Below are 44,571 nucleotides of genomic sequence, written 5' to 3'. Positions count from 1 at the left end.
GCGAAATAAAGGAGGAGGCCTGCGGCCCTAGGCCGCGCCGGGGGACATTCGCGGAGCAGAGCACACCGTCGGCGGGATCGCGCCCCGGAAAAAAACACGTCCGAACGCACCACCGCCATTCGCAAAAACAAAACGGGCCCGACTGAGCGGGTCCCTTGTTCCGGATCACTTCGGCCTACTTGCCGCCGATCGAGATGGCCTCGGCCGGCGGCGCGCCGTCAGGCGTCTTCGGCAACTCGAGCACGGCCTTCCGGCTGCTGCGTCCGCGCCATGCCGAGTAGCCCACGCCAATCAACAGCAGCACGCACAGGCCGATGAAGGTGCCGCTGATCGGACGCGTGACGAACACCGACATGTCGCCGCGCGAGAGCAGCAGCGCGCGGCGGAAGTTCTCTTCCACCATCGGCCCGAGCACGAAGCCCAGCAAGATCGGCGCGACCGAGAACTCCAGCGTCATCAGCACCGCGCCGACGATGCCGAACACCAGCACCTCCCAGATCTGGAACAGGCTGTTCTGCGTGCTGTACACGCCCGTCGCAATGAAGAACATCGCGGCCGGGAACAGGTACTTGTAGGGCACCTTCAGCAGCTTCACCCACACGCCGATCAGCGGCACGTTGAGCACCACGAGGATCACGTTGCCGATCCAGAAGCTCGCGATCAGGCCCCAGAAGATGTCCGGATGCTCGGTGATGAGCTGCGGGCCGGGCTGGATGCCCTGGATCAGCAGCGCACCGAGGATCAGCGCCATCACCGCGTCGCCCGGAATGCCCAGGCTCATCGTCGGAATGAAGTCGACCTGCGTCTTCGAGTGGGCCGAGGCCTCGGGGCCGGCCACGCCCTCGATCATGCCGGTGCCGAACTTGTTCGGCGTCTTCGACACCTTGCGCTCCAGTGCGTAGGCGATGAAGGTGGTGATGGTCGGGCCCGTGCCGGGCATGGCGCCGAACACCGTGCCGACGAGGGTGCCGCGGATCATCGCGGGGAAGGCGCGCTTCAGTTCTTCCTTGCTCGGGCGCATGTCGCTCAACTTGAGCGTGCCCGTGTCGCCGATGGTCTTCATGCGGTTCACGTTGAGCAGGAAGTCGGCCACGCCGAACAGGCCCATCGAGATGGCCACCAGTTCGAGGCCGTCGCTCAGCTCGGGCAGGCCGAACGCGAAGCGGAAGCTGCCGCTGTTCACGTCGGTGCCGACCACGCCGCAGAGCAGGCCGAAGATCGTCATCGCCACGCCCTTGAGCGGTGAGCCGCGCGACATGGTCGAGCCCGCGAGCAGGCCCAGCAGCATGATCGAGAAGATCTCGGTCGGGCCGAACTTGAACGCGATCTGCACCAGGAGCGGCGAGGCGAAGATCATCACGATGATGCCGACCGACGCCGCGAAGAAGGACGAGATCATCGTCACCCCGAGCGCGACGCCGCCCTTGCCCTGCTTCGTCATCGGGTACCCGTCCAGACAGGTCACCGCATGCGGCGGATGCGAGGGCATGTTCATCAGGATGGCACCGATGGCGCCGCCGTACTGCGAGCCGTAGAAGATGCCGGCCAGCATCAGGATGGCCGGCACCGGGTGCATCACGTAGGTGAGCGGCAGCAGGATCGAGATGGCCTGCAGCGCGCCCATGCCCGGCAGCACGCCGATCAGGTTGCCCACCAGCACGCCGAAGAAGGACCACAGGAGGTTGGAGCCCTGGAACGCGACACCGAAGCCGAACCAGAGGTCGTGGAGCGATTGACCGATCATGGCTTCAGCCTCCCCACTGGAACAACGGCAGCTGCAGCTTCAGCGCCCACCAGAACACGACCACCGCGATGAACGACATCGCGAGCGAGAGAAGCACCGCCTCGGTCAGCGTGTTGTCGCGGTCGCCGAGCGCCGAGATGAACACGATGGCGAAGGTCGCCGGCAGCAGGCCGCCGTATTCGCCGAACAGCAGGAAGGCGAGGATGCCGAGGATGATGCAGATGCCGCCGCGCAGGTCGGGCATGCCGCCCGGATGGCCGTGCGACGCGGCCTCTTCGCTCGCTGGCTTTTCGCCGCGCGCGGCGACGGCGATCAGCAGGCCGGTCAGCGCAAGCAGGCCGCCGAGCGCCACCGGGAAGAAGCCCGGCCCCATGTGCGCGAGCTCGCCGACGCGGTAGCCGATACCGGCATAGACGGCCGCGAGGCCGATGACCACGAGCAAGGCGCCGCCGTAGTAGTCCTTCTTGAATCTGGATGCGGGCCGAAGCGCGTGCGAGGCCGGATCTTCACCGTGCGGGTGCATTGAGTCTCCTTCGATTTGGAAGGAGCGCAGTCTAGGAATCGAGGCTTTCAATCGCCTTTCGGCGGAGGCGTGGAAGCCTTCCGGGCCCTCAAAATACGTGTTACTGCGTACAGCTCTACCCCGCAGAAACCCTTGGAAAAACGGCCAGCGGCAGCCTCAGGGTCGCGCGCAGTCCACCGCCGGTTGCGCTCTCGGGCATGTCGGCGCCGTCGAGTGCTATCTCTCCGCCGTTGCGCCGCGCATAGCTGCGTGCGATGGTGAGGCCGAGGCCCGCGCCCTGGGTGGCGGCGGCGCCGGCGGCCGGGTCGCGGTGGAAGCGTTCGAACACGCTGTCGCGCCGTTCGGGTGCGATGCCCGGGCCGCTGTCGCACACCTCGGCCAGCGCATGCGAGGCTTCGCGCCGCACGGTCACCGTGATGTTGCCGCCGCGCGGCGTGTACTTGATGGCGTTGTGCACGAGGTTCGCGAGCACTTCGTGCAACTCGGCGGCGTTGRCCAGGACGGGCAGCACCGGCACTTCGTCGTCGGCCTTGTCTTCCGGTTCCGATCCGCTGCATGCGTCGACCCAGCCCAGGTCCTGGTCGTTCTCGCGCGCGAGCGGCAGGTATTGCAGCACCACGGCGCGCGCAATGCCGCTGAGATCGACCACCTCCGGTTCGGCCGTCGCGCTTTCCTCTTCGGTCGTGGCATGCGCCAGGGCGAGCAATTGCTCGCTGAGGCGGCGGGTGCGCGCGAGTTGCGCCACGATGGCATGCAGCGATTCGCGCATGCGGTCGGGGTCGGTCTCGCGCACCGCGTAGCCAGCCTGGATCGACAGGATGCTGAGCGGCGTGCGCAGCTGGTGCGAGGCATCGGCCAGGAACTGCGACTGCTCCGCCACCATGCGCCGGTGGTCCGCGATGTGGTGGTTGACCGCATCCACCAGCGGCACCACTTCCTGCGGCACGCCGCCGGCGTCGAGCGGCTTCAGGTCGTCGCGCGGGCGCTCGCGCAGCGAGCGGCGCAGGCGCTCCAGCGGGCGCAGCGTCCAGGCCACGCCGAGCCACACCAGCACGGCCATCACCAGCACCATGCGCGCGTCGCGCAACAGCTCCTGCTTCAGCGATTCGTTCTGTGCCTGGAGGCGTGGGCCCGTGCCCTCGGCCGCCTGGATCAGCACGCTCCAGGCGGTGCCGGGGCGGGTGTTGTCGTAGACCGTCTGGCGCAGCGCCGCCACGCGGACCGGGTGCTGCTCGTACACCGCGTCGTAGAACACCGGCGTGCCATCGGCCGGCCGCTCCGTCGGCCGGGGCAGGCCGGGCACGCCCATGAGCGTGGTCTCGGCGGCGCCGGTGTCCAGCGGCTCGCCCTTGACGATGCGCTGCACGCCGACATGCAGGTATTTGTAGCGCAGGTGCGTCGACTCGAACATCGCCTGCACCGAGAAGGGCTCCTGCACGCTCACGCTGCCGTCGCTGGCGATCACGACCCCGTTGGCCAGCGCCTGCACGGGTTCGAGCAGGCTCTGGTCGTAGGCGACGACCAGCGACTCGGTGAGCGCCTGGTAGTCGCTCCAGCTGTCGAGCGCCATCAGCGCGACGATGCCCGGCACCAGCAGCGCGAGCAGGCGCGCGCGGATGCCGAAGCGCCGCGGCTCAGGGGATGGCGGGTGGGGCGCCCGAGGGTCCATCGGCAATGCCCTCGAGCATGTAGCCCAGCCCGCGCACGGTGACGATGCGCACGTCGCTGTCCGCGAGCTTGCGCCGCAGCCGGTGCAGCACGACCTCGATCGCGTCGGGCCCCGCGGTGCTGTCGTTGGTGAACACCTTGGCGAAAAGCTGCGACTTGCCGACCGGCGCGCCGCTGCGCATCAGCAGCGCGGTGAGGGCGGCCTGCTCGCGCGGCGTGAGCGACAGCAGCGTGCCGCGCAACGTGAAGGCGTGGCTTTCGCTGTCGTACGAGAGCGAGGCGCACTGCAGGCGCGGATGCTGCTTGCCGCGGCTGCGCCGCACCAGCGCCGCGAGCCGCGCCTCGAGTTCGACCAGCTCGAAGGGCTTGGTGAGGAAATCGTCGGCACCGAGGTTGAGGCCGCGCACGCGGTCCTGCAGCGCACCCTGCGCGGTGAGGATCAGCACGGGGGTGCGGTCGTCGGCATTGCGCATGTCGGCCAGCACGCTCAGGCCGTGCTTGTCGGGCAGGCGCAGGTCGAGCACGATCGCGTCGTACTCGGTGCCGGCCATGAAGGCCTCGGCGGTGCGCGCGTCGGGCGCGTGGTCGGCGACGAAGCCGCTCTGGGTCAGCGCCCGGATCAGCCACGAGGCCATGTCCAGTTCGTCTTCCACCAGGAGGATGCGCATCGGGTGCCCGTGTTATTGCTTGATGCCGAGGTCCGGGTCTTCGGAGGCGCGGGCGCTGGCACGGGCCGAGCGCGCGCTGAGGTCGGGCGCCAGCGCCTCGCGGCCGTCGAACACGAAGCAGTCGCCCTTGTAGTGCGCGCCGCCCACCTGCTCGAAATACTTGAGGATGCCGCCTTCGAGTTGGAGCACGTGGTCCACGCCTTCTTCGCGCATCAGGATGGCCGCCTTCTCGCAGCGGATGCCGCCGGTGCAGAAGCTCACCACCGTCTTGCCCGCGAGTTGGTCGCGGTGGGCGCGCAGCGCGGGCGGGAATTCGGTGAACTTACCGATGCGCCAGTCGATGGCGCCCTCGAAGCTGCCGTGGTCGACCTCGAAGGCGTTGCGGGTGTCGAGCAGCGCGATCTCGCGGCCTTCGTCGTCATGGCCCTGGTCGAGCCAGCGCTTGAGGGTGGGGGCATCGACGCCGGGCGCGCGTCCGGCCGCCGGCTGGATGGCCGGATGGTCCATGCGGATGATCTCGCGCTTGAGCTTCACCAGCATGCGCCGGAAGGGCTGCGTGGCGGACCAGCTTTCCTTGGTTTCGAGGTCGGCAAAGCGCACATCGGCGCGCAAACCGGCCACGAAGGCATGGATGGCGTCGGCCGTGCCCGCCAGAAACAGGTTGATACCCTCGGGCGCCAGCAGGATGGTGCCCATGAGGTCCAGGGCCTGGGCGCGGGCGCGCAGGTCTTCACGCAGCACGGGGCTGTCGTCTATGGCCACGAACTTGTAGGCCGCGATATTCAGAATCTCTTGCACGGGGCGCGATTGTAGGGATTGCCAACCCACATCGTGGGGGTGCGGCTTTCTACAATGGAAGGATGTTTGTTCACCTGCGCCTGCACACCGAGTTTTCCGTCGTCGACGGCACCAACCGAATCGACGAAGTCATCAAGGCCGCCGCTGCCGACAAGCAGCCCGCACTGGCCATCACCGACCTGAACAATCTGTTCGGGGCGGTCAAGTTCTACAAGCAGGGGCGGGGCAAGGGCGTCAAGCCCGTCATCGGCGCTGAAATCTTCATCGAAGGGCTGGGCAAGGAGCCCGGCGTGCTCACCCGCCTCGTGCTGCTGGTGCAGAACATGGAAGGCTACCTGCACCTGTCCGAGCTGCTGGCGCGGGCCTGGACGCAGAACGTGGGCCGGGRCCAGTCGCAGGCCGCCTGCAAGCTCGAATGGCTCGAAGAACTCCAGGGTGGGCTGATCGCGCTCTCGGGCGCGCAGGCGGGGCCGCTGGGCGTGCCGCTGCTGCAGGGGCAGGAAGAGCGCGCCGCCGAACTGGCGCTGAAGCTGGCGGGCATGTTCCCGCACCGCTTCTACATCGAGCTGCAGCGCGCAGGCCGACCGGAAGACGAGCCGCATGTGATCGCCGCCGTGAAGCTCGCGGCCCGGCTGCGCCTGCCGGTGGTCGCCACGCACCCGGTGCAGTTCGCCGAACGCCAGGACTACGAAGCGCACGAGGCGCGCGTCTGCATTTCCGAAGGCGAAATCCTGGGCAACCCGCGCCGCGTGCGCAAGTTCACCGACGAGCAGTACTTCAAGTCGACCGCCGAGATGCAGGCGCTGTTCGCCGACGTGCCGAGCGCGCTGGCCAACACGGTCGAGATCGCCAAGCGCTGCAACCTGACGCTGGTGCTCGGCAAGCCGCAGCTGCCCGACTTTCCGACGCCCTTCGTCAGCGAAGGCGTGCGCATGCCGATCGACGAGTTCTTCCGCCTCGAATCGTTCGAGGGGCTGGAAGCGCGCCTGAAGCACCTCTACCCCGACGAGGCCAAGCGCGATGCCGAGCGGCCGCGCTACGTGGAGCGGCTGGAGTTCGAGATCAACACGATCCTGAACATGGGCTTCCCCGGCTACTTCCTGATCGTGGGCGACTTCATCAAGTGGGCCAAGGAAAACGGTTGCCCGGTGGGCCCGGGCCGGGGCTCGGGTGCCGGTTCGCTGGTGGCCTACGCGCTGAAGATCACCGACCTCGACCCGCTCGAATACAAGCTGCTGTTCGAACGTTTCCTGAACCCCGAACGCGTCTCGATGCCCGACTTCGACATCGACTTCTGCCAGGGCAACCGGGACCGCGTGATCGACTACGTGAAGGACAAGTACGGCCGCAACGCCGTGAGCCAGATCGCCACCTTCGGCACGATGGCCGCACGGGCCGCCATCCGCGACGTGGGCCGCGTGCTGGACATGAGCTACATGTTCTGCGACGGCATCAGCAAGCTGATTCCGAACAAGCCGGGCATGTCGGTCACGCTGCAGTACCCGCCCGAGAAAAAGATCGAGGGCGACAAGAACAACTACGCCATCGAGATGGAGCCGCAGCTCGCGCAGCGCATCGAGAAGGAAGAAGAAGTCAAGATGCTGGTCGAGCTCGCGCAGAAGCTCGAAGGCATGACGCGGAACATCGGCATGCACGCCGGGGGCGTGCTCATTGCGCCCGGCAAGCTCACCGACTTCTGCCCGCTCTACCAGCAGCCCGGCAGCGACTCGGCCGTGAGCCAGTACGACAAGGACGACGTCGAAGCCATCGGCCTCGTGAAGTTCGACTTCCTGGGCCTTGCAACGCTCACCATCCTCGAGATCGCCAAAKAGTTCATCGTCAAGCGCCACAAGGGCCAGGAGAACTTCGCGTTCGAGAACATCCCGCTGAAAGATGCGGCCACCTACCGGTTGTTCTCCGAAGGCAAGACGGAGGCGGTGTTCCAGTTTGAAAGCCGCGGCATGCAGGGCATGCTGAAGGACGCGCGGCCCACGCGGCTCGAAGACCTGATCGCGCTGAACGCGCTGTACCGCCCGGGCCCGATGGACCTGATTCCCAGCTTCGTGGCGCGCAAGCACGGCCGCGAAGAGGTGGAGTACCCGCACCCGGCCGTGGCCGAGATGCTGTCCGAGACCTACGGGATCATGGTCTACCAGGAGCAGGTGATGCAGACCGCGCAGATCCTGGGCGGCTACTCGCTCGGCGGCGCCGACCTGCTGCGCCGCGCGATGGGCAAGAAGAAGCTCGAGGAGATGGCCGAGCACCGCGAGAAATTCCGCGCGGGCGCGCTCTCGACGCATGGCATCGCCCAGGACAAGGCCGACGAAATCTTCGACTTGATGGAGAAGTTCGCGGGCTACGGCTTCAACAAGTCGCACGCCGCCGCCTACTCGCTGCTGGCGTACCACACGGGCTGGCTCAAGGTCCACTACACGGCCGAGTTCTTCTGCGCCAACATGACCGTGGAAATGGACGACACGGACAAGCTGAAGCTGCTGTTCGAAGACGCCCAGAAGAATTTCGGCATCACCTTCGAGCCGCCGGACGTGAACCGCGGCAACTACCGCTTCGAGCCGGTCACCGACCGGGTGATCCGCTACGGCCTGGGCGCCGTCAAGGGCACGGGCCAGCTCGCGGTCGAGGCCGTGGTGCGGGCACGGGAAGAGGGCGGGCCGTTCAAGAGCCTGTTCGACTTCTGCGTGCGCATCGACCGCCAGCGCATCAACAAGCGCACGGTCGAAGCGCTGATCAAGGCGGGCGCGTTCGATGCGATCCAGCAGAACCGCGCGGCGCTGATCGCGTCGGTGGACCGGGCCTTCGAATTCGCCAATGCCACCGCGGCCAATGCGGCGCAGGTCGACATCTTCGGGGATGCCGAGCACGGCTCTGCCACCGCCGAGCCCGACCTGGTCGATGCCACGCCATGGGGCGTGAAGGAACGCCTGACGCTCGAGAAAACGGCCGTCGGCTTCTACCTTTCGGGCCACCTGTTCGACGAGGTCTCGCACGAGGTGCGGCGCTTCTGCAAGCGCGAGATCGGCGACCTGCTCGACAGCCGCGACCAGCAGGTCATCGCGGGCATCGTGAGCGACTTCCGCGTGATCAACGGGCAGCGCGGGCGGCTCGCGATCTTCAAGCTCGACGACAAGTCCGAGGCCATCGATGCGACGGCCGACGAAGCGCTGATCAATGCCAACCGCAACACCTTGAAGGACGACGAACTCGTGATCGTGAGCGGCCGGCTGCAGCCCGCGCGCGGCGGCTTTGAGGCGCGCTTCCAGGTGCAGCAGGTGTGGGACCTCGCGACGGCGCGCTGCCGCTTCGGCAAGTTCCTGCGCGTGGCCGTGAACGGCAAGGCGCCCGACATTGCGCGGCTGGTGAAAGACTTTCCACCACGCACCGAGCAGACCGAAGTCGGCGACCTGGTGCAGGGCCTGCCGGTGCGCCTGTCGATGGCGCGCGGTGGCGCACAGGTCGAGCTGCAGCTGGGCGAACGCGCCAAGTTCTTCCCGACCGATGCCGCGCTCGCGAGCTGGACGGCGCAGGCGGAGGCGGGCAAGGCGCTGATCGTCTACGAGTGAATGGGCTGCCTGATCAGGGGTAGAGGAACATCTGGCCGCACAACGCGTCCATCTGTTTCTTCGCCACCAGGCTGTTCAAAAAGCGAGGCTTGACGTCAAGCGGCTGAGCCTGGCGCGCTGACCTCGGCGGCGGCGGGTTCGCCCGTCTTGTCTCCCTTCTTGCGCAGCGCCAACTCGATCTGCTCGAGCACGGCCTCCGGCGCATGCAGCCAGTCCTTGGCGAGCACCTGCATCACCTGCCAACCGAACGCGTCGAGCACGCGTGGACGCGAGACATAGCGCTCCAGCACGTTGCGGTTCTCGTAGTGCGTCGCGGTGTCCACGAGGATGCCCAGCGCATAGTGCCCGGCCTCCGGCGCACGCAGCGCCAGGTCGCAGCGAAAGCGCGACTGCCCCACCTGTTCGTCGACCGCATGGCCGCGCGCACGCAGCGCCGCCGCGAGCTGCGTCGTCACCTCGTCCGCGCGCGCATGCTGCGCGCCGCTGCCACGCGTGAGTGGATTCATGCTTTCAAGCACGCGTCGTGCCGTGGCCGAATCGCCGCGCGACAGGCACTCCGCATAGCGCAGGAACTGCTTGAGCGCCGCGGCGCCTTCGTTGTGGTCGTTGGTGATCGCCTCGTGGCGGATCGTCGAGACGACCGCCATGTGGTGCCGCGCGCGGCTGAAGATCACGTTGAGCCGCTTCTCGCCGCCGCGCTGGTTGATCGGGCCGAAGTTCATCAGCATCCGGCCCTCGGGGTTCGGGCCGTAGCAGATGCTCAGGATGATGATGTCGCGCTCGTCGCCCTGCACGTTCTCCAGGTTCTTGATGAAGAGGCCGCAGAACTGGTCGTCTTCCTCGCGCACGTACTCGGCTTCGAGCCGCGCGGCGAAGTCGCTGTCGACGGCGCCCAGTGCATCGAGCTCGGCCTCGATCTCGGTTTGCTGCGCTTCGGAGAATGCGACGATGCCCAGGCTGCGGCCGGTCTCGCGCTTGAGCAACTCGCGCACGAGTTGCGCGATGTGGCGCGCTTCGCCGTCGTTGATGCGGTTCTCGTACACCGCATCGGTCACGCGGTGGAAGCTGATGGCGCGAGAGAGCAGGGCGTCGACATTCGCAGCCACCGACTCTTCCGACGGGTTGCGCGACTGCACGAGGATCTCGTCGCGCGCCGCCGCAGGCAGGCTGCGGTCCGGAATGGTGAAGAGGTTGCCCGCGTAGAAGGCCGCGTTCGAGAAACCGATGAGCGACTCGTAGCGGCTGCGGTAGTGCCAGGCCAGCAGCGTGGCCGGCAGGTTGCGCGCGCCCTGGTTCAGCAGGCTGTCGGCATCGAGCACCACGGCGATGCGGTCGCCCTCGTCCTCGACCGACACCGTGTCGTCCTCCGGATCGCGGCCCGAAGAGAAGAAGCTGGTCGGCGGCAGTTGCATCTCGTCGCCCACCACGATGATCTGCGGCGCGCGGTAGAGCGCAGGCACGGCTTCTTCCACCGGGATCTGGCTCGCTTCGTCGAAGATCACCACGTCGAACAGGTCGGCGGCGAGCGGCAGCGTGTCGGACACCGAGAGCGGGCTCATGAGCCAGATCGGCTTCATGTCGCGCACCACCTGGCCCGTCTCGCCCGAGGCGAGTTCGCGGATCGCCTTGTAGCGCATGGTCTTGCCGAACTCGTGTTCGAGTTCGCGCCGGCCCGCGTTGTAGCTCTTCTTGAAGAGCTTGCCGCCGGCGTCGAGCTGGCTCGCGGGCAGGGCGCTTTTCTGCACGTGGTCGCGAAAGCGTTGGCGCACCGCGGCGGCGAGCGTGCGGGCGTTGCGGTCGAGCAGCTTGCGCTCCCCCTCCGCGAGGCGCTGCGCATGGCGCGCGAGCGCGGCGCTGTCGAAGCGCGGCAGCCAGCGCTCGGTGCGGTAGACGCGTTCCAGGCCTTCGCGGGCCACGGCGTATTCGATGGCGTCGGGCATGAGCGGCAGCGTGCGCAGGGCCTTGGCCAGGGCCGGGTCGGCGTCGGCCAGTTCCTGCAGGTGGGGCAGCACGGTCGGCAGCGTGTCGGCCTGCTCGCGCAGCGTGCGGGCCAGTCCTTCGAGCGATGACAGCGGCTGTGCGGCGGGGTCGTCCAGCAGGTCGCGCCACAGCGTATCGAGCACGTCGGTGCGCCCGCCGAGGGCGGCCAGCCGTTCGACGTTGCGGCTCGCGCCGAGGTCGGTGCGCAGGTGCGCGTGGAAGGCCATGCGCACGCCGTTGCCGGTGGCATCGCCACGGCGCAGGGCGTCGAGCTGTTGCACGAAGTCCTCAGGGTCGGTGCAGCCGTAGCTGGCCTCGATCTGCGCGGCCTGCTTGCCGATGGCCGTGCGGGCGGTGTGCTCGGCCAGCAATTCTTCCAGCACCTGGCTGGGCTGCGGGCGCACCGCATGCTTGGAGAAGTCGTAGCGGCGCTTGAGTTCGCCCGACAGCCGCCACCACGAGGGCTGGAGCCAGCGCAGCAGCGAGCCTTGCTGCGCCTTGGCCTGGGCGAGGCCGGCCTCGGTATCGCTCGGCGAGAACTTGTCCTTCCAGTGGCCGGTGCGTGCCAGGGCTTCGTTCAGCACCTGCTGCAACGCACGGCGCTGTGCCATCGTCTCGCCGAACGCGAGGCTCGCGGGGTGTGCAGTGTCCAGCAGCGAAAGCTGCCCGCGCGCGGCGAGCGCTGAAACACGGCGCGCGTCGGCAACCACGGCCAGTCCATCGCCCCAGAGGGTGTGGAGTTGGGCGAGTGGCGGCCAGGCTTCGATCAATGCATCGCAATGCGGACCGGTCTGTTCGGCCGTGCGGTCGCTGAGCTCGACCAGCCGGGCAAGCGGCCGTTCCTGCCGCAGCAGCATCGGCGCGAGTCGTGCAAATGCATGCTGCGCGAGATACGGCACGCCGAGGCTTTCGGTGACGGCGAGATGCAGCCGCGCGACCAGGTCGGCATGGCGGCGCCAGGCCGCAAAGGCGGGCAGGGCCTCGGCCTGCACGGGCGTCAGCGCGGGGTCGTGGGGCTTGAGCGCGATCAGCCGCGCCATCAGCGTGCGCACCGTCACGGCCAGGTGCCCGGGCGCTTCGCGCATTGCGGCGTCGAAGCGTTCGAGCGCCTTCAGGTCGGCGTCCATCGTGTCGACCAGCTGGGTGCGCTCGCGGGTCTCGGCGTCCAGTTCCTCGGGCGATGCGAGCCAGTGCTCGTAGGTCTTCTTGAGGTTCTGCACGAAGGCCTTCTTGTCGCCCTGCGAGTCGTGGATCATGCAGCAGAGCTCGTCCAGCCCCTGCTGCCGCAGGCGGTGGAACACCACGTCGATGGCGGCGCGCTTTTCGCAGACGAAGAGCACGCGCTGGCCACGGCCCACGTAGTCGGCGATGAGGTTGGTGATGGTCTGCGACTTTCCCGTGCCGGGTGGCCCCTGGATGATGTAGCTGGTGCCGGTGCGCGCCAGCGCCACGGCGGCGGTCTGGGTGGCGTCGGCCTGCACCACGGGCCACTGGTCGGCCAGCGGTAGGGCGGCCGGTGGCTCGGCATCGACCTGGCGTGGCTGCAGCGAGAACACGCGGTCGAAGGCGTCGCTCGCGATCTCGGTTTCGCTCAGTGCCGAGTAGTCGCGCACCAGCGACATCTTGCGATGATTGAAGTTGCCGAGCGTCACCGAGGTGAGGTCGACGTCCCATTGATAGGGGTTGCCGCCGCCCTCGTGCAGCGCGTAGGTCTGGCGTTCGGTCTGCGCGGCGGTGGCCGCCATCTGCGGCGCGCGCGGCAAGGGCCGTGCGCCGACCGCATTGCGCAGCGGCAGCGGAACCGGCCGCACCTTGGTGTGAAAGAGCTGCAGGCCGAGCGGGCGGAAGTCGTCCTTCGCATAACTGAAGCCCTGCGCCGCGACGGGTTGCGCGCCGGGGTTRCGCACGCGGGTGCGGCGCTTGAACTGTTCGAGCCGTTGGCGGGCGCGCTGGTGGATCAGTTCGATCTCGGGCTGCTTCATCAGCCGCAACTGCACGCCGGGTTCGCTCGCCGCGATCTGCGCGGCCAGTTGGGCGTGGAACTGCTCGATGGTGGTTTCGCGCAGGTCCACCGTCTCGGGCAGCACGATGCCATAGAGCTGGCGCAGGTGGTGCCGCAGCGTGGGGTTGACCTGGGCTTCGCTGGAGGCGGCCTCGAGCAGGTACTGATCTTTCACGCCCTTCTTGCGCGTGAGCTCGACCGACAGCATCAAGAGCGGCGACGCGATGCGCTCGGCCGCGTCTTCCTTCAGGTTGTGCCAGCGCAGGAAGGCGATCACCAGCGACAGCTGCGAGAAGCCGTATTCGGAGCGGTCGCGCCGCGCTTCCTGCAGGATGCGGTCGAGCGCGCCCGGCAGGTAGGGCTGGTCTTCGAAGCGCAGCCAGCGCGCGAGCGGCACCGGGTCGCAGGTGGCGATGTCGCTCGCGAAGCGGCCGTCCCACACGCAGAGCTGGTCGACGCGGATGTTCTTGATGTCCACCACCAGCGGCACGCTCGCCACCGTGAGGTTCACATGCATCTGGCTCGGCTTGAAGTGCAGCAGGCGGTTGCGGCGCGAGAGGTCGAACAGGCGGTCGCGCAGGTGCACGCGGATTGCCTGGCGGCGCTGGCCCGCGCCGTCCCTTGCGGGCGCAATGCGGTCGAGGCCGAGGTCCAGCGGCTGGTCGCGATAGGTTTCGAGGCGGCGGATCACCGAGGGCAGGTCGCGCGCGCGTTCGTGGCGGTCGAGCGCCGTCATCTCGCCGATCACCGCGGCCACCACGGGGTGCAGGCGGCGGTTGAGCGCGAACAGGTTGCTCCGGCTCGCGACGAACCGGCCCAGCTCCTCGCTGTCGGTGAAGTCGAGTCCGCACGAGAGACTGGCGAGCACCTGGCCGAGGCAGAGGATGTCGGTCAGCGCGTCATGGTGCGCGAAGCGCAACTCCCAGGCGGTGTAGCCGGGCAGGTAGACGGGGCGCGCCGGCAGGGCGTCGGACGCAGCGTCGGCCATGAGCGCGAGGTTCTCGACCGACACGCCTTCGTCGGCGTCGAGCGTCACGCGGTGCTCGCCGACCACGCGCAGCACGGAGGCGGCGGGCTGTTCGAGCGGCGCGATGGCGCCGCGGTTCTGGCGGGGCTCTGTGCCTTCGGGCCGGGCGAGCGCGAGGGCGGGCGTGTCGTCGACGCGGTAGGCGAAGGCGCTGCCGAGCACGGCGACCTTGCCCTGCTCGTGCAGTGCGGACACCTCGCGCAGCAGGGGCAGCACGAGGCTCAACACGTCGTCGGTTTGCAGGCCGCCGTGGGCGTCGGCTGTGTCCAGCAGTTGCAGCAGGGGGGCGACGGCGGGTGTCATTGGAATACCTTCGTGCTTCGCACTGCGGTGCGAGCTTGCTTGGGGCGGCCCGGCGCGGCGCTCATGCGGATGCGCCTTGCAGGTGTTGAGCCGCTGCCTTTTCGAGCAGCGTGGCGGCATCGCGCTTCACGCGGGTCAGGCTGCGCTTGGGGAAGCGCATGTCCTTGACCACGCGCTGTTCAAGCTGTTCGGCGCAGCCCAGCGCTTCGGCCAGCCCGAGCGCGGCGGCGAGCGTGACGTCGTCCAGGTCAGGGTCGGCCGCCACGAAATCGACCAGCACGCTGGCCAGGTAGTCGTGCACGCCGGACGGCACCGGGCCGGGCGGCGGCATCGGTTCGGCGGGCGGCGCGAAGTTCGGAAAGAAGCGGCGCGCATGGGCCAGCAGCGATTCGGATTGCAGGAACGGCCGCTGCAACAGCTGGGCGATGGTTTCTCGTGTCAGCGCATCGGTGCGCTGCTGCCCGAGCAGGTCGAGCGTGGCGATGTCCAGCGGGCCTTCGAGCGCGCCGGCCAGCCAGTCGTCGGCCTCGGGTTGGCGCTCGGTCCAGAGTCGGAGCGCCCGCGCTCGCACGAACACCTCGGGGTGGCTGGTGCCGCGCGTCTGGAGTTCGGGCGCGGCGCAGATCTCGTCGGCCTGCCGCAGGTAGCTGGCCGCGTTGACCTGGTTGAGCCCGGTCTGCACCTTGACCAGTGCGGTGACCGCCGGTTCGAGCGCCTCGCAGGCGATGCAGGCGCCGCGGTCGGCAAAGGCTTCGGTGTAGAGCCCGTAGCGGCGCGCCGCATGCAGGTGGCTCGCGTCGGCGCGGGCGTCGGCCGCCGCGGCCTGCAGGATGCGGTCGACCACGTGGTACTTGCCGCCGTCGCGTTCCCACAGCAGGTAGTGCGCCAGCTCGTGGCCGAGCACGGCCTGCAGCTCGGGGCCCTGCAGGCGCTCCATCATCGGGCCCGAGAGCACGATGTGTGCCTCGCCGGGCAGGAAGTAGAGCGTGGCGTTCATCGTGCCGTCGCCCGCCTGGTAGAGCGTGACGCGCGCCGTGATGCCCATGCGCTGCGCCGCCGCGTTGCAATGCGCATGCAGCTCGGGGTGGGCGTCGGCATCGAGCCGGTACGAGTTGCGCAGCAGGTCGGCGCGGACCGCCGCGGCATGTTCCTCGCGCGCCTCGGCGGAGGCGGCCCAGCGCCACACCTCGGGTTCGTTCGCCTGCAGATGGGCGGCAAGGGCCTGCTGGTAGGGGAGCGGGGTCAGGTCTTCGAGGCGAACGGCAGGAGGGGTGTCGACCATGTCAGGAGCGCCAGGCAATGAGTTGCCGACGATCCTAAACGAGCGGCCGTGCTCAGTGCGCCATCGGCGCCACAGGCAGGTCGGGCAGCACGTTCATGATGCGCAGCGTCTGCTGCACGACCTGGCTGAACACCGGCGCCGCCACCAGCCCCCCGAAGTATTTGCCCGCGCCGGGCTCGTCGATCATCACCGCGACGATGATGCGGGGCTTGTCGATCGGCGACATGCCGGTGTACCAGGCGCGGTACTTGTTGCTCGCATAGCCCTTGCCGACCTGCTTGTGCGCGGTGCCGGTCTTGCCGCCCACCGAGTAGCCCTCGGTCTGCGCGAGCGGCGCGGTGCCGCCGGGCGCGGCGGCCATGTGCATCATCTTGCGGACCTCGCTCGCGACCTGTGGCGAGAACACCTGCACGCCGGGTGGCTCCGTGACTGTGCTTTTCAAGAGGCTCACCGGGATGACCTCGCCGTCGTGCGCGAAGGCGGTGTAGGCGTGCGCGATCTGGAACAGCGAGGCCGAGAGGCCGTAGCCGTACGACATGGTGGCCTGCTCGATCGGGCGCCATGACTTCCAGGGGCGCAGCCGCCCGGTCACCGCGCCGGGGAAGGGCGTCTGCGGCTTCTGCCCCAGTCCCACGGCCGTGAGCGAGTTCCACATCTCCTGCGCCGTCATGCGCTGCGAGATCCTGGTGGCGCCGACATTGCTGGACTTCTGGATCACGCCCTCGACGGTCAGCACGCCGAAGTTCTCGTCGTCGTGGATCGTGGCGCCCGAGACGGTGATGCGGCCCGGGTTGGTGTCGATGAGGGTCTGCGGCGTCACGCGGCCGAGTTGGAGCGCGGTGGCGATGGTGATCGGCTTCATCGTCGAGCCGGGTTCGAACACGTCGGTCATCGCGCGGTTGCGCAACTGCTCGCCGGTGAGATTGCGGCGGTCGTTGGGGTCGTAGCTCGGGTAGTTGGCCATGGCCAGCAACTCGCCCGTCCCGGCATCGACCACCACCACGCTGCCCGCCTTGGCCTTGTTGGCGACCACGGCGTCGCGGATTTTCTCGTAGGCCACGAACTGCACGCGGTCGTCGATGCTCAGCTGGATGTCGTGGCCCTCGGTCGGGGGCACCTGGTCTTCGCTGTCTTCGATGATGTGGCCCAGCCGGTCCTTGATGACGTGGCGGGAGCCGGCCTTGCCGGCCAACTCGCTGTTGAAGGCGAGCTCGATGCCTTCCTGGCCGATGTCCTCCACGTTGGTGAAGCCTGCCAGGTGCGCGGCCGCCTCGCCCTCGGGGTACTGGCGCCGGTAGTCCTTGCGCAGGTAGATGCCCTTGACGCCGAGGTCGGCGACCTGCTTGCCGACCGATGCGTCGACCTGGCGCTTGATCCAGACGAAGGTCTTGTCTTCGTCCTCGAGCTTCTTGTCGAAGTCCTTCTGCGCCATGCCGAGCAGCTTGGCCGCCTGCCCGAGTTTGGCCCGCACCACAGGGTCGTCGCGCTCGATGTCCTCGGGAACAGCCCAGACGCTCGGGGCGGGGATGTCCGAGGCGAGGATCAGCCCGTTGCGGTCGAGGATGCGGCCGCGGTTCGCGGGCAGCTCGAGCGTGCGCAGGTAGCGCACCTCGCCCTGGTGCTGGAAGAAGTCGTTGTCGAAGACCTGCACGTAGGCGGCCCGGCCGGCCAGCAGCACGAAGCCGAAGGCGATGCTGGCCACGATGAGCTTGCTGCGCCAGACGGGAGTGGGGCTCGCGAGCAGGGGGCTGCTCCCGTAGCGAATGCGGCCGGTGGGCTTCATCTGGTGCGGGCGCGGGGCCCGGCTGTTGTTGTGCGCGGGTAGACAGTGCGGCGCCAACAGAGTTCCGGGTGGCCCTGTGAAAAGGCCACCCGGATGCGAAGCGAATCAGCGCTTGGGTTTGAGCGAAACGATCAGCGACGGGAAGATGCGCCCATCGTTGTCGCGGGGCAGCTTGTCGGTCTTGCGCAGGCCGCGTTCGGCTGCCTCGTCCCAGCTCGGCAGCCCGCTCGACTTGTTCAGCTTGACGCCGACGATGGTGCCGTCCGGTGCCAGGCTGACTGCGAACTCGGCCGACGGATTGCCGTTCACGTTGTCGGCATCCGGGTAGGTGATGTTCGGCCGCACGGCAGCGGCAATGCGGTCGCCATAGCCGCCCGAAGGGCCCGACGTCCGCTGGGCCGTACCCTTCGAGTCGTCGCTGCCGCTCGCACCGGCGAGGCCCTGCATGCGCTTGAGCGCTGCCGCGCGGTCGGCGGCTGCCTGCTTGGTGGCCGCCTCGGCTTTCTTGGCTTCAGCCTGCTTGGCCTCGGCCTCCTGCTGCTTCTTCGCATCAGCGAGCTTTTGCTGCTGCTCTTTCTTGCGCTGGGCCTCGTCTTCGGCGCGCTGCTTGGCTTCGAGCTCTTTTTTCTTCTGTTGCTGCTGTTGCTCGAGTTCGCGCTGCTGTTGCTCTTTTTGTTCCTTGAGCTTCTTCTCGCGTTCGAGCGCGATGTCGGGTTGGCGCGGCACCGGTGTCGGCTCGGGCGGCTTGGTGACCTGAGGCGGCGGAGTCGGGGCGGGCGGCGGCGGTGCCGGGACGGGCGTGGGAGCCGGCGGTGCTTGCAGGCGCGGTGCGGCCTGCTGCACGGTCGACGACCAGAGTTCGGCGTCGACGGCGTCGTTCGCCGCTTCACTCTTCCAACGCACCCCCCACGTCAGCGCTGCGATCAGCAGCGCATGCGCGATGAGAGCAAGCACGACGGCGCGCGGCGTGCCGCGCTGCGGCGGTGGCGCGAACTCGGGGCGGTCCAGTGCGAGCGACATGCCTTATTTGCCGCCCGTGGTCGTGACCGACAGGCCCACGCGCTCGATGCCGCTGCGCTTGAGCTGGTTCATCGCCTTCACGACGGTTTCGTACTTGACCGACTTGTCGGCACTGATGACCACCGGGCGCTGGTCGTCGCCGCCCTGGGCGGTCTTGGCCGCGGAGCCGATCTGGGTCATGGGGACCGACGTGCCGCCGCTGCCGGTGGACGGGTCCTTCTTGATCTGCACTTCCTCGTCGCTCTTGATGACGATCTCGATGGGCTTGTCGGGCTGCTTGTTGGCGCGGTCGACCGAGGGCAGGTTGATCACGCTCGGCGTGATGAGCGGCGCGGTGACCATGAAGATGATCAGCAGCACCAGCATCACGTCGATGAACGGGACCATGTTGATCTCGTTGATCGTCCGGCGGCCGCGGCCCCGGGATGAAACGGCGGGCATGCGCTGGGACTCCGCTCAGCGGTTGGCCGGAGCCACCGAGGTTGCTGCCATGCCCGCGGCCGGGTTGGCCGAGAGGTTGCGCTGCAGGATGTTGGAGAACTCCTCGATGTAGGTCTCGAGGGCGATGGCGATCTTGTCGATTTCGCGCGCGAAGCGGTTGTAGCCCACCACCGCCGGGATGGCGGCAAAGAGGCCGATGGCGGTGGCGACCAGCGCTTCGGCGATGCCGGGCGCCACGGTGGCCAGCGTCACCTGTGCGAGGGCGGCGAGGCCGGTGAAGGCATGCATGATCCCCCAGACCGTGCCGAAGAGGCCCACGTAAGGCGACACCGAACCGACGGTGGCCAGGAACGAGAGGTTCTGTTCGGCCGCATCGAGTTCGCGCTGGAAGCTCGCGCGCATCGCACGGCGGGCGCCGTCGAGCAGCGTGGCGGGATCGGTCACATGGCGCTCGCGCAGCTTCTGGTACTCGCGCATGCCCGAAGCGAAGATGCGCTCCATGGGACCGGCGAACTTCGCGTTCTGCGCGGCCGAGGCGAACAGTTCGTTCAGGCTGGTGCCCGACCAGAACTCGCGCTCGAAGTCGTCGTTGAGGGCGCGCATGCGCCGCAGCGCGAAGTACTTGCGGATGATCGCGGCCCAGCTGGCGATCGAAACGATCACGAGCAGCAGCACGACCAGTTGCACCACGAAGCTGGCGTGGAGCAGGAGGTTGATGATGGAGAGGTCTTGGTTCATGGCTTGAAAGGTTGAGTCATGGAGCCGCCGCAGCGCTCGAGGGTTCCCGAAACTTGGTTCGGCATGCGTGCGGGACGCAATGTGGTGGCATCCACCCAGCCGATGCGGATCGTGCCTTCGCACAGCAAGACGGGTGCCGGGGCGCCCGTTCGCTCTTGCTCTGTTTTTGATAGCACGCGCTGACCGATTATCAGCGACGCAGTGCCCAATTGTTGGAGATCGGCTGTAACGAGCAGTTCGTCGTCGAGCCGCGCGGGACGGTGGTATTTGAGCTGCGTTTCGCTCACCACGAACTGCCCGCCGGTTTCCTCGCGCAGCTTGCGCTGTTCGACGCCCAGGGAGCGCAGCCATTCGGTGCGGCCGCGTTCCATGAACTTCAGGTAGTTGGCGTAGAACACGATGCCGCCGGCGTCGGTGTCTTCCCAGTAGACGCGGATCGGAAACGCGTAGCTCATTGCGCGGTCATGGCCCGCAGGCGCTCGACCGATTCCTGCAGGTGCGCCATCGAGCTTGCGGTGGAGAAGCGCACGAACTTCGCCGTTTCGGCGGTGCCGAAGTCGCGCCCGGGCGTGACGGCGACGTGGGCGCGCTTCATGGTCTCGAAGGCGAAATCCCAACTGCCGGAGATGCCCAGCTTCTCGGCCACGCTGGTGCAGTCGGCCCAGGCATAGAAGGCGCCGTCGGGCACCACGGGCACGTTCAGGCCCAGTGCATCGAGCTGCGGAATGAACCAGTCGCGGCGTGCCTTGAACTCGGCGCGGCGGCGCTCGTACTCGGCGATGCTCTCGGCCTCGAAGCAGGCCAGCGCCGCGTACTGCGACACGGTGCTTGCGCAGATGAAGAGGTTCTGCGCGAGCCGCTCGACCACGGGCACCAGCACTTCGGGCACCACCAGCCAGCCAAGGCGCCAGCCGGTCATGTTGAAGTACTTGCTGAAGCTGTTGATGCTGATGACGTTGTCGTCGATGGCCAGAGCCGTCTGCCCGAAGGCGTCGTCGTAGGAAAGGCCGAGGTAGATCTCGTCGATCAGCGTGATGCCGCCGCGCTGCGACACCACCTCGTGGATGCGGCGCAGCTCGTCGGGCGCGATGGAGGTGCCGGTCGGGTTGGAGGGCGAGGCGAGCAGCACGCCGCGCGTCTTGTCGGTCCACGCGGCCTCGACCTTGGCGGCCGTGAGCTGGAAGCGCTCTTCGGCCGTGGTCGGGATCAGCACGGCCTTGCCGTCCGCGGCGCTCACGAAATGGCGGTTGCAGGGGTAGCTCGGGTCGGGCAGCAGGATCTCGTCGCCGGACTCGATCAAGGCCAGGCAGGCCAGCTGCAGCGCGGCCGAGGCGCCTGCGGTGACGACGATGCGGCGGGCCGGCACGTCGACGCCGAAGCGTTGCGTGTACCAGCCGCTGATGCGTTCGCGCAGCTGGTCGAGCCCGGTGGCCTGGGTGTACTGCGTGGCGCCCGCACGCACGGCGCGGGCCGCGGCTTCCTGCACCAGCGGCGGTGCGGTGAAGTCCGGCTCCCCGATGTTCAGGAAGATCATCGGCCGGTCGGTGTGGGCGACTTCGCGTGCCAGCACCCCGGCGGCCTTGGCCACTTCCATCACGTAGAAGGGCTCGATGCGCTGCGCGCGCGTCGAAATCCTCATGCCTTGGCCTTGCCGGACGCGCGGTCGGCCTCCACTTCGAGCGGCCGCAGCTGCGGCGCCAGGCCGTTGAGCACCGCGTTCACGTACTTGTGGCCGTCGGTGCCGCCGAATTCCTTGGCGAGCTCGATGCATTCGTTGAGCACCACGCGCCACGGCACGTCGAGGCAGTTCTGGAACTCGTACACGCCGATCCACATCACGGCGTGCTCGATGGGCGAGATCTCTTCGAATTTGCGGTCGAGCAGCGGGCGGATCAGCGCGTCGAGCTGCTCGGCGCCTTCGATCGAGCCATGCAGCAGCGCGTCGTAGTGCGCGGCGTCGGCCTTGTGGAAGCCCGCGAGGTCGCGCGTGAAGTGGTCGATGTCGGTCGGGTCGTTGCGGCCCACCAGGTGCTGGTAGAGCGCCTGCAGCGCGAACTCGCGTGCGCGGCTGCGGTTGGACTTGGCCGAAGCCTTGCGCGCGCCGGTGCTCGTGAGCCCCGTGCGCGACTGGCGGGGCTTGGCGCCGCCTGCCTTGATGGTGTCTTCGGTCATGAAAGGGTGGCCAGCAGTTGCGCCATCTCGACAGCCACGCGGGCTGCGTCGCGGCCCTTGTCGGTCTGGCGGGCGACGGCCTGCGCTAGGTTCTCGGTGGTGAGGATCGCGTTGGCGATGGGAAGGCGGTAGTCGAGCGCGACGCGGCTCACGCTCGCGCCCGATTCGTTGGCCACCAGTTCGAAGTGGTAGGTTTCGCCGCGGATGATGCAGYCCAGCGCCACGAGGGCGTGGTAGCCGCCGCGCTCGGCCAGCGCCTGCAAGGCCACCGGCACCTCGAGGGCGCCCGGAACCTGCAGGTGATGGATGTCGGCCGCGGCCACGCCGAGCGCCTCGAGTTCCGAGAGGCAGGCCGCTGCCAGCGCGTCGGTGATGTCGGCGTTGAAGCGCGCCTGCACGATGCCGATGCGCAGTCCTTTTCCGTCGAGCGGCGCGCCGTTGTGGTGGTCCGCTCCCTTGTTTGCACCTTGCATGTCGTGTCAGTCTTTCGTGAGGTAGCCGGCAATTTCGAGGCCGTAGCCCGCGGCCATGCTCGGCATGCGACGCGGCGTGCCCAGCAGGTTCATCTTGTGCACGCCGCATTCGCGCAGGATCTGCGCGCCAATGCCGTAGCTGCGCAGGTCCATGCGGCCGCGCTCGGGGGCCTGTGCGGGGCGCGCGGTGCCGTCGAACTGCGCGAGCAGCTCGCCGGCCGTTTCGCCGCAGTTGAGCAGCACGGCCACGCCCTTGCCCTCGGTCGCGATGTGCGAGAGGCTGGCGTCGAGGCTCCAGGAGTGCAGCGAGCGGTTGATTTCGAGCGCGTCGAGCACCGAGAGCGGCTCGTGCACGCGCACGGAGACGGTGTCGTCGGCCGCCCACTTGCCGCGCACCAGCGCGAGGTGAACGCCGCGGCTCGGCTTGTCGATGAAGGCGTGGGCGGTGAAGGCGCCCCAGGCCGTCTGGATCTCGCGGCAGCCGACCTTCTCGACCAGCGATTCGGTGCGGCTGCGGTGTTCGATCAGCGCGGCGATGGTGCCGATCTTGATGTTGTGCTCGGCCGCGAAGATCTGCAGGTCGGGCAGGCGGGCCATCGTGCCGTCTTCGTTCATCACCTCGCAGATCACCGAGGCGGGCGAGCACCCGGCCATGGCGGCGAGGTCGCAGCCGGCTTCGGTATGGCCGGCGCGCATCAGCACGCCGCCGTCCACCGCCTGCAGCGGGAAGATGTGGCCGGGCTGCACCAGGTCGGCAGCGACGGCATGGCGCGCCACGGCGGCCTGCACGGTGCGGGCGCGGTCGGCGGCGGAGATGCCGGTGGTCACGCCTTCGGCTGCTTCGATGGAGACGGTGAAGGCGGTCGAGTGCTTGGCGCCGTTGCGCTGGACCATCGGCGGCAGCTGCAGCCGCTCGCACATCTCGCGCGAGAGCGTGAGGCAGATCAGGCCGCGTGCATGGCGCGCCATGAAGTTGATGGCTTCGGGCGTGATGTGGTCGGCCGCGATGACGATGTCGCCTTCGTTCTCGCGGTCTTCTTCGTCGACCAGGATCACCATGCGGCCGGCGGCCAGCTCGGCGACGATCTCTTCGACCGAGGCGATCGGTGCAGGTGCCCGCGCGCTGCGGGGGGCGCCGATGGGTGTGACGGAGGCGTTCATTGGGAAGTGTCCTTGGAGGGCGTCGTGAGCATGCCGGCCTGAAGCATGCGCTCCACGTAGCGCGCCACGGTGTCGATTTCGAGGTTGACCTTCGAGCCGGCCGCAAGGCCGCCCAGCGAGGTGTTTTCCACGGTGTGCGGAATCAGGTTGATGCTGATCTCGCTGCCGTCGGCGATGTCGTTCACGCTGTTGACGGTGAGGCTCACGCCGTTGATGGTGATCGAGCCCTTGTAGGCCAGGAAGCGGGCCAGCGCGGGCGGGGCCACCACGCGCAGCTCCCAGCTTTCGCCGACCGGCGCGAAGAAGCTCACCGTGCCGATGCCGTCCACATGGCCCGAGACGATGTGGCCGCCGAGGCGGTCGCTGGCGCGCAGCGCCTTCTCGAGGTTGATGCGGCTGCCTTCGTCGGTCAGGCCCGCGGTCTTGTCGAGGGATTCGGCCGAGATGTCGATGGTGAACTGCTGCCGCTCGGGAACGAGCGTGGTGACGGTCATGCAGGCGCCGTTCAGCGCAATGCTGTCGCCCAGCCCGACGTCGTCGAGATAGCCGTCAGGCACCGCAATGCTGAGTCGTTTGCCGTAGGAGGAGGAGGTGCCGAGGTCGTGGATGGCGGAGATGCGCCCCACGCCGGTGATGATTCCGGTGAACATCCGCACATTTTCGCAGACATCGCGAGCCCCCGGCGGCGGCCGCCCGATTTGGGCGCTAGAAGCTGTCGTGCCCGCTGACCCGGGCCAGGATCCGGATATCGGGGCCGAGCATGCCGACGGACTTGAATTCGAGCGCTGTGGCGCCTGCCAACGCGGTCAAGGGGCCGCCGGCGTGGATGTGGCTTGCCATGTCGAGGCCGCTGCCGATCAGCTTGGGCGCGAGGTAGACCAGCAACTCGTCGACCCATCCCTCGCGCATCAGCGAGCCGTTGAGCTTGTGGCCCGACTCGACGTGCAGTTCATTGACGCCGCGGGCCGCCAGGTCCTTCAGCATGGCGCCCAGGTCGACCTTGCCGTCGGCGTTGGGCAGGCAGGTGACGGTGGCGCCGCGGGCTTCCAGGGCAGCGGCTTTGGCCTCGTTCCGGTCGGCCGCGTAGATCCAGACGGGGCGTCCTGCTATGAATATATGAGCGTCGGGGGGCGTCTGGAGGCGACTGTCGACCACCACCAGGTGCGGCTGGCGCGGCGTTTCGACCAGGCGCACGTCGAGGCGCGGGTTGTCTTCGAGCACGGTGCCGACGCCGGTGAGCACGGCGCTCGCGCGGGCCCGCCACGCGTGGCCGTCGGTCCGCGCCGCTTCGGTGGTGATCCATTGGCTCACGCCGTTTTCGAGGCCGGTCTTGCCGTCGAGCGAGGCGGCGACCTTGAGCCGCACCCAGGGCGAATTGCGGACCATGCGGCTGAAGAAGCCGATGTTGAGTTCGCGTGACTCGGCCGCGCCGGGGCCGACTTCGACCTTCACCCCCGCTGCGCGCAGCCGTTCGAAGCCCTGGCCTGCGACCAGCGGGTTCGGATCGGCGATGGCGGCCACGACCCTCCGGACGCCGGCCGCGATCAGCGCATCGCAGCATGGACCTGTGCGGCCGTGGTGCGAGCAGGGCTCGAGCGTGACATAGGCCGTCGCGCCTTCGACCGAATGGCCTTGCGCGGCGGCATCGCGCAGCGCCATCACCTCGGCATGCGGGCCACCGGCTTGCTGCGTGTGGCCCTGGCCCAGTACGCGGCCATCGGCACCGCACAGGACACAGCCGACGCGAGGGTTCGGGTCGGTCAGCAGCAGTGCGTCGGAAGCCAGACGCAATGCCGTCGTCATGTGCCGTGCATCTTGTTCGTGGGGGGGCATGGGGCTTGGCGAGAAAAATTTAACACCGGTGCCGCTCGATCATACGAGCGGCATGCCAACACGGATGAACGGCGCGCATGCCGCTGCGTGTGGCCTCTACGCTCCAAGCTCGATGGCGGGATAAAGAAAGAAGCAACACAAGTTGCAGCACGACAGGGAGGACATCGAGACATGACTTCATCGAGGCAGTCTGCCGCGGGCTTTTCGCTCGTGGAGGTACTGGTTTCCATCGTCGTTCTGAGCATGGGGCTGCTCGGCACGATCAGCATGCTGCTGGCTTCGGTGCGCACCAGCGGCGAGGCCGCCACGTTCACGGCGGCGATCAATCTGGTTCGCGAGTTGTCCGAGAAGGCGCGCATGAACAAGGGCATCGCCGCGAAGAACGATGCGGCCAATGCGTACCTTGTCGAAGGCTGGCATGCAGGTTCTGCAACGGGTTCTTCCGATGCGGGTTGCATGGCATCCGGTGCGGCCTGCAACGCGGCGGAGCTTGCGGCATGGGACATGAGCGAGTGGAAGCGCCGCATTGCCAAGGCGCTGCCCGATGCGCGCCTCAGCGTGTGCTTCGACGAGGAGCCCTGGAACGAGGGCGCGGGCGCGTACACATGGGCGTGCAGCAAGACCGGCCGCACGGTGGTCGTGAAGCTCGGCTGGACGCCTCGCACTGGCGGCATGAAGGTGCAATCGCCACCGGCGCCGCGCCTGGTGATGCAACTGGTCGCGGGGCAAGGGCACGATGGTCACGCGGGCTCCTGACACGTCAGTCGGCGTGTGCCAGCGCGGCGTGACGCTGGTGGAACTGCTGGTCGCTGCGGCGATCGCGCTGGCGGTCGTGCTCGCGGCAACGTCTGCGTTCCTCGGCAGCAAGCGGCTGTTCACGGCCGACGCCGAGGCCCAGGCCGTGGAAGAGTCGCTGCGGTTCGCGGCCATCGTCGTCAAGGGCATCGTGCGGCAGGCCGGCTATTCCGACTACGCGCCCGACCACCCCGGCGCCGATGGCGTCGCGATCATCGCAAGCAGCACGTACCTGCTCGCGTCGCCGGACGACCCCTCGACGCTGGACATCGTCGGAGCGAGCAACACCCGGGTCGGTTCGAAAGACGAAAGCTACGGCAGCCACAACTCCCGCGGCGTGAACGGGAGCGACTCGTTGCTTGTGCGCTTCTTCGGCCGCAGCCGTGCGGGTGGCGACGGCACCGAGGCTGACGGCACGATGGTCGATTGCATGGGCTTCGCCCAACCCGGGCCGGCGGCAGACAAGCCGGTATCTGCAGACCGCGCCTGGAGCTTCTTCTATGTGGCCGAGGCTGCGGACAGGGAGCCGGAGCTCTATTGCAAATACCGCGGCGAGAGGGGCGGCCCCTTCAGCGCCCAACCGCTGGCACGGGGCATCGAGGTGTTCAAGATCGTCTATGGCCACGACGCCAATGGCGACGGCGTGCCTGAACGCTGGCTCGACGCCGTGCAGATCGAGGCCATGGCCGCGTCCGGCGCCAAGGTCAATGACGAGTGGCGTAAGGTGGTCGCACTGCGTGTGGGCATGGTGGCACGCAGCGCGCACGCCATCGGCGGGGCACCGATGGCGGAGGACTTGCTCTATCCGCTGGGGGCCGATTTTCTGGAGGCGAGTTTCAGGCCCCCGCCCGATGGCAGGCTGCGGCGCGTGGCCACCTTCACGGTCATGCTGCGCAATGCGATGAAGGAGCGGGCATCGTGAGCCCGCCTGATCGTTCGCCGCAACGCGGCTTCGCGCTGATCGTCGTGCTGCTGCTACTGATTGTGGCCACCGTGCTGGGCGTCGGTGCGGCGCAGGTTTCGCTGGTCAACGAGCGCGGTGCGCGCAACGACCGCGACACCGAGGTGGCGTTCCAGGCGGCCGAGGCGGCACTGATCGATGCCGAGAGCGATGTGCTCGGGCCCAACGACAGCACGCGGCAGCGCCTTTGTCTCTTCAGCAGCCAGGACGTGGCGGCTTTCGTCGAAGGGTGTGGCGGGGCCAGCGATCGGCAGGGGCTGTGCGCCCCGGGCGAACCGGGCGCCGAACCGGCCTGGATGAACGCCGATTTTTCTGCCGAGGGCGGAAAGTCCGTCGGCTACGGCACCTTCACCGGCCAGACCTACCTCAGCGGCGAGGCCGCCACGGGCACCCGCCCCGGTGCGCTGCCGGTCCGCGCGCCGCGCTACATCGTGGAGGCCGTTCGCAACCGGGGCGGCTGGCAGGCCAACGCACTGCAAAGCGCGAGCGCTCGCGACGCCCGCTATCTCTTTCGGATCACGGCCATCGGCTACGGCACGCGCGACGAGACGCAGGTGGTGCTGCAGACCAATTTGTACAAATCGACCGCCAGCCCTGGCTGTCCTTCCTGAAACGGAACTTGCATGCGCTTTCTCCTGACTTGCGCCGCGGCGGCCTGCGCCATTTCCTGCGTTCAGGCCGCGACGTCGGCGCTGCCGCCCGATGCCGTGCTCCCGAGCGAGCCGCTGTTCTCGCTGGCGTCGCGTGTCGATCCCGGCATGGTGCTCGATCTCTCGCTGAAGCTGCCGAACGCGGGGGCGGCCTATCGCGACAGTTTCGACTGGAAGAAGACCTACGCGGGTTACTGGGACCCGATGGCCTGCTACGGCTACGCGAGCGCCGACGGCTACTTCAAGCGTTCGTCCGGGGCCGCGAAGCTGGCGGGCGGTGAGATCGTCTGTCGCAACCAGTGGAGCGGCAACCTGCTGAACTGGGCGTTGATGTCGTCCATCGACGGGGTGCGCCTTGCATTGACGGGGGGCGATCGCGTGATGGACGAGCCGGGCCGCACCGTGCTGCAGCGGGCGGTGCTGCCGGAGGACTTTCATCGCAGCACCTACTTCCCCGACAAGGCGGTGACGGGCAACCTGGACAAGCTCACGCCGTTGGTCACGGGGGGCCGAGACGGCTTGCGCGCGACGGACACGGTGCATTTCAACAGTTGCCTCCATCGTTTCGTCGCCGGGCCTGCCGCCCTCGGTATTTGTGCCGACCCCGGCAGCGTCCCTTACCTTGCCCGCGTCGAGGTCTGCACGCCCACCGAGGCAGCAACGCGTCCTTCGTTCTGCCTTCGGTATCCAGACGRCAACCACAAGCCCGTGGGCGCCATCCAGCACCACGCGGAACGGATGCGGTTCTCCGTCTTCGGCTATTTGCCGGACGACGATCCCGCGCGCTACGGAGGTGTTCTGCGCGCACCGATGAAGCACACGGGGCCCATGAGGATCGACGCGGCTTTCGACAGGGCGGGCAATCCGCAGGCGGAGTGGGATGCAACGACAGGTGTGTTCAAGGCCGACCCCATGGCCTTGTCCGGCGGCGTCATCCACCACATCAACCGGTTCGGACGCAGCGGTACGTACAAGAAGTTCGATCCCGCCAGCGAACTCTATTACGAGTCGCTGCGCTACCTGCAAGGAAAGCCGCCTACGCCGAACGCGACGGCCGGCATGGCTTCGGGCGACGAGCGTGGCACGGGTGGCGGGGACCCTGTCGCAGCCAGTTGCCAGAAGAACCACGTCCTGCTGATGGGCGACCTCGAAACCCACTACGACCGCTCGTTGCCCGGCATGTCGAAGGGAGACTCCGCCGGCGACTTCGATCGCGGCTTCAGCAGCACCGCCTACGAGCCCGACACCGCGTACTGGACGCGGCTCGTCGGCGCCTTCGAGAACCGGGAGACGCTTTCATACACGCATCCTTCAGGCACGCCGGGCCTCGCAACCATCGGCAACGACGGTCCCCGGGCGTTCAACTACAAGGGCGGTGCGCAACTGACGTCCAGCAACATCGCGACCATCGAAACCGGCGCCGACAAGGGCTCGTTCGGCATGGCCGGCCTTGCCTACTGGGCCAACACGCAGCAGATCCGCAGCGACCACCCCGATCTGCGCGTGCRGACCTTTGCCATCGACATGGGGCCGGGCAATGGGAGCGGCGTCGGGCAGAGGCAACGGGGCAGCGCCTTCTACCTGGCCGCGAAGTACGGGGGCTTTGTCGACAGCAACGACGACGGCAATCCGTTTCGTGCGTCGGGTGGCAGTTCCGAGTGGGCAGAAGGACTCGATGGCGACGATCAGCCTCAGCCTTCGAACTACTTTCTCGCGAGCGAGCCGCGGCAGATGGTGTCGGCCATCCGCCGGGTCTTCCAGCGAGCCGTTGCGCCGCCGGGTGGCCGCGTGGCGGCCGGTGCCGTCTCGACGAACCGGATTTCGAAGCAAGGCGCCAGCCTCTACGTGCCGCAGTTCGGCGGGCGACGCTGGTCGGGCACGCTGCTGTCGCATTCGCTCGGCCTCGATGCGTCGACCGGCGCGGTGCGCCAGGCCGATCAACCGGACTGGGATGCCGGTGCCTTGTTGACCGGCAACCCGACCGCCAAGCCCGCCGTGGCTGCGCGCGACGTGTCGAGCAGGCGCATCTTCACGCTGTCGACCGATGGCGTCGGCACGCCGTTTCAGTGGGAGACGCTCGACGGCGTGCTGCGCAGTCGCCTGAACGCGACGCCCTACGCCGAGCCTGCTGCATCGGATGCCCTGGGTGCCGAACGCCTGGCCTATCTGCGCGGGGATCGCCGCAAGGAGCTGTCCGTCCCGAACGGGGTTTTCCGCGTACGCGATTCGGTCATGGGCGATATCGCCAATTCGCCCCCGGTTTTCGTGGGCGCGCCGAGCCCTGTCATCCAGGGCCCCGGCTACGACCAGTTCCTGGCCGCCCATCGGGACCGGACGCATGCGGTCTACGTCGGTGCCAACGATGGCATGTTGCACGCCTTTGCGGCCCGCACCGGCGAAGAGCTGTTTGCCTATGTGCCGCGCACGATGTTTCCGAAGCTGGCGGCCTACACCTCGCCGGACTATGCGCATCAAAGCTACGTCGACGGCACGCCCGCAGCTGCCGAGGCCCGGATGGCCGACGGGGCATGGAAGACCGTGCTGGTCTCGGGCAGCGGCGGCGGGGCCACCGGGGTCTTTGCGCTCGACGTGACCGACCCTGCAGCCTTCTCGGCCGGCAAGGTCATGTGGGAGTTCAGCGGTGCGGACGACGCCGACATGGGCTATTTGACGCAGGCGCCGCGCATCATGAAGTTCCGCACCTCGGCGGCGACCAGGACCGGGGCGGCGACGTACGGCTGGTTCGCCGTCGTTCCGTCCGGCTTCAACAACGCCCATCACGGCAAGCGCGCCGCATTGTTCCTGCTCTCGCTCGACAAACCCTCGGCCGCCGAGTGGGAGCAGGGCGTCAGCTATCACAAGATCGTCCTGCCTCGCCCGGCGGACAACTCGCTCGTGAATGCCTTGAGCGTGCCGGGCGACCATGCGGCTGCCGACGGAACCACGCGCATCCTCTATGCCGGCGATACGCAGGGCAACATGTGGAAATTCGATTTCAGCGGCAACGCGCCCTGGGACGAGAACAATGCACTGGCACTGAAAGGCCGGCCCCTGATGGTCGCCATCGGCGGCAGCGGCGCGAATGCGAAACGCCAGCCGATCACCGTGGCGCCAGAGGTCGGGGCAGGGCCGGGCGGTGGCGCCATCGTGCTTTTCGGTACGGGGAAATTCGTGAGCCCGGAAGATCTGGGTCGGTCGAGCCACGGCGTGCAGACGATGTATGCCGTGCATGACGACGGCACGGCCCTTCCCGCCGCCGATGCGCGTGCGCAGCTCCAACCCCGCAAGGCCGCCGCCGTCGGCGGGCAGTCGTTTCCCGCGATCACCGGAGAGGCGTTCGTCTACGGTCCCTTCGATCGCAAGACGACAAGCCGGCGCGGCTGGTACTTCGATCTGCCCGGATCGGAGGATCAGGGCGAGCGCCTGGTGTCGAAGCCGCTGCTGAGCGATGGTCACCTGTTCTTCAACACGCTGATTCCCAACGCCAATGCATGCAGCAAGGACGGCGGCGGACGCAGCTGTGCGGTGAATGCAATGACGGGTCTCTCGCAGGGCGGTACCTGCGTGCCCTCGCCCTCGGGCGCCGGCATGCTGGGGGCGCCGCTCCTGGTTCAGTTGGGCGAGGGTGGCTACAGCGCGACCGATGCGCTCGGGCGCCGGTCGGAAACACGGCGGATGTCCGTCATCAACCTGGGCGGCCGGCGCGGCATCTCGGTGGCCCAGCCTGTCGATGGCGGCAAGATATCGCAGGTGGCGGGGCGCCTGAACTGGCGCCAGGTCGTCGACTACCGTGGCGCAAAGCCATGAGGATCGCCGCGCTTCGCGGATTCACATTGATCGAGATGATGATCGTGCTCGCGATCGTTTCGATCCTCGTGGCCATTTCCTATCCGTCGTACGCGGATTTCGTGCGCAAGGGGTGGCGCAGCGAGGCGCGGTCTGCATTGATGCAGCAAATGCAGGAGCAGGAACGCCGCTTCACCCTGGTCGGCCGCTATCGGCGCTACGCTGGCGACTCGGGAGACGGCGGCCCGGGCGGCAAGTACACCGTCGAAAGCGGCAACTGCGAGGGGCGCGCGAACATCGACAGCTGCATCCGGCTGACGGCGACCCTGAAGCCCGGCTTTTCCGACCCTCAGGTCGGCACGCTCTGSATCGACAGCCTGGGGGGCAAGGGCTGCGATGGCACCCAGCCCGGCAGGTGCTGGCAATGACAGGCACCGAAAGACGCTGCACGGGCGGCTTCACGCTGGTCGAACTGATGACGGTCGTGGCCATCGTTGCCGTGCTGGCCGCAGCCAGTACACCGAGCTTTCGGGAGATGCTGCTCAATCAGCGCCTGGCGGCGGCGGCCCAGGCTTTCAATTCTGCGTTGAGCCTGGCACGCATGGAAGCCATTCAGCGCGCTCAAAGCGTGAAGGTGACCGCACTTGCGGGCAACGAGTGGGCCGGTGGCTGGGCCGTCCGGACCGGGCCGGATGAATCCCCGCAAACGCTGCGGAGCTTCGGCCGGTTGCCGCAAGGTGTGAGTGTCGACGCGACGCTGGGAGGCGGCTTTGCGCAGGGCTTGCGCTATGACAGCAACGGGTTTTCACGCCAGGCGACCCGGTCCGGTTTCGGCGCCGGCTGTCTGACGCTGAAGGCCGACACCGGACGCAGGGCGTCGATCGTCGTCTCGGCCTCGGGACGGGCCAGGGTCTGCAATCCGGATGTGAGCGGCGATTGCGGCTCGGGGGCGTGCGCCAAAGGCGACAAGGGAGAAAGCGGCGCCTGAACGCCGTCGGTTCAGATGTCCCGCAACAGCTGCCTGAACTCGTCCACGTCCTCGAAGCTGCGGTACACCGAGGCAAAGCGCACGTAGGCCACCTTGTCCAGGCGCTTGAGTTCGCGCATCACGAGTTCGCCGACCTTTGTGGAATCGATTTCACGCAGGCCGCTGGCCAGCAGCTTCTGCTCGATGCGCAGCAGGGCGGTGTCGATCTGCTCGATGCTCACCGGGCGCTTGCGCAGAGCCAGCATCATCGAGGCACGCACCTTGGTCGAGTCGAAGTCGGCGCGGCTGCCGTCTTTCTTCACGACCACCGGAAAATTGACGTCAGGGCGCTCGTAGGTGGTGAAGCGCTTGTCGCAGGCGCTGCACTGACGGCGCCTGCGAACGAAGTCGGCGTCCTCAGAAACGCGGGTCTCGACGACCTGCGTTTCGAGATGACCGCAAAAAGGGCATTTCATGCGGTCGGAGCGCCTGGATCAGCGATAGACGGGGAAGCGGCTCGTCAAGGCGTGAACCTTGGCGCGCACCGTGTCGATGTTCGCCGCGTCGCGCGGGTTCTCGAGCACGTCGGCGACCAGGTTCGCGGTGATGCGGGCTTCTTCGTCCTTGAAGCCGCGCGTGGTCATCGCCGGGGTGCCGATGCGCACGCCGCTCGTGACCATCGGCTTTTCCGGGTCGTTCGGGATCGCGTTCTTGTTGATCGTCATGTGGGCGCTGCCCAGCACGGCTTCGGCTTCCTTGCCGGTGATGCCCTTGGCGCGCAGGTCGACCAGCATCACATGGCTTTCGGTGCGTCCGCTCACGATGCGCAGGCCGCGCTCGGTGAGGGTGTCGGCCACGATCTGGGCGTTCTTGACCACTTGTTGCTGGTAGGCCTTGAACTCGGGCGCCATCGCCTCCTTGAACGCGACGGCCTTGGCGGCGATCACGTGCATCAGCGGGCCGCCTTGCAGGCCCGGGAAGATCGCGCTGTTGATGGCCTTCTCGTGCTGCGACTTCATCAGGATGATGCCGCCGCGCGGACCGCGCAGGCTCTTGTGGGTGGTCGAGGTGACGACGTCGGCGTGCGGCACCGGGTTGGGGTACACGCCCGCGGCCACGAGGCCGGCGTAGTGGGCGATGTCGACCATGAAGATCGCGCCGACATCCTTGGCCACCTTGGCGAAGCGCTCGAAGTCGATGCGCAGCGAGTAGGCCGAAGCGCCCGCGATGATCAGCTTGGGCATGTGCTCATGCGCCTTGCGCTCCATCGCGTCGTAGTCGATGGCTTCGTTGGCGTCCAGGCCGTAGCTCACCACGTTGAACCACTTGCCGCTCATGTTGAGAGGCATGCCATGGGTGAGGTGGCCGCCTTCGGCCAGGCTCATGCCCATGATGGTGTCGCCGGGCTTCAGGAAGGCCAGCATCACGGCTTCGTTGGCCGAGGCGCCGCAATGCGGCTGCACGTTGGCGGCGTCGGCGCCGAAAATCTGCTTGACGCGGTCGATGGCCAGCTGCTCGGCCACGTCGACATGCTCGCAGCCGCCGTAGTAGCGCTTGCCCGGGTAGCCTTCGGCGTACTTGTTGGTGAGCTGCGAGCCCTGGGCGGCCATGACGGCCGGCGAGGCGTAGTTCTCGCTGGCGATCAGCTCGATGTGGTGTTCCTGGCGCGCGTTTTCGGCTTGAATCGCAGCCCAGATCTCGGGATCGGTCTGTTCGACCAGGATATTGCGTTGGTACATGGCAGTCCTTTGAAGACGAGGTCCTTGTTCTTCAACCAAACAAGGGCTGCCCAGGCGAACGGCTGAACGCCTGTTGTGTCAGGCGGCACGCTTCCCAGTGGTATTCCACGTCAGCGCGTGGCACCTGTTCGGGTGCTGCGCCTATCGCCAGTCGCGTACAGGCCGAGTGTAGCGCACACCCGGCCGGACGACCTTCAGGAAACAGCGGAGAGCAGGGCCACCTTCGCAGGCTCGGAGGCTTCTTCCCGCTTGGCCGGCACCACGATGGGGATCGGCTGTGCGCGCACGGTGGTCGGCGGCGGCGTCACCGACGGCGCACGGCCGTTGGCGACCTGCAGCAGGCGTTCGCGCTCGGCCATCACCTTGCCGGCGTAGCCGCCGTCGTCTTCCAGATTGGCGGCACCCACGTAATAGCGCAGGCCGCCTTCGAGCGAGCCGGCACGGGCGATGCATTCCTGCAATACCTTGACGCCGACGCGCATGTTGGTCACCGGGTCGAAGGCGGTGAGCGTGCCGCCCGCGCTTTCGTACTTGTCGCCGTGCACGCGGGTCATGACCTGCATCAGGCCCTGGGCGCCGACCTGGCTCTGGGCGAAGGGGTTGAAGCTGGATTCGACAGCCATGATGGCGAGGATCAGCGTCGGGTCGAGCTTGGTTCGCTTGCCGATCGTGTAGGCCTCTGCAACCAGCACGCTCAGCGGCTCGGCCGCAACGCGGTACTTCTTGCTCAGCCAGTAAGCCACGGCGGCCTGCTGCTTGGGCAGGTCCCCGGGGCTCGCGGCCGTGGTGCGCTCGATGGCGGTCGGCTCGAGGTCCGTGACTTCGGGCGCGGGCTTGCGCGACTGCAGCCAGCCCATGAGCTGTTCCTCGCCGGTCTGGCGCAGATCGGGCCGTGCCACGAGGGCGAGGGCCGCGAACACGATGGCCAAACCGACCAACGCAAACCCGTTGTGGGTGATTTCAAAAAAGCCGTCTGCCACATCGGACACGAAGGTCCTCAGCCCGCGGGCCGTGGCATCAAACGCCTTGTTCATCGCTCTTCCTTTCTGTGCGGCACCTGCTCGCAACGCCTGGAGAGGCGATGGATGAAGGCAACGGCGCTTGGATTGGTACGAATCAGGCTCCGCGCATGGGTGTGTAGGGTGAGAGCGCGGCGACCTGATCAAGCCGGGGGAATTCGGCAGCGGATTCAGGAGTCCCTGCTGCATCTGGCAGTCAGGGCTGGCGGGATTCTAACGTGGCTAAATACACGGTCAAGCATATGAAATATGTTTCTTATGCTAATAATTGTTTTAAAGGTTGGCGGTTTCAGAGGGCTTGGCCTAAGGGAAATCCCTTGGAAAATTGGGTTTGCAATGCAAGGGTGCGACGCCTAATCTGGACGGGCCTGAGTTTTCAGGCGCTTTTCCGAAGTCAGGCAGTCCGAGGTGCAAGTCCAAGGACTCGAACGATGGAGGATTCACGGCGGCAATCTCTTGCTGCCAGCACGGCAGGAACCATTGACTTCCGGTCGCGCGAATCGATGGCATGGGTTTTGTGCCCGCCATCAAGCCCGGCAACAAGGCATTCAGTCGCGTTGCCGGGCTTTCTTGTTTCTGCCCCTCCACGTGTTTGCGGCACACTCCGGCGATGGATTTAGCTTCGCTCAAACAAAACAAATGGGTGCGACGTGGGATCGTCGCGTTGCTGGTTCTGTTGGCCTTCTGGGTCATTGCCTGGCTGGCGGTACCGCCGATCGCCAAGAGCCAGCTTCAAAAGATCGCAAGCGAGAAGTTGGGCCGGCAGGTTACGGTCGGCAAGATCGATTTCAAGCCCTGGACACTCGAACTCGCGCTGAGCGACCTGCGCATCGCCACCGCCGACGGCAAGCAGCCGCAACTGGCCATCAAGCGCATCTATGCCGATGCCGAACTCCAATCTCTTTTCCGGCTGGCACCTGTCATCGACACGGTGACAGTCGAGTCGCCCGCGGTCCTGCTGACGCACCTGGCCGACGGCAAGTACGACATCGACGACATCCTGGCCAAGCTGGCATCGGGTCCGCCGCCCGATCCCAAGGCCGAACCGGCGCGCTTTGCCATCTACAACATCTCGATCAAGGACGGCGCGGTCGACTTCGACGACCAGACGGTCAAGCGCAAGCACCAGCTGCGCAATTTCATGCTCAGCGTGCCTTTCCTGAGCAACCTCGCTTCCAAGCGCGAGATCAAGACCGAGCCCAAGCTGGTCTTCACGCTCAACGGCGGCAAGTTCGACTCGGCCGCCTTCAGCACGCCTTTTGCGGAAAGCCGCAAGACCGATGCCCATGTGCAGTTCAAGGGCCTCGACCTGGTGCCTTACCTCGGCTACATCCCCGGCGGCCTGCCGGTGAAGCTGCAGGCCGGCAGTCTCGATGCCGATCTGAAGATCGATTTCCAGCAGGCGGCGACGACCGGCCTCAAGATCACCGGGACGGTAGAGGCGCACGGCGCCAAGCTGAGCGATGCCAGGGGCCGCGACCTGCTGGGCTTCGACTCGCTCAAGCTGGCGCTGGCAGACCTGCGTCCGCTGGAGTCCGTGTTCCACCTGAGCGAAGTGGCCTTGGCCAATCCGCAGCTCGTGGTCGCGCGCGATGCGGCGGGCCAGCTCAACCTGATGGCGACGGACCCGGCCACGGGGGCCGCGGAAAAGGTGGCGCCGCTGCCCGCCGCCGCTGCCAGTGCCCCGAACGGCAAGACGGCGGAAAAGCCCAAGCTGAACGTACAGGTCGACAAGGTGGCCTTGAGCGGTGGCCGCATCGGCTGGCGTGACGAAACCGTCAAGCCCGCGGCGGCCGTCGACCTGACCGAGCTGGGGCTCGACGTCACTGCGGTCACCTGGCCGATGGAGAAGCCGGCCCAGTTCGACGGCAGCACCGCCATCGCCGGGGCCACGCTCAAGTTCAAGGGCAGCGCCACCGACAAGGTGGCGGACGTGCAGACCGAGGTCGACGCGCTGCCGCTGTCGCTGGCCGCTCCCTATCTGGCGCAGAGCCTGGAGCCTACGCTCGACGGCAAGCTCAGCGGGCAGATCGACATCGCCTGGGCCAAGCCCGATCTCAAGTTCAAGGCCCGGCGCCTGGCTGCCGACGGCCTCGCACTGACCCAGGCCAAGACTGCGCTGGCCAGCGTCGGCCGCTTCGAGCTGATCGACGCCGAAGTCGACATGACGCAGCACACGCTGGCCATTGCTTCGTTCACAGCCACCAACCCCAAGGTGCGCGTCGAGCGCGACAACGAGAAGCGCTGGATGTTCGAGCGCTGGCTCCGAACGCCGGCCGCCGGTGGCGGTGCCAAGGAAGGCGCCGCCGAAGCCAAGGTGGCGGCACCCAAGCCGGTGGGCGCCGGATCGGCCAAGGCCRATGCCAACACCAAGCCCTGGGCGCTGACCATCGGTACCCTGGCGGTCGACAACGGCAGCGTCTCGTATGCCGACAAGGCGGGCGCGACGCCGGTGGCGATCGAGGTCACGGCCTTCAAGCTGAACGCGCAGAAGATCGCGCCCGAAACCAACACCGCGTCGCCGCTGCAGGTCTCGGGCCACATCGGCTCCGGGCGCTCCGAACCGGGCCGCTTCGACTACAAGGGCAACGTGGTGCTCAAGCCGCTGGCGGCCGAGGGGCGACTCGAGGTGGTCTCGTTCCCCGCGCACGCCTTCAAGGCCTATTACGCCGACGCGCTCAACGTCGACATCCGCCGCGCCTTCGCGAGCTATCGCGGCACGGTGCACTATGCGACGGCGCCCGCGGGCATGACCGTCAAGCTGGCCGGCGACACCGCGCTCGACGACTTCCGCGCCAACAGCGTCTCGCTCACCCAGTCGCCCGGCTTCGACCGCAACACCAACCAGTTGCTGAGCTGGAAGACCCTGAGCCTCCGCGGCCTGCAGGTGAGCATGGCGCCCAACGCGCCGCCGAATGTGGACGTGCGCGAGACCACGCTGACCGACTTCTTCGCCCGCGTGATCGTCGACCCCACCGGCCGGCTCAACCTGCTGAGCCTGACCAAGAAGGGCGAGGCCGAAGGCGCTGCGGCCGCGGCTGCGACCACCGAAGCCAAGACCCGCAAGGGCCCGGGCGGCACCACCACCACGACCCGCCAGGCGCCTTCGCAGGCCTCGGGCGGCGCACCGGTGTCGGCCGAGGCCATGGTCGGCGGCAGCCCCGAGCCGGCCAAGGCCGCCGCGGCGCCGGTTGCCACGGCCCAGGCTGCGAATGACACCGGCCCCAAGCCGGTCATCAATTTCGGCCCGATGAGCCTGGTCAACGGCAAGATCGACTTCACCGACCTGTTCGTCAAGCCCAACTACTCGGCCGACCTCAGCGAGCTGACCGGCAAGCTCAGCTCCTTCTCGTCGAACCCGCCGAAGGGCGAGGGCGGCCGGCCGGCGCTGGCCGACCTGGAACTGCGCGGCAAGGCCCAGCAGACCGCAGCGCTCGAAATCACCGGCAAACTCAACCCGCTGGTCAAACCGATCGAACTCGACATCACCGCCAAGATGCGCGACCTCGACCTCGCGCCGCTGTCGCCGTACTCGGTGCGCTACGCCGGCCACGGCATCGAGCGGGGCAAGATGAGCATGGATGTCAACTACAAGGTCGCGCCCGATGGGCAGCTGACGGCCACCAACAAGCTGGTGCTCAACCAGCTTCGGTTCGGCGACGAAGTCAGCGGCGCCCCCAACAGCCTGCCGGTGAAGCTGGCGGTAGCCCTGCTGGCCGACCGCAATGGCGTGATCGATGTCGAGCTGCCGCTCAGCGGTTCGCTCAACGATCCGCAGTTCAGCGTCGGCCCGCTGATCTGGAAGGCGGTGGTCAACCTGATCGTCAAGGCAGTGACGTCGCCGTTCAGCCTGCTCACGGGCGGTCTCGGCGGCGGCAGCGGCGAATCGAGCGCCGTCACCTTCGAGCCGGGCAGCTCGGCACTCAGCGCCAGCGCCAGGGAAAGCCTGGACAAGGTCGTGAAGGCCCTGACCGAACGGCCGACCCTGCAGATGACGGTCGTCGGCACTTCCAGCCTCGACAAGGAGCGCGACGCCTACCAGCGCCAGCGCGTGCGCCAGCTTACCCAGGCCGAGAAGCGTCGCGTCGCAGTGCGTGCCGGCCAGACCGGCACCGACGTGCCGTCGGTCACCGATGCCGAATACCCCGAGTTGCTGACCGCGGTCTACAAGCGCGCCGACATCACGAAGCCGCGCAACCTCGTCGGGCTGGCCAAGGACCTGCCCGTCAACGAAATGGAAAACCTGCTGCTCGCGAGCATTCCGGTCGACGAGGAGTCGATGCGGCAGCTGGCGGTCGAGCGTGGCGCCGCCGTGCGCGATTACTTGCTGGCGCAGAAGCTGCCGAGCGAGCGGTTGTTCCTGGGCGCGGTGCGCACCACGGCCAGCGGTGCCGACTGGAAGCCGGGTGCCGAGCTGAGCCTGACCATGAAGTGAGAGCGGTCACTTGGTTTTTCGCTTGAGCTTGCTATATATGTAGTCCGTTAAGCTCCCAGCCCGCAAACCTGCGTTCGCCACCGTTTCTCAACGGAATTCAGCGGCCAACCGCAAGTGGGTGAAAATGTCGATGTGCGCCGGCCTTTGCCGGCGCCTTCGCTTTCTCTACTAAGACAACGATTTCGCGCAGTGACCTCTACTTCTTCCAAGCCACACGACCTTCAGGCCCTCGACACGCTCACCAGCGGCGCCTTCACCGCGCCGACTTCGGGCGAGCGCGCCGCGCGCATCCGCGACTGGCTCGCGGGCAACCCCGCGTCCGAGCAGATGCAGGAAGTCTTCAAGGAGTTGAGCGGTCGCGACAAGGGCGCGGCGCGCCTGCTGCGCGAGAAGCTCGATGAACTCAAGCGCGCCAAGGGCCAGGAAGCCATGGCCGCCGAATGGGCGCAAAAGGCCGAGGCGCTGCTGGGCCAGTCCAAGCTCAACATCGCCGATGCACTGGCCTGGCAGCGCGACGCCGCCAAGGCCGGCGCGCCGCTGTCGCGCGAACCGCTGGCAGGCCTCAAGCTGAAGCTGGCCGAACGCGTGAAGGGCATCGAAGACCTGCAACACCGCGCCCAGGTTCATCGCGAAGCCGCCGTGCTGCTGGCGCAGCGCTTCGAAGTGCTGTCCACCAAGGGCTGGCAGGACGCCCAGGCCGCCGAGGAATCGCTGCGCTCCGACGTGAACCACTGGCAGCAGCAGGCCGCCGACATCGCTTCCGACCTCAACTGGAACAGCCTCGACGCCAAGTTCGCGCCGCAGCTCGACGCGTCGAAGTCGCAGCTGCTGGTCGTGTCGGACGCGTTCCACAGCGCGCTGGCGCAGGCAATTGCCGCCGCTGCCGATGCCGCAGCCCCGCTGCCGCCCGTGCCCGTGTGGGCCGACGAGCTGCGCACTGCGCGCGGCGAGGTGGTTGCGCCCAAGGCCGCAGCGCCCGCACGGCCTGCCGCACCCAAGGTCGACCCGGCCGTGCGTGCTGCTGCACAGGACGCCGTGCAGGCCGCGCTTGCCAAGCTCGAACAGGAAACTGCCGAAGGCCACGGCAAGGCCAGCGCCGGCGCGGCTGCTGCGCTGCGCGCAGTGCTCAAGGAACACGGCAAGTCGGTCGAGGCGCCGCTCGAAGCCCGCGTGCATGCCGCGCTGGTCGCAGCCGGCGAGCTCGAAGGCTGGCAGCGCTGGAGCGCCGACAAGGTGCGCGAAGACCTCGTGGCCAAGGCCGAAGGCCTGCTCAAGCGCCCCGAAGGCCAGGCCCTCGGCGGCCGCAAGATGCAGGAAACGCTGCGTGCACTGCGCGACCAATGGAAACAGGCCGACCAGGGCGGCGTGCCGAACCATGCGCTGTGGAAGCGTTTCGATGAAGCCTGCAACGAAGCCCACAAGGTGGTCGAGGCCTGGCTCGAGAAGGTGCGCGCCGACGCGGCCGAGCATCGCGCCCATCGTGTGGCGCTGATCGAGGAGGTCAAGGCCTGGGCGGCCGAGCATGCCGGCGCCTCCGACCTGAAGGCGCACAACCGCGCGCTGCATCAATTCGCAGACCGCTGGCGCGATGCCGGCCATGTGGGCGAGAAGGTGTTTGCCGAGCTGCAGCCACAGTGGAACGAAGCCTTCGGCGCCGCGCGCGCACCGTTCGAAACGGCGCAGAAGGCGAGTGTCGAACGCCGCCAGGCCATGATCGCCGAGGCCACCGAACTTGGCGCCCAGCCGATGCTGCGCATCGACGCCGTCAAGGCGCTGCAGCAGCGCTGGCAGGCCGAGGCGCAGAGCGTGCCACTCGACCGCCGCCATGAACAGAAGCTGTGGGACGCGTTCCGCGCGCCCATCGACGAAGCCTTCAACCGCAAGACGGCCGAGCGCGAAAAGGTGTCGGCCGCCATGAGCGAGCACGACCGCCATGTGCTCGACGCCTCCAAGGCGCTGGATGCAGCCAACGCCGGCGGCGACGTGCAGAAGATTCGTGCAGCCATCGCCCGCCTCGAAGGCGCGCTGCGCGGCGAAGCGCCGCCGCCCGCGCCGAAGGCCGAAGAGGCCGCAACGGCGAGCGACGGTCCGTCGGTCGGTGCCACTGAAATCGTCGCCCCCGGACAAGCCGCGGCCGAATTCGGCGAGAGCGCCGAACAGGCACCGAGCCCGAGCGATGCAGAGGCATCGCCAGCTGCACTTGCCGAGCCAGCGCATGCCGCGGCTTCCGATCTCGTGGCGCCAGCCGATGGTGCCGACGCCTCTGCACGCACCGATGGCGAAGCCCACGATGCCGGCGAAGCTGCCGCTGTCGAAAGCCAGGCCCCGGCCGCCGCGCCGAAGCCGGCCCCCAAGCCGGTCGTGGCCATGCGCGGCGACGACCGTCCTGGCAGCAGGAAGACGGAAGCGGCGCCTGCAGGCCGCGCAGGTGGCAAGTTCGGCGACCGGCGCGATGGTGGCCGGCCAGCGGGCCCCGGCGGCCCGGGTCGCCCGGGCGATCGCGGCGGTCCTCGCCCCGATGCACGCGGCGATCGCGGCGCACCGGCTGGCCGCTTCGGCGATCGTCCCCCGCGCTTCGAAGATCGCGGCCCGCGTCTCGGCGATGCGGCCTTCCGGGCCCAGCGCGAAGCGCTCGAACGTGCGGACATGGCATTGCGCAAACTCGCGGCGCAGGCCCACGGCGAGGCGCTGACGCAGGTGCTTGGCGCTTGGGAGCAGCGCGATGCCGCACGCTTGCCGAGCGTTCAGGAACTGGGCCGTGCGGTCTCGCCGGCTGTGCGCACCACGTGGTCGCAAGCCGTCGGCAGTGCGCCGACGGCTGCCGCGAGCGACGCCGCCGAAGCGCTGCTGCGCCTGGAAATGGCCGCCGAAGTGCCGACGCCCGCCGAGCAGCTCGACGCGCGCCGCGCCCTGCAACTCAAGCTGCTGACGAAGCGGGGCGATCCGGCACCGGCACAGACCTGGGGCCAGGACGCAGGCAAGGTGCTGGCCGCGGCGCACGATGCGACCAGCGCACGCCGGCTGCAGAACGCGTTGAAGGCCTTGCTGCGCAAGTAAGGCGGCGCACAGGCCAAAAGACCACGAAGAAGGCGCCCCGCGGGGCGCCTTCTTCCTTCTTGTTTGGGAGCGTCGTGTCCTGAGGGCTTGTCAGACCTTCTCGCCGATCGTGGGCGTCTGGACGGCGGTGGCTTGCTCCGTCGCATAGCCGCTGGCAATCCGCCGCCGGATGAACAGCCCCCCGATGCCCAGCAGCAGGGCGACGGCACCGACGATCAGCGTGCTCTTGTCCGTGGCGACCGATGCCGCTGCCTTGTCCTTGTTCTCCATGATCTTTTGCACATCGGCGAGAGCAACGACAGGCTGGCCCTTGAGCTTGACTTCGTAGACCAGATTGTTGTCCGAAGGATCGACGCGGACATCGACGGCTTCGTCGATCAGCGGCTCGAGCTTGCGGCGGCCGATAGCGTAGTCCACGCGCCATTTTTCGGTGCTGCCGTCGGCCAGCTTGGCATCGAGCACGAAGTAGTGGCGCGTCGTGCTGCCGCCACGGCGGCGCTTGGTGGTTTCGGTGATTTCGCTGCCGCTGACGATCGTGCCGCTCTTGGCCACCAGGTCTTCCACGGCGGTGCCATGCGTATCGGCGCCTGCCTTGAATTGCGCATAGGCGGCCCAGCCCAGGATGCCGATGCCGAACAGCAGCGCGATCCATGCCTTGCCCGTGAGCTGATAGAACCAATCCCTCATGTCGTTTACCTTTTTTGACGAGTTGATAACCCGTCAATGGTAAAGGGCAAATCGCTATCAAATATGTAGCTATAAACGCCGGTACGGCGGGCGCTCAGGGCTGTTTAGGTCGAAAGAATTCGTCGAAGAGAGCCACCACCGCGGGAAAGTCTCTGGCGAAGTTCGGGCGGTTCACGAAGTAGGCCTCGCAGGCCACCGCGAAGAACTCGCTGATCGAGGTCGCGCCATAGGCATCGAGCCACGGCGGCTCGGCGCCGAAGCGGTCGGCCATGATGGTTTTTTCGCGGAAGCCGTCGTAGGCGGGCTGCAGCACGGCGAGCCAGGCGGCGCGGGCTTCGCGGGCGCTGCGACGGCCTGCGAAGCCGGCCGGCAGTGGCGGGCAGCCGTCGGCATCGCCGCCGCGCATGTCGATCTTGTGGGCGAACTCGTGGATCACGACGTTGTAGCCGCCTTCGCTGGTGATGCTGCTTGCGAGCACGTCCTGCCAGCTGAGCATCACCGGGCCGCGATCCATGGCTTCGCCGGCCACGACCTCTTCGTATTCGTGCACGACCTGGGCTTCATCGACGACCTTGCGCTGCGCCACGACCTCGGACGGATGCACGACGATGCCGACGAAATCGTCGTACCAGGCCAGATGCCCCTTCAGGTGCAGCACGGGCAGTACGGCCTGGGCCGCGATCGCCAGCGCGACCTCGTCGGTGATGACGAAGCCTTGGGCGCCGTGAAATTCCTTGTCGCGCAGGAACTCGGCGGCCAGGGTTCGCAACTGCTGCTGCTCGGCAGGAGGGCGGTCACCCAGGAAGGCGTAGCGTGCCAGCGTGGCCTGCCACGCGGTGTCGGGAATCGGGGGCAAGGTGCGCAGCCGGCGCAGCCACTTGAACATCGGCGGTGCGGCGCAGCTAGCGCAGGTCGACGCGTTGCGCGCCGGCGGCAGACAGGCACAGCAGCTGTGCGCGCGGCGGATGGGCTGCGGCATCCCAGTCGCTCAGCACGACGCGGTGCAGGCCGTTGCCCAGGTCGTGATCGGCCGGCCGGTGCGTGTGGCCGTGCACCAGCGTGTGCGCATGGGCCTGCTGCAGCCATTGGCGTGCAGCATTGGAGTCCACGTCGGCCCAGACCGCCGAGGGGTTGCGCTTGCGGTCTTCGCTCTGCACGCGCATGGAGCGGGCRAGTGCACGACGTTCCTCGAGCGGCCGGTCGAGGAATGCGGCCTGCCATTCAGGCGTGCGAACCAGCGTGCGGAACTTGAGGTATTCGATGTCTTCGAGGCAGAGG

33 protein-coding genes and 1 riboswitch are annotated in these 44,571 nt (G+C 67.7%); of the genes, 9 read left to right on the top strand and 24 right to left on the bottom strand.

The window, feature by feature from the left end; genetic code table 11:
• Positions 1-175 precede the first annotated feature (175 nt).
• From AC1DXX_RS23635 to AC1DXX_RS23615, 5 genes are all read right to left on the bottom strand, one after another.
• On the bottom strand, positions 176-1,744 hold the full coding sequence (locus tag AC1DXX_RS23635; protein WP_478136644.1) for a tripartite tricarboxylate transporter permease: 1,569 nt from the start codon (positions 1,742-1,744) through the stop codon (positions 176-178).
• Positions 1,745-1,748: 4 nt separating this feature from the next.
• On the bottom strand, positions 1,749-2,267 hold the full coding sequence (locus AC1DXX_RS23630) for a tripartite tricarboxylate transporter TctB family protein (RefSeq protein ID WP_478136643.1): 519 nt from the start codon (positions 2,265-2,267) through the stop codon (positions 1,749-1,751).
• Between the two features lie 115 nt (positions 2,268-2,382).
• A complete protein-coding gene (locus AC1DXX_RS23625) occupies positions 2,383-3,936 on the bottom strand; it encodes a sensor histidine kinase (RefSeq protein ID WP_478136642.1) in 1,554 nt (517 codons plus the stop codon).
• Entirely contained in the window at positions 3,902-4,603 is a 702-nt protein-coding gene (locus AC1DXX_RS23620; RefSeq protein ID WP_478136641.1) for a response regulator, read from the bottom strand. Before AC1DXX_RS23620 ends, AC1DXX_RS23625 begins: the two co-directional genes overlap by 35 nt.
• Positions 4,604-4,615: 12 nt before the next feature.
• Positions 4,616-5,401, bottom strand: a complete 786-nt coding sequence (locus tag AC1DXX_RS23615; RefSeq protein WP_478136640.1) for a sulfurtransferase — start codon at positions 5,399-5,401, stop codon at positions 4,616-4,618.
• A gap of 62 nt (positions 5,402-5,463) precedes the next feature.
• Here AC1DXX_RS23615 and dnaE point away from each other — a divergent pair, with 62 nt between their 5' ends.
• Positions 5,464-8,982 (top strand): DNA polymerase III subunit alpha, encoded by a 3,519-nt coding sequence (dnaE, locus tag AC1DXX_RS23610; protein ID WP_478136639.1) that lies wholly within the window; start codon positions 5,464-5,466, stop codon positions 8,980-8,982.
• Positions 8,983-9,077: 95 nt separating this feature from the next.
• Here the strand turns inward: dnaE and AC1DXX_RS23605 are convergent, their stop codons facing one another.
• The 13 genes from AC1DXX_RS23605 to ribD all read right to left on the bottom strand — a co-directional run bounded on the left by AC1DXX_RS23605 (position 9,078) and on the right by ribD (position 25,197).
• Positions 9,078-14,294 (bottom strand): AAA domain-containing protein, encoded by a 5,217-nt coding sequence (locus tag AC1DXX_RS23605; protein WP_478136638.1) that lies wholly within the window; start codon positions 14,292-14,294, stop codon positions 9,078-9,080.
• 61 nt (positions 14,295-14,355) lie between these two features.
• Complete coding sequence (locus AC1DXX_RS23600) at positions 14,356-15,576, bottom strand: SprT-like domain-containing protein (RefSeq protein ID WP_478136637.1); 1,221 nt, start codon at positions 15,574-15,576, stop codon at positions 14,356-14,358.
• Positions 15,577-15,628: 52 nt separating this feature from the next.
• Entirely contained in the window at positions 15,629-17,359 is a 1,731-nt protein-coding gene (locus AC1DXX_RS23595) for a peptidoglycan D,D-transpeptidase FtsI family protein (RefSeq protein ID WP_478136636.1), read from the bottom strand.
• A gap of 105 nt (positions 17,360-17,464) precedes the next feature.
• Positions 17,465-18,379, bottom strand: coding sequence for a cell envelope integrity protein TolA (tolA, locus tag AC1DXX_RS23590; RefSeq protein WP_478136635.1), 915 nt, complete (start codon positions 18,377-18,379; stop codon positions 17,465-17,467).
• A gap of 3 nt (positions 18,380-18,382) precedes the next feature.
• Positions 18,383-18,820 (bottom strand): ExbD/TolR family protein, encoded by a 438-nt coding sequence (locus AC1DXX_RS23585; RefSeq protein ID WP_478136634.1) that lies wholly within the window; start codon positions 18,818-18,820, stop codon positions 18,383-18,385.
• Between the two features lie 15 nt (positions 18,821-18,835).
• Positions 18,836-19,558, bottom strand: a complete 723-nt coding sequence (gene tolQ, locus AC1DXX_RS23580) for a protein TolQ (protein ID WP_478136633.1) — start codon at positions 19,556-19,558, stop codon at positions 18,836-18,838.
• The gene (gene ybgC / locus AC1DXX_RS23575; protein ID WP_478136632.1) at positions 19,555-20,013 is read right to left on the bottom strand and encodes a tol-pal system-associated acyl-CoA thioesterase; all 459 of its coding nucleotides are present in this window, start codon (positions 20,011-20,013) and stop codon (positions 19,555-19,557) included. The genes tolQ and ybgC overlap by 4 nt, the downstream gene beginning before the upstream one ends.
• Positions 20,010-21,197 (bottom strand): pyridoxal phosphate-dependent aminotransferase, encoded by a 1,188-nt coding sequence (locus AC1DXX_RS23570; RefSeq protein ID WP_478136631.1) that lies wholly within the window; start codon positions 21,195-21,197, stop codon positions 20,010-20,012. Before AC1DXX_RS23570 ends, ybgC begins: the two co-directional genes overlap by 4 nt.
• Complete coding sequence (nusB, locus tag AC1DXX_RS23565) at positions 21,194-21,730, bottom strand: transcription antitermination factor NusB (RefSeq protein ID WP_478136630.1); 537 nt, start codon at positions 21,728-21,730, stop codon at positions 21,194-21,196. The genes AC1DXX_RS23570 and nusB overlap by 4 nt, the downstream gene beginning before the upstream one ends.
• A complete protein-coding gene (ribH, locus tag AC1DXX_RS23560; protein ID WP_478136629.1) occupies positions 21,727-22,203 on the bottom strand; it encodes a 6,7-dimethyl-8-ribityllumazine synthase in 477 nt (158 codons plus the stop codon). The genes nusB and ribH overlap by 4 nt, the downstream gene beginning before the upstream one ends.
• A 6-nt stretch (positions 22,204-22,209) precedes the next feature.
• Complete coding sequence (ribBA, locus tag AC1DXX_RS23555) at positions 22,210-23,364, bottom strand: bifunctional 3,4-dihydroxy-2-butanone-4-phosphate synthase/GTP cyclohydrolase II (protein ID WP_478136628.1); 1,155 nt, start codon at positions 23,362-23,364, stop codon at positions 22,210-22,212.
• Entirely contained in the window at positions 23,361-24,014 is a 654-nt protein-coding gene (locus tag AC1DXX_RS23550) for a riboflavin synthase (RefSeq protein ID WP_478136627.1), read from the bottom strand. Before AC1DXX_RS23550 ends, ribBA begins: the two co-directional genes overlap by 4 nt.
• A gap of 55 nt (positions 24,015-24,069) precedes the next feature.
• Positions 24,070-25,197 carry a bifunctional diaminohydroxyphosphoribosylaminopyrimidine deaminase/5-amino-6-(5-phosphoribosylamino)uracil reductase RibD gene (gene ribD, locus AC1DXX_RS23545; protein ID WP_478136626.1) on the bottom strand — a complete coding sequence of 376 codons (1,128 nt, stop codon included), beginning with the start codon at positions 25,195-25,197 and terminating at the stop codon, positions 24,070-24,072.
• A 171-nt stretch (positions 25,198-25,368) separates the two neighbouring features.
• Between ribD and pilV the strand changes: the two genes are divergently transcribed.
• Genes pilV through AC1DXX_RS23515 form a run of 6 tightly spaced genes read left to right on the top strand, consistent with a single transcriptional unit; the run spans position 25,369 to position 32,377 of the window.
• A complete protein-coding gene (gene pilV, locus AC1DXX_RS23540) occupies positions 25,369-25,953 on the top strand; it encodes a type IV pilus modification protein PilV (RefSeq protein WP_478136625.1) in 585 nt (194 codons plus the stop codon).
• Positions 25,934-26,914: a PilW family protein gene (locus AC1DXX_RS23535; RefSeq protein ID WP_478136624.1), complete on the top strand. Its 981-nt coding sequence runs from the start codon at positions 25,934-25,936 to the stop codon at positions 26,912-26,914. The genes pilV and AC1DXX_RS23535 overlap by 20 nt, the downstream gene beginning before the upstream one ends.
• Positions 26,911-27,564 carry a pilus assembly PilX family protein gene (locus tag AC1DXX_RS23530; RefSeq protein WP_478136623.1) on the top strand — a complete coding sequence of 218 codons (654 nt, stop codon included), beginning with the start codon at positions 26,911-26,913 and terminating at the stop codon, positions 27,562-27,564. The genes AC1DXX_RS23535 and AC1DXX_RS23530 overlap by 4 nt, the downstream gene beginning before the upstream one ends.
• Before the next feature lie 12 nt (positions 27,565-27,576).
• Positions 27,577-31,410, top strand: a complete 3,834-nt coding sequence (locus AC1DXX_RS23525) for a pilus assembly protein (RefSeq protein WP_478136622.1) — start codon at positions 27,577-27,579, stop codon at positions 31,408-31,410.
• Entirely contained in the window at positions 31,407-31,817 is a 411-nt protein-coding gene (locus AC1DXX_RS23520; protein WP_478136621.1) for a type IV pilin protein, read from the top strand. Before AC1DXX_RS23525 ends, AC1DXX_RS23520 begins: the two co-directional genes overlap by 4 nt.
• The gene (locus AC1DXX_RS23515) at positions 31,814-32,377 is read left to right on the top strand and encodes a GspH/FimT family pseudopilin (RefSeq protein WP_478136620.1); all 564 of its coding nucleotides are present in this window, start codon (positions 31,814-31,816) and stop codon (positions 32,375-32,377) included. Before AC1DXX_RS23520 ends, AC1DXX_RS23515 begins: the two co-directional genes overlap by 4 nt.
• Before the next feature lie 11 nt (positions 32,378-32,388).
• On the opposite strand, the gene nrdR is transcribed toward AC1DXX_RS23515, so the two are convergent.
• The 3 genes from nrdR to AC1DXX_RS23500 form a co-directional block, all read right to left on the bottom strand.
• Positions 32,389-32,832 (bottom strand): transcriptional regulator NrdR, encoded by a 444-nt coding sequence (nrdR, locus tag AC1DXX_RS23510; protein ID WP_042580112.1) that lies wholly within the window; start codon positions 32,830-32,832, stop codon positions 32,389-32,391.
• 18 nt (positions 32,833-32,850) lie between these two features.
• Positions 32,851-34,095 (bottom strand): serine hydroxymethyltransferase, encoded by a 1,245-nt coding sequence (glyA, locus tag AC1DXX_RS23505; RefSeq protein WP_478136619.1) that lies wholly within the window; start codon positions 34,093-34,095, stop codon positions 32,851-32,853.
• Between the two features lie 41 nt (positions 34,096-34,136).
• Positions 34,137-34,260, bottom strand: a riboswitch (ZMP/ZTP riboswitch).
• 29 nt (positions 34,261-34,289) lie between these two features.
• Positions 34,290-35,129, bottom strand: coding sequence for a lytic transglycosylase domain-containing protein (locus AC1DXX_RS23500; protein ID WP_478136618.1), 840 nt, complete (start codon positions 35,127-35,129; stop codon positions 34,290-34,292).
• A gap of 595 nt (positions 35,130-35,724) precedes the next feature.
• Between AC1DXX_RS23500 and AC1DXX_RS23495 the strand changes: the two genes are divergently transcribed.
• Both AC1DXX_RS23495 and AC1DXX_RS23490 read left to right on the top strand, forming a co-directional pair.
• Positions 35,725-39,549 carry a DUF748 domain-containing protein gene (locus tag AC1DXX_RS23495; protein ID WP_478136617.1) on the top strand — a complete coding sequence of 1,275 codons (3,825 nt, stop codon included), beginning with the start codon at positions 35,725-35,727 and terminating at the stop codon, positions 39,547-39,549.
• A gap of 189 nt (positions 39,550-39,738) precedes the next feature.
• On the top strand, positions 39,739-42,606 hold the full coding sequence (locus AC1DXX_RS23490; protein ID WP_478136616.1) for a DUF349 domain-containing protein: 2,868 nt from the start codon (positions 39,739-39,741) through the stop codon (positions 42,604-42,606).
• Positions 42,607-42,696: 90 nt separating this feature from the next.
• Here the strand turns inward: AC1DXX_RS23490 and AC1DXX_RS23485 are convergent, their stop codons facing one another.
• From AC1DXX_RS23485 to AC1DXX_RS23475, 3 genes are all read right to left on the bottom strand, one after another.
• Positions 42,697-43,293, bottom strand: coding sequence for a hypothetical protein (locus AC1DXX_RS23485; RefSeq protein ID WP_478136615.1), 597 nt, complete (start codon positions 43,291-43,293; stop codon positions 42,697-42,699).
• Positions 43,294-43,387: 94 nt separating this feature from the next.
• Positions 43,388-44,179 carry a M90 family metallopeptidase gene (locus tag AC1DXX_RS23480; RefSeq protein ID WP_478136614.1) on the bottom strand — a complete coding sequence of 264 codons (792 nt, stop codon included), beginning with the start codon at positions 44,177-44,179 and terminating at the stop codon, positions 43,388-43,390.
• 16 nt (positions 44,180-44,195) lie between these two features.
• Positions 44,196-44,571: UDP-2,3-diacylglucosamine diphosphatase (locus AC1DXX_RS23475; protein WP_478136613.1), on the bottom strand; the 376-nt coding region annotated here is incomplete at its 5' end.

Source organism: Variovorax sp. P4_B10 (assembly GCF_056402375.1).
Note: the sequence above shows the minus strand (reverse complement) of the source record. Positions and strands in the feature narration are given on the sequence as shown.

Excerpts from the sequence above, each read along its gene's own strand:
- AC1DXX_RS23635 (WP_478136644.1), bottom strand. The coding sequence starts at position 1,744 with ATGATCGGTCAATCGCTCCACGACCTCTGGTTCGGCTTCGGTGTCGCG.
- AC1DXX_RS23630 (WP_478136643.1), bottom strand. The coding sequence starts at position 2,267 with ATGCACCCGCACGGTGAAGATCCGGCCTCGCACGCGCTTCGGCCCGCA.
- AC1DXX_RS23620 (WP_478136641.1), bottom strand. The coding sequence starts at position 4,603 with ATGCGCATCCTCCTGGTGGAAGACGAACTGGACATGGCCTCGTGGCTG.
- AC1DXX_RS23600 (WP_478136637.1), bottom strand. The coding sequence starts at position 15,576 with ATGGTCGACACCCCTCCTGCCGTTCGCCTCGAAGACCTGACCCCGCTC.
- AC1DXX_RS23595 (WP_478136636.1), bottom strand. The coding sequence starts at position 17,359 with ATGAAGCCCACCGGCCGCATTCGCTACGGGAGCAGCCCCCTGCTCGCG.
- tolA (WP_478136635.1), bottom strand. The coding sequence starts at position 18,379 with ATGTCGCTCGCACTGGACCGCCCCGAGTTCGCGCCACCGCCGCAGCGC.
- AC1DXX_RS23585 (WP_478136634.1), bottom strand. The coding sequence starts at position 18,820 with ATGCCCGCCGTTTCATCCCGGGGCCGCGGCCGCCGGACGATCAACGAG.
- tolQ (WP_478136633.1), bottom strand. The coding sequence starts at position 19,558 with ATGAACCAAGACCTCTCCATCATCAACCTCCTGCTCCACGCCAGCTTC.
- ybgC (WP_478136632.1), bottom strand. The coding sequence starts at position 20,013 with ATGAGCTACGCGTTTCCGATCCGCGTCTACTGGGAAGACACCGACGCC.
- AC1DXX_RS23570 (WP_478136631.1), bottom strand. The coding sequence starts at position 21,197 with ATGAGGATTTCGACGCGCGCGCAGCGCATCGAGCCCTTCTACGTGATG.
- nusB (WP_478136630.1), bottom strand. The coding sequence starts at position 21,730 with ATGACCGAAGACACCATCAAGGCAGGCGGCGCCAAGCCCCGCCAGTCG.
- ribBA (WP_478136628.1), bottom strand. The coding sequence starts at position 23,364 with ATGAACGCCTCCGTCACACCCATCGGCGCCCCCCGCAGCGCGCGGGCA.
- AC1DXX_RS23550 (WP_478136627.1), bottom strand. The coding sequence starts at position 24,014 with ATGTTCACCGGAATCATCACCGGCGTGGGGCGCATCTCCGCCATCCAC.
- ribD (WP_478136626.1), bottom strand. The coding sequence starts at position 25,197 with ATGCCCCCCCACGAACAAGATGCACGGCACATGACGACGGCATTGCGT.
- pilV (WP_478136625.1), top strand. The coding sequence starts at position 25,369 with ATGACTTCATCGAGGCAGTCTGCCGCGGGCTTTTCGCTCGTGGAGGTA.
- AC1DXX_RS23535 (WP_478136624.1), top strand. The coding sequence starts at position 25,934 with ATGGTCACGCGGGCTCCTGACACGTCAGTCGGCGTGTGCCAGCGCGGC.
- AC1DXX_RS23515 (WP_478136620.1), top strand. The coding sequence starts at position 31,814 with ATGACAGGCACCGAAAGACGCTGCACGGGCGGCTTCACGCTGGTCGAA.
- nrdR (WP_042580112.1), bottom strand. The coding sequence starts at position 32,832 with ATGAAATGCCCTTTTTGCGGTCATCTCGAAACGCAGGTCGTCGAGACC.
- glyA (WP_478136619.1), bottom strand. The coding sequence starts at position 34,095 with ATGTACCAACGCAATATCCTGGTCGAACAGACCGATCCCGAGATCTGG.
- AC1DXX_RS23500 (WP_478136618.1), bottom strand. The coding sequence starts at position 35,129 with ATGAACAAGGCGTTTGATGCCACGGCCCGCGGGCTGAGGACCTTCGTG.
- AC1DXX_RS23485 (WP_478136615.1), bottom strand. The coding sequence starts at position 43,293 with ATGAGGGATTGGTTCTATCAGCTCACGGGCAAGGCATGGATCGCGCTG.
- AC1DXX_RS23480 (WP_478136614.1), bottom strand. The coding sequence starts at position 44,179 with ATGTTCAAGTGGCTGCGCCGGCTGCGCACCTTGCCCCCGATTCCCGAC.